The 55801-nt window shown below is 70.0% G+C and carries 55 protein-coding genes; 29 read left to right on the forward strand and 26 right to left on the reverse strand.

The window, feature by feature from the left end; translation table 11 throughout:
• Positions 1-123: 123 nt before the first annotated feature.
• Genes Aco03nite_RS12385 through Aco03nite_RS12425 form a run of 9 tightly spaced genes read left to right on the forward strand, consistent with a single transcriptional unit; the run spans position 124 to position 8463 of the window.
• Positions 124-843 carry an ABC transporter ATP-binding protein gene (locus tag Aco03nite_RS12385; protein ID WP_203795198.1) on the forward strand — a complete coding sequence of 240 codons (720 nt, stop codon included), beginning with the start codon at positions 124-126 and terminating at the stop codon, positions 841-843.
• A complete protein-coding gene (locus tag Aco03nite_RS12390) occupies positions 843-1721 on the forward strand; it encodes a branched-chain amino acid ABC transporter permease (protein WP_203795199.1) in 879 nt (292 codons plus the stop codon). Before Aco03nite_RS12385 ends, Aco03nite_RS12390 begins: the two co-directional genes overlap by 1 nt.
• A gap of 55 nt (positions 1722-1776) precedes the next feature.
• Complete coding sequence (locus Aco03nite_RS12395; RefSeq protein ID WP_203795200.1) at positions 1777-2796, forward strand: branched-chain amino acid ABC transporter permease; 1020 nt, start codon at positions 1777-1779, stop codon at positions 2794-2796.
• Positions 2793-4055, forward strand: a complete 1263-nt coding sequence (locus tag Aco03nite_RS12400; protein WP_203795201.1) for an ABC transporter substrate-binding protein — start codon at positions 2793-2795, stop codon at positions 4053-4055. Before Aco03nite_RS12395 ends, Aco03nite_RS12400 begins: the two co-directional genes overlap by 4 nt.
• Before the next feature lie 45 nt (positions 4056-4100).
• Complete coding sequence (locus Aco03nite_RS12405; protein ID WP_203795202.1) at positions 4101-4847, forward strand: SDR family oxidoreductase; 747 nt, start codon at positions 4101-4103, stop codon at positions 4845-4847.
• A gap of 17 nt (positions 4848-4864) precedes the next feature.
• On the forward strand, positions 4865-5647 hold the full coding sequence (locus Aco03nite_RS12410; protein WP_203795203.1) for an SDR family oxidoreductase: 783 nt from the start codon (positions 4865-4867) through the stop codon (positions 5645-5647).
• On the forward strand, positions 5644-6621 hold the full coding sequence (locus Aco03nite_RS12415; protein ID WP_203795204.1) for a phosphotransferase family protein: 978 nt from the start codon (positions 5644-5646) through the stop codon (positions 6619-6621). The genes Aco03nite_RS12410 and Aco03nite_RS12415 overlap by 4 nt, the downstream gene beginning before the upstream one ends.
• Positions 6621-7829, forward strand: coding sequence for an acyl-CoA dehydrogenase family protein (locus Aco03nite_RS12420; RefSeq protein ID WP_203795205.1), 1209 nt, complete (start codon positions 6621-6623; stop codon positions 7827-7829). The genes Aco03nite_RS12415 and Aco03nite_RS12420 overlap by 1 nt, the downstream gene beginning before the upstream one ends.
• A gap of 40 nt (positions 7830-7869) precedes the next feature.
• Positions 7870-8463, forward strand: coding sequence for a TetR/AcrR family transcriptional regulator (locus tag Aco03nite_RS12425; protein ID WP_203795259.1), 594 nt, complete (start codon positions 7870-7872; stop codon positions 8461-8463).
• A gap of 38 nt (positions 8464-8501) precedes the next feature.
• Here the strand turns inward: Aco03nite_RS12425 and Aco03nite_RS12430 are convergent, their stop codons facing one another.
• Genes Aco03nite_RS12430 through Aco03nite_RS12440 form a run of 3 tightly spaced genes read right to left on the reverse strand, consistent with a single transcriptional unit; the run spans position 8502 to position 11675 of the window.
• A complete protein-coding gene (locus Aco03nite_RS12430) occupies positions 8502-9590 on the reverse strand; it encodes an alcohol dehydrogenase catalytic domain-containing protein (RefSeq protein WP_203795206.1) in 1089 nt (362 codons plus the stop codon).
• A 49-nt stretch (positions 9591-9639) separates the two neighbouring features.
• Positions 9640-11049: an aldehyde dehydrogenase family protein gene (locus tag Aco03nite_RS12435; RefSeq protein ID WP_203795207.1), complete on the reverse strand. Its 1410-nt coding sequence runs from the start codon at positions 11047-11049 to the stop codon at positions 9640-9642.
• A complete protein-coding gene (locus Aco03nite_RS12440) occupies positions 11046-11675 on the reverse strand; it encodes a TetR/AcrR family transcriptional regulator (protein ID WP_203795208.1) in 630 nt (209 codons plus the stop codon). Before Aco03nite_RS12440 ends, Aco03nite_RS12435 begins: the two co-directional genes overlap by 4 nt.
• A gap of 103 nt (positions 11676-11778) precedes the next feature.
• Between Aco03nite_RS12440 and Aco03nite_RS12445 the strand changes: the two genes are divergently transcribed.
• A complete protein-coding gene (locus Aco03nite_RS12445; protein ID WP_203795209.1) occupies positions 11779-13314 on the forward strand; it encodes a long-chain-fatty-acid--CoA ligase in 1536 nt (511 codons plus the stop codon).
• Here the strand turns inward: Aco03nite_RS12445 and Aco03nite_RS12450 are convergent.
• Positions 13311-13730: a (deoxy)nucleoside triphosphate pyrophosphohydrolase gene (locus Aco03nite_RS12450; RefSeq protein ID WP_203795210.1), complete on the reverse strand. Its 420-nt coding sequence runs from the start codon at positions 13728-13730 to the stop codon at positions 13311-13313. The genes Aco03nite_RS12445 and Aco03nite_RS12450 overlap by 4 nt on opposite strands.
• A gap of 182 nt (positions 13731-13912) precedes the next feature.
• On the opposite strand from Aco03nite_RS12450, the gene Aco03nite_RS12455 reads away from it, so the two are divergent.
• Both Aco03nite_RS12455 and Aco03nite_RS12460 read left to right on the forward strand, forming a co-directional pair.
• Entirely contained in the window at positions 13913-14224 is a 312-nt protein-coding gene (locus Aco03nite_RS12455; RefSeq protein ID WP_239145093.1) for a 4a-hydroxytetrahydrobiopterin dehydratase, read from the forward strand.
• A gap of 24 nt (positions 14225-14248) precedes the next feature.
• Positions 14249-14611 carry a PH domain-containing protein gene (locus Aco03nite_RS12460; RefSeq protein WP_203795212.1) on the forward strand — a complete coding sequence of 121 codons (363 nt, stop codon included), beginning with the start codon at positions 14249-14251 and terminating at the stop codon, positions 14609-14611.
• A 4-nt stretch (positions 14612-14615) separates the two neighbouring features.
• Here Aco03nite_RS12460 and Aco03nite_RS12465 read toward each other — a convergent pair whose 3' ends face one another.
• The 4 genes from Aco03nite_RS12465 to Aco03nite_RS12480 all read right to left on the reverse strand — a co-directional run bounded on the left by Aco03nite_RS12465 (position 14616) and on the right by Aco03nite_RS12480 (position 18269).
• Positions 14616-15521 carry a hypothetical protein gene (locus Aco03nite_RS12465; protein WP_203795213.1) on the reverse strand — a complete coding sequence of 302 codons (906 nt, stop codon included), beginning with the start codon at positions 15519-15521 and terminating at the stop codon, positions 14616-14618.
• A 444-nt stretch (positions 15522-15965) separates the two neighbouring features.
• Entirely contained in the window at positions 15966-16700 is a 735-nt protein-coding gene (locus tag Aco03nite_RS12470; protein ID WP_373872598.1) for a Type 1 glutamine amidotransferase-like domain-containing protein, read from the reverse strand.
• Positions 16697-17521: a nucleotidyltransferase domain-containing protein gene (locus tag Aco03nite_RS12475; RefSeq protein WP_203795214.1), complete on the reverse strand. Its 825-nt coding sequence runs from the start codon at positions 17519-17521 to the stop codon at positions 16697-16699. Before Aco03nite_RS12475 ends, Aco03nite_RS12470 begins: the two co-directional genes overlap by 4 nt.
• Before the next feature lie 10 nt (positions 17522-17531).
• Complete coding sequence (locus Aco03nite_RS12480) at positions 17532-18269, reverse strand: G5 domain-containing protein (RefSeq protein WP_203795215.1); 738 nt, start codon at positions 18267-18269, stop codon at positions 17532-17534.
• A 234-nt stretch (positions 18270-18503) separates the two neighbouring features.
• Here Aco03nite_RS12480 and Aco03nite_RS12485 point away from each other — a divergent pair, with 234 nt between their 5' ends.
• Positions 18504-18983 carry a MarR family winged helix-turn-helix transcriptional regulator gene (locus Aco03nite_RS12485; protein ID WP_239145094.1) on the forward strand — a complete coding sequence of 160 codons (480 nt, stop codon included), beginning with the start codon at positions 18504-18506 and terminating at the stop codon, positions 18981-18983.
• 51 nt (positions 18984-19034) lie between these two features.
• A complete protein-coding gene (locus Aco03nite_RS12490; protein WP_203795216.1) occupies positions 19035-19655 on the forward strand; it encodes a phosphoesterase PA-phosphatase in 621 nt (206 codons plus the stop codon).
• 7 nt (positions 19656-19662) lie between these two features.
• On the opposite strand, the gene Aco03nite_RS12495 is transcribed toward Aco03nite_RS12490, so the two are convergent.
• From Aco03nite_RS12495 to ychF, 4 genes are all read right to left on the reverse strand, one after another.
• Positions 19663-19947 (reverse strand): DUF1905 domain-containing protein, encoded by a 285-nt coding sequence (locus Aco03nite_RS12495; protein ID WP_239145095.1) that lies wholly within the window; start codon positions 19945-19947, stop codon positions 19663-19665.
• Between the two features lie 16 nt (positions 19948-19963).
• Positions 19964-20377 (reverse strand): PIN domain-containing protein, encoded by a 414-nt coding sequence (locus tag Aco03nite_RS12500; protein ID WP_203795218.1) that lies wholly within the window; start codon positions 20375-20377, stop codon positions 19964-19966.
• Positions 20359-20643: a hypothetical protein gene (locus Aco03nite_RS12505; protein ID WP_203795219.1), complete on the reverse strand. Its 285-nt coding sequence runs from the start codon at positions 20641-20643 to the stop codon at positions 20359-20361. The genes Aco03nite_RS12500 and Aco03nite_RS12505 overlap by 19 nt, the downstream gene beginning before the upstream one ends.
• A gap of 131 nt (positions 20644-20774) precedes the next feature.
• On the reverse strand, positions 20775-21860 hold the full coding sequence (ychF, locus tag Aco03nite_RS12510; protein WP_203795220.1) for a redox-regulated ATPase YchF: 1086 nt from the start codon (positions 21858-21860) through the stop codon (positions 20775-20777).
• 290 nt (positions 21861-22150) lie between these two features.
• Here ychF and Aco03nite_RS12515 point away from each other — a divergent pair, with 290 nt between their 5' ends.
• The 5 genes from Aco03nite_RS12515 (at position 22151) to Aco03nite_RS12535 (ending at position 30481) form a co-directional block, all read left to right on the forward strand.
• Positions 22151-23716: a DNA-3-methyladenine glycosylase 2 family protein gene (locus Aco03nite_RS12515; RefSeq protein WP_203795221.1), complete on the forward strand. Its 1566-nt coding sequence runs from the start codon at positions 22151-22153 to the stop codon at positions 23714-23716.
• 161 nt (positions 23717-23877) lie between these two features.
• Positions 23878-24372: a methylated-DNA--[protein]-cysteine S-methyltransferase gene (locus Aco03nite_RS12520; protein WP_203795222.1), complete on the forward strand. Its 495-nt coding sequence runs from the start codon at positions 23878-23880 to the stop codon at positions 24370-24372.
• Between the two features lie 110 nt (positions 24373-24482).
• Entirely contained in the window at positions 24483-27170 is a 2688-nt protein-coding gene (locus Aco03nite_RS12525; protein ID WP_203795223.1) for a protein phosphatase 2C domain-containing protein, read from the forward strand.
• A 202-nt stretch (positions 27171-27372) separates the two neighbouring features.
• On the forward strand, positions 27373-29916 hold the full coding sequence (gene valS / locus Aco03nite_RS12530; protein WP_203795224.1) for a valine--tRNA ligase: 2544 nt from the start codon (positions 27373-27375) through the stop codon (positions 29914-29916).
• A gap of 22 nt (positions 29917-29938) precedes the next feature.
• Positions 29939-30481 carry a hypothetical protein gene (locus Aco03nite_RS12535; protein ID WP_203795225.1) on the forward strand — a complete coding sequence of 181 codons (543 nt, stop codon included), beginning with the start codon at positions 29939-29941 and terminating at the stop codon, positions 30479-30481.
• A gap of 10 nt (positions 30482-30491) precedes the next feature.
• Here the strand turns inward: Aco03nite_RS12535 and Aco03nite_RS12540 are convergent, their stop codons facing one another.
• Entirely contained in the window at positions 30492-31214 is a 723-nt protein-coding gene (locus tag Aco03nite_RS12540; RefSeq protein WP_203795226.1) for a hypothetical protein, read from the reverse strand.
• Between the two features lie 54 nt (positions 31215-31268).
• Between Aco03nite_RS12540 and Aco03nite_RS12545 the strand changes: the two genes are divergently transcribed.
• Positions 31269-32402: a DNA recombination protein RmuC gene (locus Aco03nite_RS12545; RefSeq protein ID WP_203795227.1), complete on the forward strand. Its 1134-nt coding sequence runs from the start codon at positions 31269-31271 to the stop codon at positions 32400-32402.
• On the opposite strand, the gene Aco03nite_RS12550 is transcribed toward Aco03nite_RS12545, so the two are convergent.
• The gene (locus tag Aco03nite_RS12550) at positions 32395-33420 is read right to left on the reverse strand and encodes a 4-hydroxy-3-methylbut-2-enyl diphosphate reductase (protein ID WP_239145098.1); all 1026 of its coding nucleotides are present in this window, start codon (positions 33418-33420) and stop codon (positions 32395-32397) included. The genes Aco03nite_RS12545 and Aco03nite_RS12550 overlap by 8 nt on opposite strands.
• 38 nt (positions 33421-33458) lie before the next feature.
• Here Aco03nite_RS12550 and Aco03nite_RS12555 point away from each other — a divergent pair, with 38 nt between their 5' ends.
• From Aco03nite_RS12555 to Aco03nite_RS12565, 3 genes are read left to right on the forward strand one after another with little or no spacing between them, the layout of a single operon-like run.
• Entirely contained in the window at positions 33459-33887 is a 429-nt protein-coding gene (locus tag Aco03nite_RS12555; RefSeq protein ID WP_203795229.1) for a hypothetical protein, read from the forward strand.
• Positions 33888-33896: 9 nt separating this feature from the next.
• A complete protein-coding gene (gene xseA, locus Aco03nite_RS12560; RefSeq protein ID WP_203795230.1) occupies positions 33897-35108 on the forward strand; it encodes an exodeoxyribonuclease VII large subunit in 1212 nt (403 codons plus the stop codon).
• A complete protein-coding gene (locus Aco03nite_RS12565) occupies positions 35108-35314 on the forward strand; it encodes an exodeoxyribonuclease VII small subunit (RefSeq protein WP_203795231.1) in 207 nt (68 codons plus the stop codon). The genes xseA and Aco03nite_RS12565 overlap by 1 nt, the downstream gene beginning before the upstream one ends.
• A gap of 105 nt (positions 35315-35419) precedes the next feature.
• Here the strand turns inward: Aco03nite_RS12565 and Aco03nite_RS12570 are convergent, their stop codons facing one another.
• The gene (locus Aco03nite_RS12570) at positions 35420-35947 is read right to left on the reverse strand and encodes a DUF4245 domain-containing protein (protein ID WP_239145096.1); all 528 of its coding nucleotides are present in this window, start codon (positions 35945-35947) and stop codon (positions 35420-35422) included.
• Positions 35948-36603: 656 nt separating this feature from the next.
• On the opposite strand from Aco03nite_RS12570, the gene glpX reads away from it, so the two are divergent.
• Positions 36604-37641: a class II fructose-bisphosphatase gene (glpX, locus tag Aco03nite_RS12575; RefSeq protein ID WP_203795232.1), complete on the forward strand. Its 1038-nt coding sequence runs from the start codon at positions 36604-36606 to the stop codon at positions 37639-37641.
• A gap of 294 nt (positions 37642-37935) precedes the next feature.
• Here the strand turns inward: glpX and Aco03nite_RS12580 are convergent, their stop codons facing one another.
• The 4 genes from Aco03nite_RS12580 to phoH2 form a co-directional block, all read right to left on the reverse strand.
• Positions 37936-38559 (reverse strand): rhomboid family intramembrane serine protease, encoded by a 624-nt coding sequence (locus Aco03nite_RS12580; protein ID WP_203795233.1) that lies wholly within the window; start codon positions 38557-38559, stop codon positions 37936-37938.
• Positions 38560-38595: 36 nt separating this feature from the next.
• Positions 38596-39381: a S1 family serine peptidase gene (locus tag Aco03nite_RS12585; protein ID WP_239145097.1), complete on the reverse strand. Its 786-nt coding sequence runs from the start codon at positions 39379-39381 to the stop codon at positions 38596-38598.
• A gap of 111 nt (positions 39382-39492) precedes the next feature.
• On the reverse strand, positions 39493-40215 hold the full coding sequence (locus Aco03nite_RS12590) for an aggregation-promoting factor C-terminal-like domain-containing protein (RefSeq protein WP_203795235.1): 723 nt from the start codon (positions 40213-40215) through the stop codon (positions 39493-39495).
• Between the two features lie 220 nt (positions 40216-40435).
• Positions 40436-41848 carry an RNA 5'-3' helicase PhoH2 gene (phoH2, locus tag Aco03nite_RS12595; protein ID WP_203795236.1) on the reverse strand — a complete coding sequence of 471 codons (1413 nt, stop codon included), beginning with the start codon at positions 41846-41848 and terminating at the stop codon, positions 40436-40438.
• 276 nt (positions 41849-42124) lie between these two features.
• Here phoH2 and otsB point away from each other — a divergent pair, with 276 nt between their 5' ends.
• The gene (otsB, locus tag Aco03nite_RS12600; RefSeq protein ID WP_203795237.1) at positions 42125-42931 is read left to right on the forward strand and encodes a trehalose-phosphatase; all 807 of its coding nucleotides are present in this window, start codon (positions 42125-42127) and stop codon (positions 42929-42931) included.
• Positions 42932-43180: 249 nt separating this feature from the next.
• On the opposite strand, the gene Aco03nite_RS12605 is transcribed toward otsB, so the two are convergent.
• Together Aco03nite_RS12605 and Aco03nite_RS12610 are read right to left on the reverse strand one after the other, a co-directional pair.
• Positions 43181-43951: an isoprenyl transferase gene (locus Aco03nite_RS12605; protein ID WP_203795238.1), complete on the reverse strand. Its 771-nt coding sequence runs from the start codon at positions 43949-43951 to the stop codon at positions 43181-43183.
• A gap of 89 nt (positions 43952-44040) precedes the next feature.
• A complete protein-coding gene (locus tag Aco03nite_RS12610; protein WP_203795239.1) occupies positions 44041-45846 on the reverse strand; it encodes a phosphoenolpyruvate carboxykinase (GTP) in 1806 nt (601 codons plus the stop codon).
• Between the two features lie 311 nt (positions 45847-46157).
• Between Aco03nite_RS12610 and Aco03nite_RS12615 the strand changes: the two genes are divergently transcribed.
• The 3 genes from Aco03nite_RS12615 to Aco03nite_RS12625 are packed head-to-tail and all read left to right on the forward strand — an operon-like array spanning position 46158 to position 47992.
• Positions 46158-46922, forward strand: a complete 765-nt coding sequence (locus tag Aco03nite_RS12615; RefSeq protein ID WP_203795240.1) for a sigma-70 family RNA polymerase sigma factor — start codon at positions 46158-46160, stop codon at positions 46920-46922.
• Complete coding sequence (locus Aco03nite_RS12620; RefSeq protein ID WP_203795241.1) at positions 46903-47397, forward strand: GtrA family protein; 495 nt, start codon at positions 46903-46905, stop codon at positions 47395-47397. Before Aco03nite_RS12615 ends, Aco03nite_RS12620 begins: the two co-directional genes overlap by 20 nt.
• 37 nt (positions 47398-47434) lie before the next feature.
• The gene (locus tag Aco03nite_RS12625; RefSeq protein WP_203795242.1) at positions 47435-47992 is read left to right on the forward strand and encodes a GtrA family protein; all 558 of its coding nucleotides are present in this window, start codon (positions 47435-47437) and stop codon (positions 47990-47992) included.
• Here Aco03nite_RS12625 and Aco03nite_RS12630 read toward each other — a convergent pair.
• The 3 genes from Aco03nite_RS12630 to Aco03nite_RS12640 are packed head-to-tail and all read right to left on the reverse strand — an operon-like array spanning position 47955 to position 50262.
• The gene (locus Aco03nite_RS12630) at positions 47955-48491 is read right to left on the reverse strand and encodes a PH domain-containing protein (protein WP_203795243.1); all 537 of its coding nucleotides are present in this window, start codon (positions 48489-48491) and stop codon (positions 47955-47957) included. The genes Aco03nite_RS12625 and Aco03nite_RS12630 overlap by 38 nt on opposite strands.
• Before the next feature lie 4 nt (positions 48492-48495).
• The gene (locus Aco03nite_RS12635) at positions 48496-49317 is read right to left on the reverse strand and encodes a biotin--[acetyl-CoA-carboxylase] ligase (RefSeq protein ID WP_203795244.1); all 822 of its coding nucleotides are present in this window, start codon (positions 49315-49317) and stop codon (positions 48496-48498) included.
• A 60-nt stretch (positions 49318-49377) separates the two neighbouring features.
• The gene (locus Aco03nite_RS12640) at positions 49378-50262 is read right to left on the reverse strand and encodes a hypothetical protein (RefSeq protein WP_203795245.1); all 885 of its coding nucleotides are present in this window, start codon (positions 50260-50262) and stop codon (positions 49378-49380) included.
• Positions 50263-50382: 120 nt separating this feature from the next.
• Here Aco03nite_RS12640 and Aco03nite_RS12645 point away from each other — a divergent pair, with 120 nt between their 5' ends.
• Positions 50383-51945: an acyl-CoA carboxylase subunit beta gene (locus Aco03nite_RS12645; RefSeq protein WP_203795246.1), complete on the forward strand. Its 1563-nt coding sequence runs from the start codon at positions 50383-50385 to the stop codon at positions 51943-51945.
• Positions 51946-51951: 6 nt separating this feature from the next.
• Here Aco03nite_RS12645 and Aco03nite_RS12650 read toward each other — a convergent pair whose 3' ends face one another.
• The gene (locus Aco03nite_RS12650; protein WP_203795247.1) at positions 51952-52695 is read right to left on the reverse strand and encodes a M50 family metallopeptidase; all 744 of its coding nucleotides are present in this window, start codon (positions 52693-52695) and stop codon (positions 51952-51954) included.
• A 22-nt stretch (positions 52696-52717) separates the two neighbouring features.
• Positions 52718-52933: a hypothetical protein gene (locus Aco03nite_RS12655; RefSeq protein WP_203795248.1), complete on the reverse strand. Its 216-nt coding sequence runs from the start codon at positions 52931-52933 to the stop codon at positions 52718-52720.
• Positions 52934-55801: the final 2868 nt, after the last annotated feature.

Consider the following 55801-nt stretch of genomic DNA (forward strand, 5'->3'; position numbering starts at 1 on the left):
GACGCGGTCCTGGAGCGCCGGCGGCCGCGAGACGCGGTCCTGGAGCGCCGGCGGCCGCGAGACGCGGTCCTGGAGCGCCGGCGGCCGCGAGATGTGGGCGTGGGGCGCGGCTGAGGGGGCGCCGTGAGTGCCGCGTTGTTGGAGGTCGAAGGGCTGACCGCTGGGTACGGGGCGGCACCCGTACTGCACGATGTGGATCTCACTGTCCGGCCGGGAGAGATCGTTGCCGTTCTCGGGGCCAACGGCGCCGGCAAGACCACACTGCTGCGGGCCCTGTCGGGGCTGATCAGATCGTCCCGGGGGCGGGTCGCTCTGGACGGTGCCGACCTGTCCGGCACCAGAGTGGAGCATCTGGTCCGGCGGGGCATCGCCCATGTTCCCGAGGGCCGGGGTGTGGTCACCGAGCTGACCGTGGACGAGAATCTGCGGCTCGGCGGGCTGTGGCGGCGGGACCGAAGCGATGCCCGAGCGGCGCTCGACGAGGTCTACGAGCTGTTCCCGCCGTTGGCGCAGCGCCGGTCCTTCGCCGGTCATCAGCTCTCCGGCGGTGAGCGGCAGATGCTCGCGCTGGGCCGGGCCCTGGTCGGGCGACCGAGGCTGCTGCTGCTCGACGAGCCGTCGCTGGGGCTGGCGCCGAAAGTGACCGGGCAGATCATGGCCCTGCTGCGGGACCAGCGTGATCGCACCGGGCTGGCGGTGCTGCTGGTGGAACAGAACGTGCGCAGTGCGCTCTCCATCGCGGACCAGGGCGTGGTGCTGTCGCTGGGCCGGGTGGTCACCCGCGACACGGCTGAGGTGCTCCGCGACGACGCCGATCTCCGACACGCCTACCTGGGGTTCTGATGGGTCAATTCGTCTATCTGACCTTCGACGGCCTCAGCCGGGGGCTGGTCTATGCCGCGTTCGCGCTGGCACTGGTGCTGATCTGGCGGGCGGCCCGGATCGTCAACTTCGCACAGGGCGCGATGGCCGTCGCCGCCGTCTACGTGGCCTGGTCGGTGACGAACGCGACCGGGTCGTACTGGCTGGGGTTCGTGGTGGCGCTGTTGGCCGGACTGGTGCTGGGTGTCACGGTCGAGCGGGTGGTGATGCGGTTCGTGGACCACTCGTCGCCGCTCAACGGGGTGGTGGTGGCGCTCGGCCTGGTCCTGATCCTGCAGGGGGCGCTGGGCATCGTCTACGGCAACGAGTACCAGCCGGTGCAGACGCCGTTCAGCCGGGACGCGTTCGAGGTCGGCGGGGTCGCGCTGCTGTCCCGCTACGACCTGTTCGTCTTCGGCGCGGTGGGTGCCGTGGTGGTGGCGCTCACGCTGCTGTTCACCCGGACGGCCGTGGGCCTGCGGATGCGGGCGGCGGCCTTCGCCCCGGACGTGTCCCGGCTGCTCGGCGTCTCGGTCGGCGGCATGCTGACGCTGGGCTGGGCGCTCGCCGCCGCGGTGGGCTCGCTGGCCGGGATGCTCGTCGTCCCCACCGAGCTGGGGGTGCACCCGACAGCCATGGACGTGGTGTTCGTGTCGGCGTTCACGGCGGCCGTCGTGGGTGGACTGGACAGTCCGATCGGCGCGGTGGTCGGTGGACTGGTGGTGGGGCTGCTGCTGTCGTACGTCAGCGGCTACGTCGATGTCACGGTCGCCCCGATGGCCGTCCTCGCCCTGCTCGTGGTGGTGCTGCTGGGCCGGCCCGGCGGGCTCTTCTCGAGCTCGAAGGCGAGGGTGGCATGACCCGGCGGTTCGAAGACGAAGGCGGCATGACCGACGGTTCGGAGGCGATGGTGGCATGACCGACGTGCGGACGAAAGACGCCGTGACCGCTGCCGACGCGCCTGTGACGGCTCGCCGGCGGCGGGTGCATCCGGTGATCGTGATCGCGGTGGGGGCGGTGCTGGTGATCGCGCTGACCTACGTGCTGCCGCCGTTCCGGAACTATCAGCTGGCCACGGTCGGCGCCTACCTCTGCGTGACGGCCGGTCTGACCGTCCTGACCGGACTCAACGGTCAGCTCTCGCTCGGGCACGGCGCCCTGATGGCGACCGGCGCGTACACACTGGCGCTGACCCAGAACAAGTTCCTGAACCTGCCGCTCAGCTTCGCTGTCGCGGTGCTGGGCACGACCGTGGTGGGCGCGGTGATCGGCCTGGCCGCGGCCCGGTTGCGCGGCCCCTACCTGGCCGGGCTGACGCTCGCGGTGGCGACCGTGGTGCCGTCGGTGACCAGCACGTTCGACGAGACGTTCAACAGCGACCAGGGGCTGTCGGTGGCGCTGGACCCGCCACCGGAGACGGTTCCGATGGAGCAGTGGCAGGCCTGGCTGTGCTGGGGCGCGGCCCTGGTCGTGGTGCTGCTGCTGGCGTTGCTGGTGCGCGGCCGGTTCGGGCGTGACCTGCGCGCGGTACGGGACGACGAGACCGCGGCGAAACTGGCCGGCGTCGACGTGGCGCGTACCCAGGTGCTGGCCTTCGTGGTGAGCGCCGCCTGCGCCGGCGTCGCCGGAGCGCTGTTCGCCGTGCTCGCGCAGAGCGTGTCACCGGGCGCGTTCCCGCTGACGCTCTCCCTCTTCCTGCTCATGGCCATCGTGATCGGCGGTCTGGGCAGCCTGTTCGGGGCGTTGTGGGGCGCGGTCCTGCTGGTGCTCCTGCCCACTCTGTCCCAGTCGGTCGGCGAGTCGACCGGATCGCAGCGGCTCGAGGGCAACCTCGCCCTGGTGGTCTTCGGTGTGGTGCTCGTCGTCGTCATGCTCGCCGCCCCGGGCGGCCTCGCGTCAATCCGGATGAAGACAAGATTCAGGAGGAACCGATGAAACGCATAGCGACGGCGGCCCTGGCTGTCACGCTGCTCGCCACCGCGGGCTGCACCGGGAGCGGGGGCGGCGGGACGAGCGGTGCCGCGGTTCCGGGGGTGACCGACACCGAGATCGTGGTCGGCACCCACATGCCGCTGACCGGGCCGGCCGCGGCCGGGTACTCGAAGATCGCGCCGGCCACCAAGGCGTACTTCGACTTCGTCAACGCGAACGGCGGCGTGCACGGGCGGAAGATCAGCTACAAGGTCAAGGACGACGGCTACAACCCGGCGAACACCCAGACCGTGGTGCGTGAGCTGGTGCTCCAGGACAAGGTCTTCGCGATCCTCAACGGCCTCGGTACACCGACGCACACCGGCGTGCTCGACTTCCTGAAGACCAACCGGGTGCCCGACCTCTTCGTGGCGAGCGGCAGCCGGAGCTGGAACCAGCCGGACAAGTACCCGGGGACGTTCGGGTTCAACCCGGACTACACGGTCGAGGGCAAGATCCTCGGGACGTACGTGAAGGAGAACCTGTCCGGGAAGAAGGCCTGCTTCCTCGGGCAGGACGACGACTTCGGCCGGGACAGCCTGGCCGGCATCGAGAAGATCCTCGGCCCGGTGGCGGCCAAGGAGAGCTACGTGACCAGCAATCCGAACGTCGGCCCGCAGATGGGCGCGCTGAAGGCGGCCGGCTGTGAGGTGGTGCTGCTGGCGACTGTGCCCGGTTTCACTGCCCTGTCGATCGGCACCGCTGCGAAGATTGCCTTCAAACCGCAGTTCGTGGTCAGTAACGTCGGCGCCGACCCGACGACCGTCGGTAAGACGCTGGGTGCCGCCGCGCCCCTGATGGAGGGCCTGGTGGCGGCCAACTACCTGCCGCTGAACACCGACGAGGCCAACCCGTGGATCCAGCTGTTCAAGAAGGTCAACGCGGAGCACAACGGCAATGCCGAGTTCGACAACAACGTCGTCTACGGCATGTCGGTGGGCTATCTGTTCGTGCAGGCGCTGCAGGCCGCGGGCAAGGACGTGACCCGCGACAAGATCATCGAAACGGTGCAGAAGAACGGTTTCCAGGGCCCGGGTCTGGTGCCGTTGCGATTCTCCGCGCAGGATCACTCGGGGTACGCCGGACAGCAGCTCACCAAGGTCGAGAGCGGCAAGGCTGTCTACTTCGGGACTCCGTACACCACCGACGACAACGACGGCCCGGTCGCTGCGTACCAGGGTCAGGCCGCGACGCCGCCGCAGAACGGCGTACCGGCCGCGTAATATCTGCACTCAGACTGCAAAAACACGACCACAGGAGGTTGGGCGATGGCGGACCAGGTAGCAATCGTGACCGGAGCAAGCCGGGGGATCGGGTTCGCCATCGCGCAGCGCTTCGTCGCCCGGGGCACCAAGGTCGCCATCACCGGCCGTGACGCCGATGCCCTCGCGGCCGCGGTCAAGGAGCTCGGCGGCCCCGAGGTGGCGCTCGGTGTGGCCGGCAAGGGTGACGACGCCGCCCACCGCACCGCCGTGATCGACACGGTGCGGGAGACGTTCGGGCCGGTCACCACGTTGGTCAACAACATCGGGATCAATCCGGCGTACGGGCCGCTGGCCACCGTCGATCTCAACGCCGCCCGCAAGATGGCCGAGGTCAACCTGATCGGCACGCTCGGCTGGGTCCAGGAGGCACTGCGCGGCGGCCTGGCCGAGACCGGTGGCTCGATCGTCAACATCTCGTCGGTCTCCGGGGTCCGCCCGGCGCCGGGGATCGCGTTCTACGGCACCACCAAGGCCGCGCTGATCCACCTCACCGAGGAGCTCGCGGTCGAGCTGGCCCCGAAGATCCGGGTCAACGCGGTCGCGCCCGCGGTGGTGAAGACCCGGTTCGCCACCGCGCTCTACGAGGGACGCGAGGCCGAGGTGGCGGCCACCTATCCGTTGCAGCGGCTGGGCGACACCGACGACGTGGCAGGTGCGGTGGCGTTCCTCTGCTCCCCCGACGCCGCCTGGATCACCGGGCAGACCATCGTGATCGACGGCGGCCTGACCCTGACCGGCGCGGTCCAGTGAGCCCCAGCGAGTTCGGCGTGACGGCCCCGCCCAAGAGGGTCGTCGTCACCGGCGCCGGCGGCGGGATCGGGGCGGCGCTGGCCCGCCGGTTCGCCGCGGACGGCGCCCGGGTCGTGGTCAACGACCTGAACGCGGAGGCGGCCCACGCGGTGGCCGGCGAGATCGGCGGGATCGCGGTGCCCGGCGACGCCGCCCGTGAGGAGGACGTCCAGCGGCTGATCGACACCGCGTGGACCGAGCTGGGCGGGATCGACCTGTTCTGCTCCAACGCCGGCGTGCTGTCGGCCGGGGACGAGACGACACCTGACGAGCAGTGGCAGCGCGATTTCGGGGTCAACGTGATGTCACACGTCTACGTGACCCGGGCGCTGCTGCCCCGCTGGCTGGACACCGGCGAACCGAAACGGTTGCTGTTGACGGTCAGCGCGGCCGGGCTGCTCACGCTGCTGGGCAGTGCGACCTACTCGGTGACGAAACACGCGGCGCTGGCCTATGCCGAGTGGCTTCGAGCGACGTACGCCCATCGGGGGTTGATCGTCCAGGCGCTCTGCCCGCAGGGTGTCCGCACCGACATGCTGACCCGTGGTGACGAGGGCGGCAGCGGGGCGGCCTCGCTGCTGGCCGAGGGCGCGCTCGACCCCTCGGCGGTGGCCGACGTGGTCGCCGGGGCGCTGGCGGGTACCGGTTTTCTGATCCTCCCCCATCCGGAAGTCGAGGGCTACTACCGCTTGCGCGCGGACGATCCGGACCGTTGGCTGGGAGGCATGAACAAACTCCAGCGCGGATTCGAGACGAAGTGAAGGGCCTTGACCTGGAGAAACTCCAGGCCTATCTGGACAGTCCGCCTCTGAGCGGGACGATGTTCGCGGGCGGGAGGTCGAATCTCACCTATGCGGTGACCGACGGCGCCCGTCGCTGGGTGCTGCGCCGGCCGCCGCTGGGGCACGTGCTGCCCACCGCCCACGACATGGCCCGCGAGCACAAGGTTCTCGACGCCCTGTCCAAGGCCGGGTTCCCGGTGCCGAAACCGGTGCTGCTGTGCACCGACACCGACGTGATCGGGGCCCCGTTCTACCTGATGGAGCACGTCGACGGCACGATCCACCGGGACGCCGCCGGGCTCGGGCCGCAGCAGTTCCGGGAGCTCAACCTCACCCTGGTGGACACGCTCGCCGATCTGCACGCGCTGGATCCGGAGGCGATCGGGCTAGGTGACTTCGGCCGCCCGGCCGGGTTCAACGCCCGTCAGGTGCGCCGTTGGAAGCAGCAGCTCGACGCGTCGCGCAGTCGTGAGCTGTCCGGGATCGAGGAGTTGCACGCCCGGCTCGCCATCGACATCCCGGACGGGGCGGGCGCGGTCGTGCACGGCGACTTCCGGCTGGACAACGTGCTGGTCAGCGACGATCTGGCGGTCAACGCGGTGCTCGACTGGGAGATGTCCACACTGGGTGATCCACTCAGCGATCTCGCGCTGATGCAGGTGTACGCGGGCCGGCCGCTGCTGGAGCGGGACGGCGAGGCGATCGCCCCGATCGACATCCCGGGGCACCCGAGCCTGGACGAGATCGCCGTGCGGTACGCCGAGCGCAGCAAACGGGACGTGAGCGATCTGCACTGGTATGTGGCGTTCGCCGCGTTCAAACTCGCCGTCATCCTCGAGGGCGTGCACTTCCGCTACACCAAGGGTCAGACGGTCGGCCCCGGCTTCGACACCGTGGGCGCGATGGTTCCCGCCCTGGTCGAGCAGGGCCATCGAGCGCTGGAGGGACACTGATGGACTTCGAGTACGACGCGAAGACCGAGGACTACCGCAAACGGCTGCTCGCCTTCATGGACGAGCACGTCTATCCCGCGGAACCGGACTTCCACACGCCCGGCGGCGGCGGCTGGGAACCGCCCGCCGCACTGGCCCCGCTGAAAGCCGCGGCGAAGGAGGCCGGTCTGTGGAACCTCTTCCTGCCCGGTGAGCACGGGGCCGGACTGACGAACCTGCAGTACGCCCCGCTGGCCGAGATCACCGGCCGCAGCCCGGCGGTGGCCCCGCCCGCACTGAACTGTGCCGCGCCGGACACCGGCAACATGGAGGTGCTGGCCGAGTTCGGCACCGCCGAGCAGCAGGAGAAGTGGCTCAGGCCGCTGCTCGCGGGCGAGATCCGGTCGGCGTTCGCGATGACCGAGCCGCAGGTCGCCTCCTCGGACGCCACCAACATCGGCACCCGGATCGAGCGGGACGGTGACGACTACGTCATCAACGGGCACAAGTTCTACATCACCGGCGCGATGAACTCGAACTGCCGGATCTTCATCGTGATGGGCAAGACCGACCCGGACGCCGCCCGGCACGTGCAGCAGAGCCAGATCCTGGTGCCCCGGGACACCCCCGGCCTCACGGTCAAGCGCGGCATGACGGTGATGGGCTACACCGACGGCGACCACGGCGGCCACGCCGAGCTGATCTTCGAGAACGTCCGGGTGCCGGCGTCGAACCTGATCGGCGAGGAGGGCGGCGGGTTCGCGATCTCCCAGGCGCGTCTCGGGCCGGGCCGGATCCACCACTGCATGCGGCTGATCGGGATGGCCGAGCGGGCGCTGGAGATGATGTGCACGCGGGCGCTGGCCCGGACCACGTTCGGCAAGACCCTGGCCGAGCAGGGTGTGATCCAGGACTGGATCGCCGAGTCGCGGGTCCGGATCGAGCAGTCCCGGCTGCTGGTGCTGAAGGCGGCCTGGCTGATGGACACGGTCGGCAACAAGGGCGCGCACACCGAGATCCAGGCCATCAAGATCGCGGTGCCGTCCACGGTGGAGTGGATCCTGGACAAGGCGATCCAGACGCACGGCGCGGCCGGGCTCAGCCAGGACACCCCGCTCGCCGGGATCTGGGCCAGCGCCCGGATGCTGCGGCTCGCCGACGGGCCGGACGAGGTGCACAAGCGGTCGCTGGCACACCGCGAACTCAAGCGATACCGGAGTGGCTCATGAACCGGCCACCAACCCGCGCCGAGCGATACCGGAGTGGTTCGTGACCAACCCACCACCAACCCGCGTCGATGGTCGCACCGCACGGTCCGAGCGGACCCGCAACGCGATCATCGACGCGCACCTCCGGCTGATCGGCGACGGCGACATGCGCCCCACCGCCGACCGGGTGGCCAAGCTGGCCGGGGTGTCGTTGCGCGCCCTGTGGAGCCACTTCGCCGACATGGAGGCGTTGATGGCGGCCAGCGGCCAGCGGGTCCTGGAGCGGCGCGACGCGTCGTACCGGCCGATCCCGGCGGATCTGCCGCTCACCGACCGGATCGAGGCGTTCTGTCACCAGCGGGCGCGCCTGCTGGAGGAGATCGGCCCGGCGGCCCGGGCCTCGTCGTTGAAGGAACCGTTCTCGGCCGGGCTGCAGCGGTACCGGAAACTGCACGTGTCGCGGGTGCGGGACGAGCTGACCGCCACCTTCGGCGCCGAGATCGGCGAGGACGAGGAGTTGCTGAACGCGCTGACCGCGGCCAGCCTCTGGCCGACCTGGTCGACGTGGCGCGACGCCATGGACCTGCCCGTCGATTCGGCGCGTGCCGCCCTGACCAGGCTGGTCCGAGCCATGTTGAACGAGCGCGCGCATTAGGGTGTGCCGGCCTCAACGAGGCCGGCACACGGTGGATGTCAGAGGATGGCGACCGAGCGGGCCCCCTCGCCCCGGGACATGCGGTCGAACGCGGCCGGGACGTCGGCCAGGGTGATCCGGTCGGTGATCAGGTGGTCGAGGTTCAGGGTGCCGTCCAGGACCGCCCGGGCCAGCGCCGGGACCTCCAGGTCGGTGTCGGCCTGGCCGTAGACCGACGCCTTCAGGGTCCGGGCCGAGCTGAAGATGTCCAGCGCGCCCAGCTGGACCATGTCGTCGGCGGCGCCCATGCCGACCACGGTGACCTGGCCGCCCCGGCGGGTGGCCCGCCACGCGGCCCGGATGGTCGACGCGCGGCCGACACATTCGATGGCGTGGTCGGCGCCCAACTTCGAGTTCAGGCCGCGGACCTCTTTGGACAGGCCGTCCGAGGAGACCAGGAAGTCGGTGGCGCCGGCCGCTTCGGCCAGGCCCTTCTTGGCCTCGCTGACGTCGACCGCGATCACCTTTCCGGCGCCGGCGGCACGGGCGGCGGCGACCGCGGACAGTCCGACCCCGCCGAGTCCCAGGACCAGCACGGTTTCGCCGGGCTGGACGCGGGCGGTGTTGCGGACCGCGCCGCTGCCGGTCAGGACCGAACACCCGAGCAGAGCCGCCAGATCAAAATCCAATTGCGGCGGTACGGGGATGACCGCGTTCTCCGGGGCCACCACCTGCTCGGCGAACGCCCCCAGACCCAGGGTCACGTGCACCGGGGCGCCGTCGAGGGTCATGCCGTTCTCCAGGGCGGCGACACCGGACGAGGTGCTGCACAGCCACGGCTGGTCGTGGTCGCAGAACCAGCAGCTGCGGCAGGCCGGCTGCCAGTTCAGCACCACGTGGTCGCCGACCCGGACCCGGCTGACCCGGTCGCCGGTCTCGACCACCACGCCGGCCGCCTCATGGCCGAGGACCAGCGGGTGCGGTGGCCGCAACGTACCGTTGATCATGGAAAGGTCGGAGTGGCAGACCCCGGCCGCCCGGACCTCGACCCGCACCTGCCCGGGCCCGATCTCCGGCAGCCCGAGTTCGACGACCTCGGCCGGAACGCCGGGATCCCGGATCACCAGCCCGTTCGTGTAGCGGCTCATCGGGTCGCCTCCGATTCCGTCCGGCGGCGCGCCGCACTGACTGGTCCGTTCATCGCTGGATCGCCTTGACCTGCTGGAACTCGGCGAGCCCGTAGGCGCCCAGCTCACGTCCGATGCCGGATTGCTTGTACCCGCCGAACGGCGCGAACGGGTTGAACGAGCCCCCGTTGACGTCGACGGCCCCGGTCCGCAGCCGCCGGGCCACCGACAGCGCCCGTTCGTCGGAGCCCCAGACCGCGCCGGCCAGCCCGTACTTCGAGTTGTTGGCGATCGTCACCGCCTCGTCGTCCGAGTCGAAGCCGATGATCGACAGGACCGGGCCGAAGACCTCCTCCTGGGCAAGTTCGCTGTCCGGGTCGACGTCGGCGAAGACGGTCGGCGCGACGAAGTGCCCGGTCGCGGGCACCGGCGCGTCCAGTCCCCCGGCGACCAGCCGGGCCCCGGCCCGCTCGATGAATCCGCGCACCCGCGCCTTCTGATCGGCCGAGACGAGCGGCCCGAGACGGGTGGCCGGGTCGAACGGGTCACCGACGGTGTATCCGGCGGCGGTCTTGGCGGCGAGTTCGACGGCCTCGTCGTAGTGCGACCGGTGCACCAGCATCCGGGTCCACGCGGTGCACGTCTGCCCGGAGTTGAGGAACGCGTTGCCGACACCGACCTTGACCGCCTTGACCAGGTCGGCGTCCTCCAGGATCACGTTGGCGGACTTGCCACCCAGCTCCAGCGACACCCGGGCGATCCGGTCGGCGGCGGCGTGGCTGATCGCCCGACCGGTCCGGGTCGAGCCGGTGAACGAGACCATCGCGACGTCCGGGTGCCCGGCGATGGCCGAGCCGACGACCGGGCCGAGGCCGGTGACCAGATTGAACACCCCGGCGGGCAGGTCGGCCTCGGCGAACGCGTCGGCCAGCAGGTACGCGGTCAGCGGGGTCAGCTCGCTGGGTTTGAGCACGACCGTGTTCCCGGCCGCGAGGGCCGCGCCGACCTTGGCGACGACCTGGTGCAGCGGGTAGTTCCACGGGGTGATCGCGCCGACCACGCCGACCGGCTCGTGCACCACCAGCGAGTTGCCGATCACCTCGTCGACGGGCGGGTGGGCGGCGAGTTCGGCATAGCCGGCGAGCACCGTGAGGGGCAGGCCGGCCTGGACCGCCTTGGCGATCTTGAGTGGGGTGCCGAGTTCCAGGCCGACGATCCGGGCGATCTCGTCGGTCCGGGCGACGAGTGCCCGGTGCAGCCGGTCCAGGGCCGCGCCGCGCTCGGCCGGTGAGGTGGCCGCCCAGCCGTCGAAGGCCTTGGTGGCGGCGGAGACGGCGAGGTTCACGTCCTCGGTGGTACCGGCCGGCACGTGCCCGAACACCTCCTCGGTGTACGGGTTCTCCACCTCGATGCGGTCGCTCGTGTCGGGCGGCACGAAGGCGCCCCCGATCCAGTGCTGGTCACGGAAGACCGACGTCATCGGCGTACCCCCTGGTCGTAGCGGTGGGACAGGCTGTCGATCAGCAGATCCAGCCCGAGTTCGAAGGCGCCCTCGTCGACGGCGGCGCGATGCGCGGCGAGTTCGTGGGCGCGGTGCAGGTGCGGGAACCGGTCGTAGAGACCCGGGTCGTTCTCGAAGCCGAGCGCGAACGAACCCAGCGCGGATCCGGTGATCAGGTAACGCATCAGCGCGCCGATGTGGGTGGCCCGGGCCCGCGACCACCCGGCGTCGATCAGCGCGCCGTAGACCGCCTCGGCCATCGCCAGCCCGGCCGGACGGCGGCCCGGGCCGGTGGCCAGGACCGGCACGATGTTCGGGTGCGCGGAGAGGACCGCGTGGTACGACTTCGCCCACAGCCGCAGCCCGTCGCGCCAGTCGGTGCCGTGAAAACCGGAGATGTCCACCTGCGCGACCACCGCCTCGGCGACCGCGTCGACGATCTCCGCCTTGGTGGCGAAGTGGTTGTAGAGCGACGGCCCCTGCACCCCGAGCTCGGTGGCGAGGCGCCGCATCGAGCACGCCTCGATGCCTTCGGCGTCGATCAATGCGGCGGCGGCTTCGACGATGCGCTCCCTGGTGAGCAGCGCCTGCCGGGGCCGGGCCATGGGAACTCCCTGAGAAAACCGGAATCAACACTGGACGTGTAAAAACTTACGCCGCTAGTTTAAGCACAGCTGCGACGTGCATCACACGAATGAGGAGCCCAGGATGACGACGCTATCCCTCGCCACTGTTCTCGCCGAGGCGGCGCGTAGATACCCCGAAAAGGTAGCGATCGTCGACGAAGCGGGCGGCCGGATCACCTATCGAGACCTCTGGGCGCAGACCCGGGCGTACGCCGGCGGATTGAAGGATCTGGGGGTTGGTCCTGGCGACACCGTGGCGGTGATGATCCCGAACGTCGCCGACTTCCCGCGTGTCTACTTCGCGGCGCTGGCCGTCGGCGCCCGGATCGTGCCGGTGTCGCTGCTGCTCAACGCGGAGGAGGTCGGTTACGTCCTGACCGACAGCGGCGCGGATCTGCTGGTCACGCACTCGGCGATGCTGCAGGTCGGCGCGGCCGCGGCGGCTGCCACCCAGACCCGGCTGGTGAATGTCGGCCCGCTCCCGGCGGATCTGCCGCAGCACCCACCGCGGCTGGAGGAGATCTCCAAGGACAAGGAGCCCCTGCGGACGTACGTCACTCGCGAGGCCGAGGACGTCGCGGTGATCCTCTACACCAGTGGCACCACCGGCAAGCCGAAGGGCGCGCTGCTCACCCACCTGAACCTGGTGATGAACGCGGCGGTCAACGTCTTCGACGTGCACCCGCTGACCGGCGACGACGTGGTGATGGGCTGCCTGCCGCTGTTCCACACGTTCGGTCAGACGGTTGGGATGAACGCGACGTTCCGGCTCGGCGGAACCCTGGTGCTGCTGCCCCGGTTCACCGGCGAGGCGGCGATCGAGCTGATGATCCGGGAGAACGTGACGATCTTCCACGGCGTGCCGACGATGTACATCGGTCTGCTGGAGGCGGCGGCCAAGGCGGAACAGCTGCCGCAGCTCAAGCTCTGTGTCTCCGGCGGGGCGTCGCTGCCGGTGGCGGTGCTGGAGAAGTTTGCCGCGACGTTCGGCTCGACCATCTGGGAGGGGTACGGGCTGAGCGAGACGTCCCCGACCGCCACCACCAATCAGCCGTCGTTCGGCGCCAAGCCCGGCACCGTCGGCCACCCGATCTGGGGTGTCGAGGTGGAGATCGCCCGCCCCGAGGTGCCGGAGAGCATCGAGTTCCTGCCCGACGGCGAGCTGGGCGAGATCGTGATCCGCGGGCACAACGTCTTCGCCGGCTACCTGAACCGTCCGGAGGCCACCGCCGAGGCACTCGTCGACGGCTGGTTCCGGACCGGTGACCTGGGCGTCCGCGACGAGCAGGGCTTCATCAGCATCGTCGACCGGACCAAGGATCTGATCATCCGCGGAGGTTTCAACGTCTACCCGCGTGAGGTGGAGGAGGTGCTGGCCCGGCATCCCTCGATCCAGCAGGTCGCGGTGATCGGGGTGGCCGACGCGACGCTCGGTGAGGAGATCTGCGCGGTCGTGGTCCCTTCCGACATCACCTTGACCGAGCCTGACCTGATCGAGTGGGCGAAGGAGCACCTGGGCAAGCACAAGTACCCGCGTCAGATCCGCTTCACCGAGTCGCTGCCGCTCGGGCCGAGCATGAAGGTGCTGAAGCGGGAGCTGCGCAAGCAGTACTCCTAGAGCAACCTCGGCAGCTCCGCCACGATCGGCACGTCGGCGGGCAGCCACGGGACGCTGTCCAGCTGGTCCACGGTCAGCCAGCGCATGGAGCGGTGCTCCAGCGCCTCCGGGACGTCGCCGTCGAGAAGTTCGACGGCGTACACCCGGAGCACGGCCCGGCCGTGGGCCAGCGGCACGTCCGGGCCGACCCGATCGCCGACGGCCACCCGCACACCCAGCTCCTCGGCGCACTCGCGGGCCAGGGCCGCCTGCTCGGTCTCGCCCGGCTCGACCTTGCCGCCCGGGAACTCCCAGCGTCCGGCGGCCTCCGGCGGTGCGCTGCGCTCACAGGCCAGCACCCGGCCGGCGGTGATGATCACAGCCGCGACGATCACCCTGGGTGATGTCGAGGGCTTGACGTATTGTTCGGGCCGCATACGGTCAAAGATCTCACGAAAGTTCACCGTGCAGGTTGCCCGTTGCCGCCCTGATCGTCACCCAAACACGGATATGTGGGCGTGGACAGCGGTGGCCGGACGTACGAAACTGTGGGGCACCGACCATGACGACTCGGCGACAGTTCGGCCACAAGCCGGCAACGACGCTAAGGGGGGTGGCAGTGCGGGCACGAAAACGCCGGAACTCCGACTCGGATTATCTCAGCGACGCCCTGACTCTGCTGAGCGGCTGGACCCGTGACGGAGTCCAGCTGCGCCGCGAACTGGCGTGCGACGACAGTCAGCACGCCGCACTGACGGAACGCATCAAAGTAGCCGCGGACACGCTGCACATCCGTCCGACCATTCGGCGCTCCGACGGTCACACACAGATCTGTCTCGGTCAGCAGGACGGCACCGACATCACCGACGGTGAGGTCACCCTGGCCGCCCGGATCGAGGATTTCTACCGCACCGTGGTCGAGACGACGTAGATCACGACCACTACGCTGCGGCACATGACTGACGTGGTTTACGACAACAAGGGTCAGCTCGAGCAGATCCAGGACGGTCTGCTGGAGGGCGAGCAGATCATCGCCGTCTACGACGCGATCGGCGCCGGCACCGGCTTCATCGGCCTGACCAACCGGCGGATCATCATTCAGGACCAGTCCTACGTGGGCAAGCGGTTCGCGATCACGAGCATCCCCTACTCCAAGGTGAGCAGCGTCAGCGTGGTCAGCAACAAGAGCTGGGCCGGCCAGTTCTTCTCCTCCGGCACGATCGCGATCGCGGTCGGCACCCACACGTACGAGGTGGAGTTCCGTGGTTCGGAGAAGACCCACCACGTGCACAACGTGATCCTCAGCTTCGCCTCCTGAAGCCCTAGGACCGCTGCCCGCCGGGCGCCTGCGTGAGATCCCAGACGTAGCGACGACCGGCGGGTTTCTCGTCCCGCCAGACCACTTCCCACCTGCCGCGTACGTCGCGCTCCGGCTCGCCCATCCGGCCGTACCCGGCTCGCTCCTTGACGCTCGGCGGCTGATCACTCTCCGGGAAGCTGAAGGTGACCTGGAACCGGGTGAATGCCGATGGGGTGCCGCTGACGGTCGGCAGCCGGTCGTCCCAGACGACCTGGTCCCAGCCCCGCTCCCGCAGCGGCCGCCAGAGCCCGACCGGCCGGTAGTCGACCTGCCATTCGGTCCGTGTGGTCAGTGCCGGATCGAATATCAGCCATACCCGTAGCCGCCTGGTCTGTTCCAGGGGAAGTGCGGTGATGGTGCCGCCGACCGGGCGGATCGTCTTGAACGAGATCTCGTCGAGCCGGGCCAGCCGGTCGGTGTCGGTGGGCACGATCGGTCGCATGGTCCGGTGAGTGACCAGCGGGTCCGGCGTGGTGACCCGCTTCTCCACGATGCGGTCACTCTCGTCGTTCTCACCGACCGTGACCAGGACTTCGAGGGTCTCCGAGAAGAGCGGCCGCTCCCGCTCGCTGATCCGTTGAATGGCGTCGAGATAGTGCTGGTGACCGGCCTGTTGCAGGGCCAGCAGCCTGGCCGCGTCCTGCAGGTCACCGGTCAGGTCCCGGATCCGGACCACGAACGCGAGCTGCCACAGGCGGACCACGAAGTAGAGCAGGCAGGCCAGGAAGATGGCGGTGAGCGCCCACTGGGCGACCTCGATGGGGATCTCGGTGAGCTGCGCGATGCCCGATGCCAGCCCGATGAGCACGACCGAGACGTTCAGGGTGCCCCTGAAGAGAGTCTGATAGATCGACGGAGTCTCCGGCATCGTCACAATGATGTCGAACGGAGCGTGCGCGATAAATCCTCATATGGAGTGACAAGGCACGGCTGGGGACGGTCGATCGTCCGATATCCGCTGACCGATCAGGTGAAAACCGTTGCCCACCGTTTCCCGGGCGACGCATGCTACCCGGGAGCAATCAGATCCGTCGATCTTAATTCCCCCGGAGGCGATCCCCGGTGCTGAGCCACTTGAACCAGCCCCTGACCCGGCGTTACCGAGTGGGCGGCGGTGAAGGGGGCCAGCCGCGGCGGCAGGGCGTCCTGCTCTTCGTCATGGCGATGCTGTGTTCGGCGGTGTTTGTAGGGCTCGCCACGGTCGCGTTGCACTGAGACCGCGGCGAGGCCCTCAGCTTCCGCCTTCGCCGCCTCTGCCGTACATGACTCTCCCTCTTACACGGATGTACTCCGCACTGCCAACGCTTTCAGCCTAGGTCAGGACGCGGGTCGGCAAGGCCGTCTCGGTCACTGTCCCGTCGGCGGCGCGCTTCAACTCGTACGCCAAGGGGCCCTCGCGGTCGGCGACCGCCTCGGACAGTGACGTGCCGCGGTAGATCAGCCCCGCGCCGTCGTCGGTGGCGTAGCCGTCGCCCAGCGTGCCGTCGCCGACCAGCCGGTGCATCGTCGGACGGCGCCGTTCCTCGCTGTCGTAGTGCACCCCGTTGCTGCACGGCAGGAAGCCCAGCCCGTCGGTGAAACCCTTCAGCTCGTGCCCGAAGCTGTCGGTGCTGCCGCCCTGGTGCCAGCAGATCGAGCCGGCCGAGACCCCGCTCAGCACGATCCCCTTCTGCCACGCCTCGTGCAGGATCTCGTCCAGGCCGTGCACCCGCCAGACCGCGCACAGGTTCGCGACGCTGCCGCCGTCCACCCAGATGACGTCCTGGGCCAGCAGGTGCGCACGGATGTCGTCGACGTTCGGCATCGGGAACAGCTGCAGGTGCGACATGGTGAACTCGGTCCCGGCGAACGCGGCGTAGTGGTAGCCGATCCGCGCCTCGGGGTCGCCGGTGGCCTGGGTCAGCACACAGATCTTCGGGGATTTCGGGTTGCCGGCCAGCTCAGCGGCCAGGTGGTGGATCGCGCCGGGCCGCATGGCCAGCGGGCTGACCTGACTGCGGCGGAAGAAGGCGCTGGTGGCGAGAATGGTGGGTACGTCTGCGGTCACCGCAGCATCATCGCGCACGCGTCGGCGGTCTCCAGCACGATGTCCTCGGCGAGATCGATCGCCTCGGCCAGGCGCAACGGATCGGGCCCGATCGACGCGAAGACCCGGTCCACCTTCACGGCGAAACCGGCCGGCGCACCGGGCAGCAGAGCGGTCGCCGCCACCGCGCCCTTCTCGTTGATCAGCCAGCGTCCGGCCGCGCCGTGCAGCGCGTGCGTGAGCACCCCGACCGCCCGGAACAGACATCCCGCGACGTACGCGCTGTCGCCCCGCGTCACCGCCTTGCGCGCGATCCCGATCAGGAAGTCCGCCTCCCACAGCCCCTCGACCAGGGCCTCGGCGAGCGGGCGGGGAAAGACCCGGACGCGACGTTGCAGGTCGGCCAGGTCGCCGGTCGGATCGGCGAGGATCCGGGCCAGAGCCAATTCGCCCGGGTACGAGTGATCAGGCACTCCGAGCGGGTGGCCGGCCTGGACGTGGAACCGGTACCTGCCCTGTTCCGCCTCCGCCCAGCACCGCCGGACCCGGTCCAGATCACGGTAGATCCAGTCCACGGCGTGCCCGTCGATCCGCAGCCAGCCGCCGCCGTCCACCCACGGGCCCCACTCGCCGACCGCGGTGACCCGGGCGCCCGGACCGGCCACCGCCACCGCCAGCTCACCGAGCCGCACCGTGTCGAGCGGCGCCCGGTAGTAGAGGCCCAGGTCGTGGTCGGACTCCTCGGTGTGGGTGCCGCGGGCCCGGCTGCCCCCGAGGACCACGCCGATGACACCGGGGATCTCGACCAGCCGGTGGGCGAGTTCGTCTTCGCTCAGTGCCATGTTCTGATCTTCAGTCAGCGTCTCGGCTGAACGGTAGGCAGATCCCCAGAACGTTGTCGCAGAACGGGTCCACGACGCTCTGCTTGCGGGAGCCCACCGCCACCACCCGGTTCAGCGGGCGGGTGGTGATCGAGCTGCCGAGCAGGCGGCGCGCGGTCGGCCGGCCGTCGGTCAGGGTCACCAGGTAGCGCAGCGTCTCCTCGCCGGGTTCGCCGTCGGCCTCGACCCGGCGGGTGCCGCGCAGCATCGTCGCGTCCTTCACCACCTCGGTGCCGTACGGGACGATCCGGGTCTCCAGGTCGGTGCGGGTGGTCACCACCGGGGCCTCGGCGGCCGGCGCCTTGCGGGCCTGGGTGCCACCGGTCCGGCCGGTGCCTGCCACCCGGGCCTGGCGCGGGCCGGTCCGGTCGGCGCGGTCGTCGGTCACCCGTTGCCGGCTCAGCCGATCACTCGCGGTGTACACCCGCTTGCGGGCGGCCGGCGCCTGCTGTTTGACGGTCTCCTTCCCGGCCGCTTTCGGCTTGACCGGTGTCTTCTGTGCCGGCGGCGGCATGTCCCCGGGCCGCCGGGGCAGCGGTTGTGCGGCGGCCGCCGCACGGCTCACCACCTCGGGATCCTCTTCCAGGTACGGGGCACCGAGATCGGGCTCGGCGACGGTCACGCTCTCCGGCTCAGGTGCGAGGATCGTGGCGACACCGGCCGCCGAACCGCCGACGACCACGAACATCGCGGCCGCACCGGCGGCCATCCGGGCGCCGAACGGGAGGCGGGCCCACCAAGACTTTCGTGGCGTTTCGAGCAGATCCTGCCAAGAGTCACTAGTTGTCTGGTTTTGCACCAAAGCATTGTTACTTTCCCTGACGCGTCGGCAAATCGCCCGCCGGTCACCCGAAGGACTGACTGCCACGCCCCGAACCCGATCCCGTCCGTTGCCCCGACTAGGTGGAAAGTAGACAGGCGCTCCGGGCCTACCATCGCAGCCATGGCCGAACCACCCGCCCCACTGACCGCCGACGAAGAGGCGGTGATGCGCGCCCTCGGCCGATTCCTGCTGGTCATGCCGCGGGCTCTCGACGCCGACCTGGAACGCGAACAACGCATGTCCGCCAGCGAGTACGCGGTCCTGCGCCACCTGTCGGAGACTCCCGGGCGGCTCATGCGGATGAGCGAACTCGCCACGGCGTGTGATATGTCACTGAGCGGCATGACGCGGCTGGCGGCCAAGCTCGAATCCCTCGGATTCCTGCGCCGCGACCGCTGCCCCACCGACGCCCGCGGGGCCAACGCCGTGCTCACCGACGCGGGCCTGGCCCGGCTCCAGCAGGCCTGGCCGACCCACCTGGCCAGCGTCCGCCGGCACATCTTCGACCACCTCGGCGAGCTGGACCTGAACCGCCTGGCCGCCGCGTTCACCGCGATGACGTCCTTCCCCGCTCCGCTGTCGCCCGCCCCCAAGAGTTGATCTTGCCGGGTTGCCCGCCCGCTCCGGCCGCCCGGCCGGTTGGATGATGGGATGGTGCTGACAGCTGCCCCACGCTCCGCGACGGCCTCGAAATTCCTGGACCGGACCGCGACGGTGGTCTCCGAAGTGCTGGCCCCCGCCGTCCTCGTCGCCGCCCTGCTGCTGATCGTCGGCTGGCACGCCGGCGACACCCCGGGCGTCTCCCGCTGGTGGGGCCTGCCCGGCGCCCTGTTCGCCGCGGCGATCCCGCTCGGTTACGTGCTGCACGGCGTCCGCAACGGCCGGCTCACCAACCATCACATCCCGGAACGGGCCGACCGCCGCATCCCCCTGATGTTCGGCACCGCGTCCCTGATCGCCGGCCTGCTCCTGATGCTGGCCCTGGGCGCCCCGCGGGAGATCCTCGCCCTACTCGCCGCCGGTGGCGTCGGCCTGGCCGTGTTCGCCCTGGTCACACACTGGTGGAAGATGTCCATCCACGCCGGCGTGGCAGCCGGCACGGTCGCCGCCCTGACCGCCGTCTACGGCTGGCCGGCCCTGCTGGGCACCCCGCTGGTCCTGCTCGGCTGCTGGGCGCGGGTCCGCCTGACCGCCCACACCCGGGCCCAGGTGGTGGTCGGAGCCCTGGTCGGCGCCTTGATCGCCGGCACCGTCTTCCCCCTGCTCCGCTGACCCTTTGTCAGGACTTCTTGGGGGCGGGCCTGAGTTCCACGGTCACGACGTCGCCCACACTGATGCCCTCCGCCTTACGGACGGCATCCTTGAGCGGAACCAGGTACCGCCCGTCCCGTGGAAACAACGCCGTACCGAACTCGGTGCCCCCGATGACGACCCGCACCGGAATCTGCCCCCAGTAGATCAGCGCCCGGGCCGCCTCCTTGAGATCAGCACTGTCCCCCTCCGGCATGGCCACGAAGTAGAACGGCGCAGGCCCCCGCCACTCGACAACTTCCCCCACAAACACCCATTCCACGGTCGTCTCACACCGCTATGAGCCGGACGCGGTCACCGCAGAGCTTGGCTATGTCGTCGATGTCGGAGGTCAGGACGGCCACCGGGCGGTGCTGGCGCAGCGCGGCCTCGGCGACAACAGCGTCGATCGCATACTTGTGCCCGTGCAAACCGGCGTTCATCAACAGCTTCGATGCCGATCGCGCTTCCTCGTCACCCACCACGATCACGCGCAGTCCGGAAAGCACCCAGTTCAGGCGGGACATGCTGGTGCGAGAGTGCACGGCCTCGATGATGGTGAGGGCGCTGATCACGACCTCCATGCCGCGCGAGCGGGCCTCGGCCACCAGCGCGACCACCTGCTCGTCGTCGGCGAGCAGCTTGGAGAGGCCCTCGCTGTCGAGGACCAGCGTCCCCTCATGACTCAGCCTGCGGCGAGCCATTCGCCCTCCTCCGCGAAGACCTCGTCGAAGACCTGCCGGGCCCGCTTGCGCGCGTGCTCGGAGACCGGCCCGTTCCGGACCTCGTAGTCCGCCAGGTACTCGTCGAGAACCCGGCCGCGCAGCTCCCGCTCCACGGCCTCGGCGATGAACGCGGAGAACTCGCGCTTGCCCACCCGGGCTCGTATCGCCTCGGCCGTCCCCTCCGGCAGCGACAGGCTCACCCGCGTCGCGGGCCCTTCGCCGATGCTGTAAGTCGCCTCACTCATGGCACGAGTGTGTCAAACGAGTAGGAAAAGCGTCCACCCAAAACACGAAAGGGGGAAGGGGCCCTCGTCGAGCCGGACCCCTCCCCCTTTCGCTACGCGCTCTCGCCAAGCGTTTCGCTTTTGCGTTTTTGCTACACGTTGAAGCGGAACTCGACTACGTCGCCGTCCTTCATGATGTAGTCCTTGCCCTCCATGCGGACCTTGCCGGCGGACTTCGCCGCGGACATCGAACCCGCCGCCACCAGGTCGTCGAAGCTGACGATCTCGGCCTTGATGAAGCCGCGCTGGAAGTCGGAGTGGATGACACCGGCCGCCTCGGGAGCCGTCGCGCCGACCGGAACGGTCCAGGCACGGGCCTCCTTCGGGCCGGCGGTCAGGTAGGTCTGCAGACCGAGCGTCTCGAAGCCGACCCGGATCAGCCGGTTCAGGCCGGGCTCGCTCTGGCCGGTCGACTGCAGCAGCTCCAGCGCCTCCTCGTCGTCCAGCTCGATCAGCTCGGACTCGATCTTGGCGTCCATGAAGACGGCCTCGGCCGGAGCGACGAGCGTGCGCAGCTCGTCGAGGAACGTCTCGTTGCCCAGCTCGGCCTCGTCGACGTTGAACACGTACAGGAACGGCTTCGTGGTGAGCAGGTGCAGCTCGGCGAGCAGCTCCAGCTCGACACCGGCGGCCTTGGCACCCTGGTAGAGGGTGACACCGTCGTTGAGCAGCTTGAACGCGGCCTCGGCGGCGGCCACGACGGGAGCCTTCTCCTTCTTGAGCTTGGCCTCCTTCTGCAGCCGGGGCAGGGCCTTCTCGACGGTCTGCAGGTCGGCCAGGATCAGCTCGGTGTTGATCGTCTCGATGTCGTCGGACGGGGACACCTTGCCGTCGACGTGCAGCACGTTCGGGTCGGAGAAGGCGCGCACCACCTGGCAGATTGCCGACGCGTCGCGGATGTTCGCGAGGAACGCGTTACCCCGCCCCTGGCCCTTGGAGGCGCCACGGACCAGGCCGGCGATGTCGACGAAACTCACCGGCGCGGGGAGGATCTTCTCGCTGCCGAACAGCTCAGCGAGCTTCCCCAGCCGCTCGTCCGGCAGCCCGACCACGCCGACGTTGGGCTCGATCGTCGCGAACGGGTAGTTCGCGGCAAGCACGTCGTTCTTGGTCAGGGCATTGAACAGGGTGCTCTTGCCGACGTTGGGCAGGCCGACGATTCCGATGCTGAGGCTCACGGAACGCCAGTCTACGGGTTCGCCCACGCCCGCTCTCAGCGGAAGAACCTCACCGCCTCCCCAACGCCACAACCACCCCCTCCCCGCCGGGTTTCACCCGCCGTTCCCCAGCGCCGCCGACCATCCCTTCGGTGGCCACGATCCATCCCTTCCCATCAACGCCGAGCGGTCCTGCCTCCTCCTTCCGCCTTTCCGCCGCGGTCCACCTCCGTCCCCGTCTGCCGGGCGGCGGCATGGTCGTGTCCGAAACCCGCCAGCCATCGGGCGCCCGCCGGAGCAGACTCGAAGTCATGGAGCTGGACTTCGAACACTGCTACCGGGCCGTCGACAGCCGCGACCCGCGGTTCGACGGGTGCTTCTACACCGCTGTCCGGACCACCGGGATCTACTGCCGTCCGTCCTGCCCGGCGGTCACTCCGAAACGGGCGAACGTCACGTTCTACGTCAGCGCCGCGGCCGCCCAACGGGGTGGTTTCCGGGCCTGCCGCCGCTGCCGACCGGACGCGGCGCCCGGCTCACCGGAGTGGGACACCCGCGCGGACACGGTCGGCCGGGCCATGCGCCTGATCGGTGACGGCGTCGTCGACCGGGAGGGCGTGCCCGGCCTCGCCTCCCGTCTCGGATACACCGAACGCCACCTCAACCGGATGCTCACCACCGAACTCGGGGCCGGCCCGCTCGCACTCGCCCGGGCACAGCGGGCCCAGACCGCGCGGATCCTCGTCGAGACGACCGATCTCGGGCTGTCGGAGATCGCCTTCGCGGCCGGTTTCGGCAGCGTGCGGCAGTTCAACGACACGATGCTCGAGGTGTACGCCCGATCGCCGAGCCAGATGCGCGAGAAACGCCCGGCCGGCCCGATTGAGGCGGGCGTGGTCAACCTGCGGCTCGCGTTCCGGCCGCCGCTGCACGCGAGCTCGCTGCTCGGATTCTTCGCGGCCCGGACGCTGCCCGGCGTGGACACGGTCGTGGACGGCGCGTACCGCCGCGGGTTGAACCTGCCGCACGGCACCGCGGACGTCTCGCTCAGCCCCGGCGACCGCTGGATCCATGCGACGTTGCGCCTCAGTGACGTGCGGGACCTGGCCCCCGCGGTCGCCCGGTGCCGCCGGCTGTTCGATCTGGACGCCGACCCGGTCGCGGTCGACGCCCTGCTCGGAGCGGATCCGGCACTGACCGCCGCGGTCGCTGCCGAACCTGGCGTCCGGGTACCCCGCGCCGTGGACGGCTTCGAGATGGCGATCCGGGCCATCGTCGGCCAGCAGGTCAGCGTGGCCGGCGCCCGCACCACCCTGGGCCGGATCCTGAAAGCCGCCGCCGGCAACACTCTCGCCCCGGAACAGGGCACCGCCGGACATCTCATCGGTTCCCCCTCCCTCGACACCACCAACGGCAGGCCGGGGACCGTCCCCGGCGCCGCACCCACCGCCCTGCCCACTGACCTGCCCTCCAGTCCTCGCACGGGCGCCGGCACCGATCTCGCCGGCTTCCCGTCCGCCGACGTCGTCGCCGGGCTGCCCGACTCGGCGTTCGGCATGCCCGCCGCACGCCGTGCCACGATCCGTGCCCTCGCCGAAGCGGTGGCGGACGGCAAACTCGACCTCGACCCCGGCGCCGATCGTGCCGAGACCGTCGCCCGGCTCGTCGAACTGCCCGGAGTCGGACCGTGGACCGCCGGTTACGTCGCCATGCGCGCGATCGGTGACCCCGACACCTTCCTGGCCACCGATCTGGCCGCCCGCCGTGGTGCCGAGGCTCTGGGCCTGCCCGGCACCGCGAAGGCACTGGCCACTCATGCCGAACAGTGGCGACCGTGGCGCTCCTACGCCCTGATCCGTCTCTGGCGGGCCGCCTGACCCGGCGTTCCGCTGCACCGAAACTACCCGTCGCGCGGCGGCGGACCGGGGTTATCCACATTGGCGCCACGGCCGTCGGAGTTATCCACAGCCGGGCCGGATTTCTGCACGCCGGCCGGAAGAATCCGTCACGCTGACGGCCCCCGAACGAGGAGACAACGATGCTCATCCACTCGACTCTGGACACCCCCGCCGGCCCCTTCACCGTCGTGGTCAGCAAGACCGGCGCGGTGCGTGCGGCCGGCTTCACCACCGATGTGCCGGTGCTGATGACCCTGGTCCATCCGGCACTGCGCGAGCCGGTTCAACCGGGCGATCCGGGCGAGGCCGGCGAGGCGGTCCGGGCCTATCTGGGCGGCGACCTGACCGCCATCGACGCGATCCCGGTCGAGCAGCACACGGCCGGTGAGTTCATGCAGCACGCGTGGCAGGTGATGCGCGGGATCAAACCGGGCACGCCGGTGACGTACACCGGGTTCGCCGAGCTCTCCGGCCGGCCGTTGGCGGTCCGGGCCGCCGCTGCCGCCTGCGCCCGCAACCCGGTCGCGCTGTTCACCCCCTGTCACCGGGTGCTGCGCACCGACGGCTCGTTCGGTGGCTACCGGTGGGGTGTGCCAGTCAAGGAGTGGCTGCTGAAATTCGAGTCCGGCGACTGATCGGTTTCGGTGGTCCCGCTCTCGTCCCCGCCTTCCGCTGAAACTCCTGTCGTGGGCCCGCTGCCGAGGCGGGGACGAAAGTGCGGTGGTCAGGGTCGCATCGTCCGACGATGATGGGCTGGACGAACATGAACCGACCGGGGTGGGGTGTCGATATGGTGGGCGGCTGGCTACGCCGTGAGCCGAAGAAGGCACGGAACCCGGAAACGGGACAATCGGGTCTCCCGGAGAGCGCTCCGGCCGAGGCCGAATCGGACACGACCACCTGGAACGGGTGGGATCCCAGCAGTCAGCCCGACCCCGCGGACGAGCCGTCCGGGCAGATGCTGTTCGGCGGCCCGCCCGTCACCGAACCGGTGCAGGCGACCCCGGGCTCCCCTCAGGTGTACCGGTCCCGGCGTCACGAGGCCGGCCGGTACGACGAGGACGACGAGCCCACGACCATCTTCCGCCTGGACCAGGCCTCCGAGAACACGACGGTCCTGAACCTGCGCGACCTCGGCCGACCCGCGGAGAAGACCGAGCCCCACCCGAGCCCGGCCGACCACTCCGAAGACACAACCGTGCTCCACATGCCGCCGGCCGACGCGTCCGAAGAGCCAACCATGCTTCACGTACGGCAGGCCGGCGCGTCTGAGGAACCGACCATGCTTCACGTGCCGCAGGCCGGCGCGTCCGAGGAACCGACAATGCTCCACGTGCCGCAGGCGGGCCTGTCTGAGGAACCGACGATGCTCCACGTGCGGCAGACCGGTCCGGTTGAGGAAACGACCGTCCCTCACGTGCGGGAGGCCGGTCTACAAGAAGACCTGACCGTGCGGTACGTGCGGGAGGTCGGTGTGCAGGACGAACTGACCGTCCGGCATATGCCTGAGGTCGGCCGGCACGAGGAGCACACGGTTGCACTCAAGCTGGGGGCGGAGCCGCAAGAGGATCAGACCGTTCAGCATCCGTGCGAAGACGACCCTGCGGAAGACCGCACCGTCGTGCACTCGTTGACGTCTGAGCCGCCCCTGGATCCGGATCAGACCTTACCGAATGAGCCGGTGAACGAGCGGTCCGAGGAGCAGACGCTGCAGTTCGGGCGGGTGGCCGTTCGGAGTGACGGTGGCCAGCGATCCGAGTCGGCGCCGGAGGGCCGCGGAGTCGATTCGGAGGCCACCGACCGGGCCGGCGAGGAACCGGAGACGACCGTCCTCGGCCAGGACAACCCGGGGAGCGACACGTCTGGCGCGGAGAACGCCACGTCCGGCGCCGGAAACATTGCACCCGGCACGGGAAACGGCACGTCTGACGCGGGGGACGGTACATCCGGTAGCCCGATCATTACATCCGGTGGCCCGATCATTTCGGAAGTCACCGCGGGCCAAGAAGTCGTCGCTGTCCACGAGGTTCATCCGGAGGTCGCGGGCGAACCCGAGATCCCGGTTGAACCCGAGGTAGCGGTCGAATCTGGGATCCCGGCTGGGCCCAAGGTCACAGCTGAACCCGAGGTCACGGCATACCCGGATGTCGCGGCTCGCATGGAGGTCACGGCTTACCAGGGTGTCGCGGAAGGCTCTGTGGACACGGTTCGGCCGGAGTTCTCGGCGGATCCCTCCAACACGGTTCGAGCGGGAGGCACAGAGGAGCAGGACACGGACGGTCCCAGCGAGGGCGCACCGGACCTGGCCGCGGGGGCGGAGGAAACGGCCGCCGAGTCGCACGAAACCGCTACGGACCCGGAGGGAACGGCTACTGGCCCGGAGGAAACGGCTGCCGGGCTGGAAGGAGCGGCTGCGGGGTCGGTTGAGTGGGCATGGCACTCGGACGAGCGGTGGGTTGTCGGAGGGCTTGGGGAGCGGGCTTCGGTTCGGGTTCGGGTTCCTGAGCGGTTTCGGAATCCTCCGGCGGATACCACCATCGACGGGGCCGAGGTCGGTGGCCTTGTCTATCGGGCCGCGTCGGTGCGGGGTGTCGGGCATCAGGAGCGGGGGGAACCTCGGCAGGACGCTTACGCCGTGCGGTTCACCAAGGATCAGCAGTGGCTGGTCGGCTGCATCTCGGACGGGGTCTCCTCGGCGGCCCGCTCCCATGAGGCCGCCGCCGCGATCTGTGATCGGGTCAGCCGGGCGCTCGTCGACCATCTGCTTGCTTCGCCTCCGTCGGACGATCCGGCGCGGTGGGCGGACGAGATCGGCGGCGTTCCGTGGGATCGGGTGGTGCGGTCCGCCAACGACGTGATCTGTGAGCTGGCCCGGCCGTATCTGAGCAGGGCCGCGCAGCGGCGGGGTACCCGGCTAGATCCCGCCGACCCGGTGCCGCATGCGCAGGCTAGGGCGATCATGTCGGGTACGGCTCTGGCGTTCGTCGTCGCGACCACGGCGTCGCCATCCGGTGTCCATCGGGCGATGCTCGCCGACATCGCCGGGAACTCGGCGGCTTTCACCGTCCAGGGTGAGCAGTGGGTTCCGCTGACCCGGAACGAGAGCGAGGCCGCGGCCAACAAGGCGCGGCCGGGCTACTCGGGGTCGGTGAGATCACTGCCGGGGGCGGCCGAAGTGGACGCGCGGGCGTTCCATCTGCGGGCCGGCGCTCCGTTGATCATGATGACGGACGGGCTGGCTGATCCGCTGGGAGCGACTACGGGACCGGTCGGCCGGTTCCTGACCGACCGGTGGCGGACTCCGCCCGATCTGCTGGCGTTCGCGCAGCACCTGGCGTTCTACCGCGAGACGTTCACCGACGATCGGACAGCGATCGCGGTGTGGCCCACCCCGCCCGCTGACGAAGACACGAACGAAGAACACCGGCGCTGAAAGAAATCGATCATCCGAAGGAGGGCGGGAGGGGGCGCTGAAGCCGGCCCGGGCGATGGAACGCGAGGGCGGGCCAGGGCAGGCCGGCCTGGAGCGGCCCGGGCGGTGGGACGCTGGGCGGGGCGGGCGGTAGGCGCCGGGGCGGGCGGAGTGGGTGGTAAACGCGTGGCCGTGTGGGCTAGGCGGTCCTACGCTTGCGCGCATGACTGATACGGGAGCCGGGCGTCACGGGATCCCCGAGAAGCCGTCTCTGGACGGGCTCGAGGGCAAGTGGGCGCCGCGCTGGCAGGAGGAGGCTACGTACGCGTTCGACCGTTCCAAGGAGCGGGCCGACGTGTACTCGATCGACACCCCTCCGCCGACCGTATCCGGGTCGCTGCATGTCGGGCACGTCTTCTCCTACACGCACACCGATACGGTCGCGCGGTTCCAGCGGATGCGCGGCAAGTCCGTCTTCTATCCGATGGGGTTCGACGACAACGGGCTGCCGACCGAGCGCCGGGTGCAGAACCTGTTCGGGGTCCGCTGTGACCCTTCGCTGCCGTACGACCCGGAGTGGCAGCCTCCGGCCAAGGCGCCGAAACAGCATCAGGCGATCTCCCGGCGCAACTTCGTCGAACTGTGCAACCGGCTGACGGTCGAGGACGAGAAGGGGTTCGAGGCGCTGTGGCGGCGGCTGGGCCTGTCCGTCGACTGGGACCTGACGTACACGACGATCGGCGCCAAGTCCCGGGCGATCTCGCAGCGGGCGTTCCTGGCGAACCTGGCCGCCGGTCAGGCGTACACGTCGGAGGCCCCGACGCTGTGGGACATCGGCTTCCGCACGGCTGTCGCGCAGGCCGAGTTGGAGGACCGCGAGCGTCCCGGGGCGTACCACAAATTGCGTTTCCACCGCCCGGACGGCGGCTCCGTGGAGATCGACACGACCCGCCCGGAGTTGCTGCCCGCCTGTGTCGCGCTGGTGCATCACCCCGGCGATCCGAGGTTCGAGGGGCTGACGTCGGTCCGGACGCCGTTCTTCGACGTCGAGGTCCCGGTCCGGGCGCATCAGGCGGCCGCGGTCGACAAGGGCACCGGCATCGCGATGGTCTGCACGTTCGGTGACCTGACCGATGTCGTCTGGTGGCGTGACCTGGGCCTGGAGACCCGGGTGGTCCTGGGCCGGGACGGCCGGTTCCTGCCGGACGCCCCGGACGGTGTCCCGGTCGCCGCCTATCAGGGGCTGGCCGGGTTGACGGTCAACGGCGCGCGTACCGAGATGGTCCGGATCCTGCGGGAGACCGGTGACCTGATCGGCGAGCCGCGGCCGGTGACCCATCCGGTGAAGTTCTACGAGCGCGGCGACCGCCCGCTGGAGATCGTCACGAGCCGTCAGTGGTTCATCCGCAACGGCGGCCGTGACCCGGAGCTGCGGGAGTCGATGCTGGCCCGGGGCCGGGAGCTGCGGTGGGCGCCGGAGAACATGCGGCACCGGTACGACCACTGGGTCAACGGCCTGACCGGTGACTGGCTGATCAGCAGGCAGCGGTTCTTCGGTGTCCCGATCCCGGTCTGGTACGGCCTGGACGCCACCGGCGAGCCCGACTACGAGCGACTGCTGCTGCCCGATGACGGTGCGCTGCCCGTCGATCCGTCGTCGGAGTGCCCGCCGGGCTTCACCGAGGATCAGCGGGACGTCCCGGGTGGTTTCACCGCCGACCCGGACGTGATGGACACGTGGGCGACGTCGTCGCTGACCCCGCAGATCGTCACCGGCTGGAGCACCGACCCGGACCTGCACGCCCGCACCTATCCGATGGATCTGCGCCCGCAGGGCCAGGAGATCATCCGGACCTGGCTGTTCACGTCGGTGCTGCGGGCCGATCAGCTGCCGTGGAAGCAGGCGGTGATCTCCGGCTGGATCCTCGACCCGGACCACAAGAAGGTCTCGAAGTCGCTGGGCAACGAGGTGGAGACGCCGACCGAGATGCTCGACCAGTTCGGGTCGGACGCGGTCCGTTACTGGGCGGCCGGTGGCCGTCCGGGCTCGGATCTGGCGTTCGAGCCGGCCCAGCTGAAGGTCGGCCGGCGGCTGGCGACGAAGCTGCTGAACGCGTCGAAGTTCGCCCTGGGCCTGGGCGAGGTCGGGGCGGCGCCGGTCACCGAGCCGCTGGACCTGGCGATGCTGGCCCGGCTGGGCGAGGTGGTCACGGCGGCCACCACGGCGTTCGAGGAGTACCAGCACACCGACGCGTTGCAGGCGACCGAGTCGTTCTTCTGGACGTTCTGCGACGACTACATCGAGCTGGTCAAGGACCGGGCGTACGGGGACGGCCCGGGCGCCGACTCGGCCCGGGCCGCGCTGGCCACCGGCCTGTCGGTGCTGTTGCGGCTGTTCGCGCCGTTCCTGCCGTTCGTCACCGAGGAGGTCTGGTCGTGGTGGCGCCCCGGCTCGGTGCACACGGCGACCTGGCCGACCCGGGAGGAGCTGCCGGCGGCCGGCCGGACGGGCCGGGACGAGCCGGCGGAGGCCGACCCGGCGCTGCTGGACCTGGCGGGGGACGCGTTGCGGCAGGTCCGCCGGGCCAAGTCGGACCGGAAACTGTCGATGCGCACCGAGATCCCGCTCGCCGAGGCACGCGGTTCCGCCGAGCTGGTGCGGCGGCTGGCGCTGATCGACGGTGATCTCCGGGCGGCGGGCCGGATCGGCAAGCTCGACCTGCTTCCCGACGGCGGCCCGGAACTGGTGATCGCCTGCGCATTCTGAGCGCGGCACCCACGATGGGGGTATGCCGATCGCTCCCGAGGAGGTCCGGGCTCCCGCCCGGGACGCGGTGCTGTTCCGGGCGTCGCCGGGCCGGACCTTCCTGATGATGTTCGTCGTTCTGATGGTCGCCTACCTGGCGGTGTCACCGGTGATCGGCCTGATCGCCGGTGACACCGGTGACCCGTGGTGGGCGATCGCCATCCAGGCGATGGTGGTCGGGGGCGGAGTGGCCGGGGGCTACGCGGTCTCGGCCCGCGCCGCCCTGCAGACCTGGATCCGGGTCTCCTCCGGCGGGCTGGAGATCGCCAGCCAGGAGTCCGACCCGATCCTGCTGGACTGGGCGGACGTCGCGGACGCGGCGATCCACCGGCAGGGCCTGCGGACCGTGCTCAAGGTGACCCCGGTCGACCTGGACAGCGTCCACCCGGTCCAGGCGGGTGCGGCGGGCGGGCCGGCGCTGACCGACACGTCACGCGGACCGGCCTTCGTCGCCGACCTCACCCAGATCTGGCCGGGACCGCGAGCCCTGCGCCGCGAACTGGACCGGCACCTCAAGCGCGGTTAGAGAGCCACGGTCAGAAGTCGAAGTCCCCGCCGAAGTCGCCGCCCCCGAGATCGCCACCGCCGAAGTCCCCACCGGCCATGTCGCCACCGGCCATGTCACCACCACCGAAGTCACCGCCGCCGAAGTCGCCGAAGCCCGGTGAGAACAGGGCGTCGAAGATCAGCATGCCGCCGAGGACACCGGCGCCGGCGCCGAGCGCCGTCTTCCACACCGGCGTCGAATACCACCCGGCGGGCACCGGGCGACCCTGGACACGGCCACCCGGGTAGTAATACGGAGTGTCCGAACCGGGCTGGGGCGCCGCCTTGTAGGAGTGGCCCTGCACGCTCACCTCACGGGCCTGGGTGATCTGACCCGCGCCCTGGGCGGAACTCAGCGGCGGCAGGTCGGGCCCGGGATCGAGCCCCATCGCCAGGCGAGCGGCCCGGACGTACTGCAGGCCCTCGAGAGCGGACTCCCGGGCCAGTTCGAACTGTCGTACCGAATTGGCGCTCTGCAGTTGACCGCCGGCGGCGTTGTAGCGCTCGCCCGCGTCCGCCAGCGCCTGCCGCGCGGCGGGCTCCTCGGAGCTCAGGTTCATCACCTGACCGCCGAGACGCTCATACCACCTCTGCGCCTCCGCTTTCGCGTCGTCGAGACTCGTCTGCTGGCGGGCCTGCCCGCCTCGTTGAGTCGCGGCGATGACCAAGGCGATCACCGCGACGATGGCCAGGATCAGCAACACGCCCTTCATGTTCTCCACCGTACCCGCGCCGCCTGTGCGTTTTCTGTCTGGCAATCTTCGGGGGTGACGTTCTCAACACTCGCCGTGGTCCTCCTCTGCCTGGCCGCCGGTGGGGCGGTGGGCTGGCTCGCGGCCCGGGCCCGCGCGGCGACCGACATCGCCCGGCTGGAGGCGACCGTCGAGGCCGCCCGGGACGGTGAGCAGCGCCTGGAGCAGTCGCTGCGGTCACTGTCCTATGAGGCGACCGTGCAGTCCCAGGAGGCGGTGGCCCGCGCGGTCGCGCCGTTGCACGACACCCTGCGGCGGTACGAGGAACGCGTCGCGCAGCTCGAGCACGACCGTGTCGACGCCTACGCCGAGCTGCGTGAACAGGTCCGGTCGATGGGCGCGGTCTCCGGTGAGCTGCGCACCGAGACCCGGCAGCTGGTGGCGGCGTTGCGTGCCCCGCAGGTGCGCGGGCGCTGGGGCGAGCACCAGCTGAAACGGATCGTCGAGGCGGCCGGGCTGCTGGAGCACTGTGATTTCGCCGAGCAGGTCACGGCCACGACAGACGATCATGGCGTACGCCCGGACCTGGTCGTCCGCCTGCACGGGGGCCGGACCGTGGTGGTCGACGCGAAGGCGCCCCTGGAGGGGTACCTGTCCGCGATGGAGGCCCGGGACGAGCACACCCGCGACGGGCACCTGGACCAGCACGCCCGGCACCTGCGCGGGCACATCGACGCGCTGGCCGGGAAACGGTACTGGTCGGCGTTCGAGTCGTCGCCGGACTTCGTGGTGCTCTTCGTGCCGGCCGACCCGTTCCTGGACGCGGCCCTGCAGCGGGATCCGGCGCTGATGGAGCACGCGTTCCGGCGGGGCATCGTGCTGGCCACCCCGGCGACCCTGATCGCGATGCTGCGGACGGTCGCCTACTCCTGGCGGCAGGAGGCGCTGACCCGCAACGCGGCCGCCGTGCACGGGGTGGCCCGGGAGCTGTACGCCCGGCTGTCGACGCTCGGCGACCATGTGGACAAGCTGGGGACATCGCTGTCCGGGGCGGTCACCGCGTACAACCGGGCGGTCGGTTCACTGGAGTCGCGGGTGCTGGTCAGCGCCCGCAAGATGGCCGAGATGGGCGTCTCGGACGAGGAGTTGCTCCCACCCGTGCAGGTGGAGGTCGCTCCCCGTCAGCCCCAGGCCCCCGAGTTCAGCTAGCGGCGGCAGCCGCCGCGGCGGCCTTCTTCATGTCCCGCCGGAGCTCCTGCGGGAGGGAGAAGGTCAGCCGCTCCTCGGCGGTGGTGAACTCGGTGACCTCACCGAAACCACGCGTCGCCAGGTGGCCGAGGACCTCGGTGACCAGCTCGTCGGGGACGCTGGCGCCGGACGAGACGCCGACCGTGGTGGCGCCCTCCAGCCACTCGTCCTGGATCTCCGAGGCGTAGTCGATCAGGTGACCGGCCCGCGCGCCGGCACCGAGGGCCACCTCGACCAGGCGCACCGAGTTGGACGAGTTGGTCGAACCGACCACGATCACCACGTCGCACTCCGGCGCGATCTCCTTGATCACGTGCTGGCGGTTGGACGTGGCGTAGCAGATGTCGTCGCTCGGCGGCGACTGGAGCAGCGGCAGCTTCGTCTTGAGCCGGGCCACCGTCTCCATCGTCTCGTCGACCGACAGGGTGGTCTGGGAAAGCCAGACGACCTTGGACGGGTCGCGCACCACCACGTTCTCCACGTCGTCGGGGCCGTCGACGAGCTGGATGTGCCGGGGCGCCTCACCGGCGGTGCCGATGACCTCCTCGTGGCCCTCGTGACCGATGAGCAGGATGTCGTAGTCCTCGGCGGCGAACCGTTTCGCCTCGTGGTGCACCTTCGTCACCAGCGGGCAGGTCGCGTCGATCGCCTTGAGGTTGCGCTCGCGCGCCTGCTCGTGCACCTCGGGCGCCACCCCGTGCGCGGAGAAGACCACGGTCGAGCCCTCGGGCACCTCGTAGTTCTCCTCCACGAAGATCGCGCCGCGGGCTTCCAGGGTGTTGACCACGTGTTTGTTGTGCACGATCTGCTTGCGCACGTAGACCGGGGCGCCGTAGAGCTTCAGCGCCTCCTCGACGGTCTGCACGGCGCGGTCGACGCCGGCGCAGTAGCCACGCGGCTTGGCGAGCAGGACCCGCTTACGAGCTTCAGTCACCCGGCCATGGTACGTGCACCTTCCCCCGCCTCGCCTCTCTGCGATCTCCGCCACAGGCGAGCAGACAGGCACATAATCGACTTATGTGGGCATCGATCCCGGCGGTGCTCCGCGTGATGGCCGGCTGGTTCCTGCTCGGCATCGGCCTTCTCGACGTCGCGGTCGAACTGGACGGTGGACTCACCGTCACCTACCTGGTCTTTCATCTCGGGCTCTGTGTCGGCGGCGTCCTGCTGCTGATCCGGAGCCGCCCGGTGCCGAGCCTCGCCGCACTGTTCCTGGTGCCGCTCCCCGGGCTGGCCGGGCTGGTCCTCGGTTACCCGTTCCCACTCGCCGACTGGTTCCACACCGCCGCCGACCTGATCTTCTGGGGCTGCGCCGGGCTGCTGCTGGCCATCGTCCTGGCCATGGTCGAACGGCTGCTGCCGGAGCGGCGCACCCCGGTCGACCTGAGCCGGTACCGCGGCCACGCCGAACCCCGGGCGAGCGAAAATGTCGGTGGGCTTCCGTAATCTGGCCCGGTGAACAACCCCAGCACCGCCGACGAGCCCTGGCCGGTCCGCGTCGTCAGCCAGAAGATCACGGCCTGGATCGGCAAGCTGGGCTGGGTCTGGGTCGACGGGCAGGTCGCGCAGATCAGCCGCCGTCCCGGTTCCGCGGTGGTCTTCCTGACCCTCCGCGACCCGGCGACCGACCTCAGTCTGACCGTCACCACCAGCAACGACGTCATCCACACCGGCGCGCCCCAGCTGGCCGAGGGCGCCCGGGTGGTGCTGCACGCCAAACCCGAGTTCTATCCGGCCCGCGGCACCCTCAGCCTGCGGGCCGACGAGATCCGCCAGGTCGGGCTCGGTGAGCTGCTGGCCCGGCTGGAGATGCTGAAGAAACACCTCGCCGCCGAGGGCCTGTTCGCCCGCGAGCGCAAACGCCGGCTGCCGTTCCTGCCCCGCCGGGTCGGCCTGGTCACCGGCCGGGCCAGCGCCGCCGAGCGCGACGTGCTGGTCAACGCGAAACGCCGCTGGCCGTCGGTCGACTTCCGGGTGATGAACGTGCCGGTCCAGGGCCCGACCGCGGTCCCGCAGATCATCGACGCGCTCAAGGTCCTGGACGGCGACGACACCATCGACGTGATCGTGATCGCCCGGGGCGGCGGCAGCGTCGAGGACCTGCTGCCGTTCTCCGACGAGGCGCTGTGCCGGGCGGTGTTCGCCGCCCGCACGCCGGTGGTCAGCGCCATCGGCCACGAGACCGACAGCCCGCTGCTCGACCACGTCGCCGACGTGCGCGCCTCCACCCCGACCAACGCGGCCGAGCGGATCGTGCCCGACCTGGCCGAGGAGCAGCGGCTGATCTCGCACGCCAAAGCGCGGCTGGACCGGGCGATCACCCACCTGATCGACCGGGAGCGGCAGCGGATCGAGTCCTGGCTGTCCCGGCCGGTGCTGGCCCGGCCGGAGGCGCTGCTCGACCAGCGCGCCGCCGAGGCGACCGCCCTGCGGGACCGGGCCGTCCGCAGCCTGGAGCACCGGCTCGGCCGCGCGGACGACGCCCTGGAGCACACCGTCGCCCGGCTGCGGGCGCTGTCCCCGGCGAAAACGCTGGAGCGGGGCTACGCGATCGTGCAACGTTCCGACGGTCACGTGGTCCGCGCCGCGGGCGAGGTGGCCGACGGCGACATCCTCCGGATCCGGCTCGCCGAGGGCGAGTTTCACGCAGTGGCACAGGAGAGCTGATGAGCGACGACGACACGATGACCTACGAGCAGGCCCGCAGCGAGCTGGCCGACGTGGTCGAGAAACTGGAGCGAGGCGGCGGCAGCCTGGAGGAGTCGCTGTCCCTGTGGGAGCGCGGCGAAAAACTGGCCGACGTCTGCCGCCGACGGCTCGACGGCGCCCGCGAGCGCATCGACGCCGCCCGAGCGGCCCGAGCCGAGGAGTAAACCGGACAGGCGAATCCTCGCGGGACGCTGTAACGCGTGGCCTGCGTGACCCGCCAACCGTGAGATGCGGAGCACGCGCCGCGCGTCGTGCGGTGCGGGAGAGGGCTACGGGATCGCGGTGGCCAGCTTCTCCAGGTTCGCGGTGTCGGCGCTGTCACCGAGGATCACGATGGTCCGGGTCTCCTCGGTGGCGATCAGGGCGGTCTCGTTGGTCCGGCCGGAGTACTGCAGCCAGGTCCGCTGTCCGGTGCGGAAGGTGCCGGTCCGCTGGCCCTGCGCGCCGACCTCGGCCGGGACCAGGACGCTCGCGTCGACGTTGCTCTGGATCATCAGGATGGCCTTGTCGCTCGGCGGGATGTAGCCGATGCGCAGGGTGGCCCCGTTGTCCTCGCGGCGGAAGTTCGCCGAGGTGATGTGCCAGTCCTGGTCCTCGGTCAGGCCCGCGGGCACGGCGACCGGGAACGCCCGGGACGCCAGGTCGATCGACGAGGCCGGGTCGATCGAGACCGGCCGGTCCCCGTCCAGCACCACCCGGTAGAAGCCCATCATCAGCGCGATCGGGACCAGCAGCACCAGCAGCGAGATGATCATGTCCCGAGGCCGGCGGCCCTCCTTGGGCGCAAGGCGCGGCACCGGATCCTGCTCCTCGACGTCGACGGCCGAAGAAACCCCGGCAGCCGAAGAGGCCTCGGCAACCGTGGAAACTCCACCACCTGAAGAGACCTCGGCAACCGAGGAGGCCCCACCGCCCGAAGAGGCCTCGGCAGACGGGGAAACCCCGCCAACCGAAGGAGCCCGAGAAGCCGAAGGAGCCCCGGCACCCGACAAAACTCCGGAGGCCGAAGGAGCCGGAGGAGCCCCGGCGCCCGGAGAAGCTTCGGCGGCCGAAGGAGACTCGCCGGCCGAAGGCGAGGGCGAAGCCGGAGCTGGGGAAGAGGCTGGTTCCACCAACCCATTGTTAACCATGTCGCTGAACCGAGACTTGGCACGTCCTCGGATGCCAGGATCGGAGGACGAATCCAGGCGCCGCCCCGACAAAGGTCCGTCAAAGCCCGTCAAGGTCCGTCAAGGTCCGTCAAGGTCCGTCAAGTCCGACAAAGGTCCGTGAAGGCCCATCAAAGGTCCGCCGAAGCCCGACAAAGGTCCGGTGAGGGCCGGCGAGGGCAGATGAGGGCCAGCGAGGGCCGATGAGGGCCGACAAGGGCTGACGAGGCCGACAAGGGCCGTGAAGGTCAGACGTGATCGGCGGGACGGCTGCCTGGCCCCGCAACGTCGCGAGGAGGCCGCCCGTGCCAGCCCGAGTCCCTCAGGACCTCGACCGCAACATCGCCCTCGACCTCGTCCGCGTGACCGAAGCCGCGGCCATGGCCGCCGGCCGCTGGGTCGGCCGAGGTGACAAGAACGGCGGTGACGGCGCCGCCGTCGACGCCATGCGCAAACTCATCAACTCGATCCAGATGCGGGGCGTCGTCGTCATCGGCGAAGGCGAGAAGGACGAAGCGCCGATGCTCTTCAACGGCGAGAAGGTCGGTGACGGCACCGGACCGGAGGTGGACGTCGCGGTCGACCCGATCGACGGCACCACGCTGATGAGCAAGGGCATGCCCGGCTCGATCGCGGTGCTGGCGGTCGCCGAGCGGGGTGCGATGTTCGACCCGAGCGCGGTCTTCTACATGGACAAGATCGCCGTCGGCCCGGACTGCGCGGACGTGGTCGACATCAATGCCGGGGTGAAGGAGAACCTGCGTCGGATCGCGAAGGCCAAACGGTCGTCGGTGTCCGACGTCACGGTGTGCATCCTGGACCGGCCCCGGCACGCGAAGCTGGTGGAGGAGGTCCGGCACGCGGGCGCCAACATCAAGTTCATCTCGGACGGTGACATCGCCGGCGCGATCTCGGCGGCCCGCCTGGAATCGGACGTCGATGTGCTGATGGGTGTCGGCGGCACGCCGGAGGGCATCACCGCGGCGTGTGCCCTGAAGTGTCTGGGCGGCACGATCCAGGCGAAACTGTGGCCGCTCGACGACGCCGAGCGGGAGAAGGCGATCGCCGGCGGGCACGACCTGGACCGGGTGCTGAGCACCGACGACCTGGTCACCGGGGACAACTGCTTCTTCGTGGCGACCGGCGTGACCAGCGGCGACCTGCTGAAGGGCGTCCGTTACCGGTCCGGCGGCGCACACACCCAGTCGATCGTGATGCGGTCCAAGAGCGGCACGATCCGGACCATCGACTCGTACCACCGCCTGGAGAAACTGGCCCTCTACTCGGCGGTCGACTTCGACGGCCACCTCCCCACGGTCCCCCTGGGCGATCCGATCATCTGACGCGTCCGTCCTGGTCCGGGCCGTGAAAAGCCCGGACCACCCCTTTTCCGGTACGCCGCTCGGCCCCACAACCGCAAGAGACCCGCGCTGCCCCGTCACGCGAGGCAGGCGTCACTCCAGACCGCCCGGCGACCGCCGGGCCGGACGCGGTGGTCCCGGTGAACCCACCCGGTCGAGCCCCGGAAAGAAGAGAGCCGCGCCCCGGAAAGGGGAGAGCCGCGGCCCTGGCACGAGGAAGGTCGCGCCCCGGAAAGAAGAAACCCGAAAGAAGAAAACCGCGCCCCGGCGTAGGGGTCAGGCCTTTCGGCGGAAGATGATCGCCGCGAGCACGCCGCCGACCAGGCCCAGCAGGTGGCCCTGCCAGGAGATCCGCTGGTCGGTGGGCAGCACGTTGAACAGCTGGTACCAGTAGAGCAGCCCGATGAACCCGGCCACCGCGAAGTGCCACCAGCTCCGCTCGACCAGGCCGCGGGCGAAGATCAGCCCCAGCCAGCCGAAGATCACGCCGCTGGCGCCGACCACCACGGTCCGTGGGTCGCCGATGAACCAGACGCCGACGCCGGAGACGCCGATGATCAGGACGGTCGACCAGATGAACCGGCGGACCCCACCGGCCAGGGCGAACGTGCCCAGCAGGATCAGCGGGATCGCGTTGCCGTAGAGATGCTCCCATCCGTCGTGCAGGAACGGGCTGAAGAGGATGCCGTCGATGCCCTCGGCGGACCGCGGGATGATGCCGCCGGCCAGGTCGAGGGTGCCGGGCCCGAGGGCCACGTCGATCGCCTCGACCAGGAACAGGAACGGGACGATCGCGCACATCGTCACGAACGCCCGGCCCAGCGACGCGTAGAAGGCGTCGGTCCCGAACCTTGTCGACTCGTCTGCTCGTGCGTCTGGTGCCCACCCGCCGTACCCCATGGATCGATGGTCCCAGGCGTTCCTGAAAGCGGCCACTCAGGAAAACCGGCTAGTGGCCTCCTCGATCTCGGCACGGAACTTGGCTATCTGGGTGTAGACACCGAAATATCCGTCCCGGGCGCAGCCCAGTCCCCAGCTCACGATGCCGATCTGGGTCCATCGCCCGCTCCGGTCCCGGCCGACCATCGGACCGCCGGAGTCACCCTGGCACGTGTCGACGCCGTGCCGCCCGGCACAGATCGACTCGTCCTCGACCAGCTTCACCCCGAATTTGCGGTACGCCGCCGCACACTGCTTGTCCGGGATGGCCGGCACGGTGGCGTAGTGCAGACGCCGCTCCTGTCGCAGCGCGGTCTCCCGGGTCTGTCCCCAGCCCATCACGGTGAACTCGCCGGTGTCGACGTTCTCCCGGGTGATCGGCAGGGTCGGCACGGCGAGTTCGCGGTCCAGCCGGATCACCGCCCAGTCGTCGCCGGAGGTCTCGGTGACGAAGTCCGGCGACCGGAACACCGCGACCGACCTGACGGTGATCGCGCTCCGGGCCTTGAGGTCGGTGGCGCCGGCGGTGACGGTGATCCGGGTATTGGGTCCGCTGGGGCCGGCGCAGTGCCCGGCGGTGAGGACGACCCGGGGCGCGGTCAGAGCGCCGCCGCAGCCCATCGAGAGCCGGACCGCCCAGGGGAACCGGCCGGCGCCGGCGACGTCGCCACCGATGACATCCCGGGCCCGGAAACTGCCGATGACATCACGGGCCCGGAAACTGCCGATGTCGTCACGGGCCTGGAAACTGCCGGTGCCGGCCCGGGCGGGCGTCGCCGTCACCAGGAGAACGATGACAACCAGAGCCGCTTTTCGGACCATATGGACATTTGATCACAGCAAAAACGGGGCCACGCGATACGCCGCGCAACCCCGTTCCGCCAAGCTTGTTACTCAGTACCAGCCGACGCTCTGCGAGTGGCTCCACGCGCCACAGGGAGTGTCGTAGCGGCCCTCGATGTAGCCGAGGCCCCACTTGATCTGGGTGGCCGGGTTGGTCTTCCAGTCGCTGCCGGCCGACGCCATCTTGCTGCCCGGCAGGGACTGCGGAATCCCGTACGCCCCGGAGCTGGGGTTGGTGGCCTTGTAGTTCCAGCCACTCTCCTTCTTCCACAGCTTGTTGAGGCAGGAGAACTGCTCGATCTTGAAGCCGGCCTCGATCATCAGGGCACAGCCGGTGGCCCGGCTACCGCTGAACTCGTCGCAGGACGCCGGGATGTCGCCGGTGAACTCGACCTCGCCGCCGGTCTCCTCGGCCTTCTTCTTCGCCTCTTCGGCCTTCTTGTCCGCGATGGCCTTGGTCTCCGCCTTCCACGCCTTGGACGCGGCCGACTTCACCTCGCTGGCGGCCTTGGCGGCGGCGACCTGCTCGGCGGCGGCCCGGTGCGCCCGGTCCGCGGCGTGCGTGGCCTCGCGCACCTTCAGCAACCGAAGCTGCTCCTCCTGCTCCGCCTGCTGTTGCGCCTGGTCGACGACCTGCGTGGACGCAACCTGCTGCTGAGCTTGCGGGGCGTCGTCGTCACGGTCCTGGCCCAGGTACACGCCGCCGGCGAGACCGGACACGAGAAGACCAACGGACGCCACACGCACTCCGAGCCGGCTCCAGAGCCGCTTCACGAAGTTTCCCTTCGTCGGGGGCAATGAGCGGCGATCCCGACCCTGGGCCGGACCATCGCCGCGGGCACCGCGACCGATCAAGTCGCCGGAAGGTGCCCGCGGAACACGATGGCCCAACGTGAAGGGGATGTGAAACGCCAGCGTGGAGATGTGACTTTAGTCACGCACCGTTTTGGTAAATTCCGGCACATAGTCGCCACGCCAGCGTCCCACCGAAGCCTTACAGCGGAATCTCCTCCAGGAGGTCGGTCACCACCTCGGCGATCGGCGACCGCTCCGACCTGGTCAGCGTCACGTGGGCGAAGATCGGGTGCCCCTTCAGCGCCTCGATCACCGCGGTGACGCCGTCGTGCCTGCCGACCCGGAGGTTGTCACGCTGGGCGACGTCGTGGGTGAGCACCACCCGCGAGTTCTGCCCGATCCGGGACAGCACGGTGAGCAGCACGTTGCGCTCCAGCGACTGCGCCTCGTCGACGATCACGAACGCGTCGTGCAGGCTCCGGCCCCGGATGTGGGTCAGCGGCAGCACCTCGAGCATGCCGCGCGCCATGACCTCCTCCACCACGTTGGCGTGCGCCACCGAGCCGAGGGTGTCGAACACCGCCTGGGCCCAGGGCGACATCTTCTCCGACTCGCTGCCGGGCAGATAGCCCAGCTCCTGGCCGCCGACCGCGTAGAGGGGACGGAACACCACCACCTTCTTGTGGCGGTTGCGCTCCATCGTCGCCTCCAGGCCGGCGCAGAGGGCCAGCGCGGACTTGCCGGTGCCCGCCCGGCCGCCCAGCGAGACGATGCCGATCTGCTCGTCGAGCAGGATGTCCAGTGCCACCCGCTGCTCGGCCGACCGGCCACGGAGCCCGAACGCGTCCCGGTCGCCGCGGACCAGCTTGATCGACTTGTCCGGGTTGACCCGGGCCAGCGCCGAACCACGCGGCGAGTGGATCACCAGGCCGGTGTGGCAGGGCAGGTTCTCGGCCTGCTCCACCTCCAGCTCGTCACCGGAGTAGAGCGAGACCACCTGCTCCTCGGAGAGCTCCAGGTCCGACATGCCGGTCCAGGTGGGGTCGCTGGCCTGGCCGTGGCGGTACTCGTCGGCGGTGATGCCGACCGACGCCGCCTTGACCCGCAGCGGCATGTCCTTGCTGACCAGCGTCACCTCGCGGCCCTCGGCGGCCAGGCCGAGCGCCACCGAGAGGATGCGGGTGTCGTTCGAGTCGTTGCGGAAACCCTGCGGGAGCACGCTCTGATCGGCGTGGTTCAGCTCCACCCGCAGCGTGCCGCCCTCGTCGTTGCAGAGGACCGGCTGGTCCAGGCGCCCGAACTTGATGCGCAGCTCGTCCAGCGTCCGCAGCGACTGCCGGGCGAACCAGCCCAACTCGGGGTGGTGACGTTTGCCCTCCAACTCGGAGATGACCACGAGAGGCACGACCACCTCGTGGTCGGCGAACCGGCGGAAGGCCGCCGGGTCGGACAGCAGGACCGAAGTGTCCAGGACGAAGACCCTGCCGGCGTTGGCGGGTTCCGCGTCGGCGTGCCGGTCACGGGCCCTACGGCGGCCCGGCGCGGCAGTGCTGCTGGAGACTTTTTCGGCCGGGTTGTGGTCGACCCCGGCATCGGTACGGCGAGATGTCACAGGCCTGCTCCAGCGGGCGTGCAACCCGGTCCGCCCGCGGTCCGCCACCTCCGGTCGCCGGCCCTAAACACGGAGTCGGATCGCACTCCCCGTGGCGCACGTCGTCGCAGGTCCGGGCCGACCGGCTGGCCCGGGATGACCCCGTGCCATGACTCAAACGCTAGCGGTCAACTACGTCCCGCGGTAGTGCGCAAAATCGGGCACTACCGGGTGACCGCCGGCGACCGCGAAATCGGCAGGCTTAAAACATGGTGATCCGCGGGTAGTCTGGCTTCCGTGGCAGAGAGCGAACGTCCCATCCACCCGCTGACCACCGAAGAAGCCTGGACGTTCACCGCTTCACGCGCGTCGTCCACCACCTTCTTCTTCGATTTCGACGGTGTTCTCTCACCGGTAACCGACGATCCGGACGTCTCACAGCCGGTGCCGTCCGTTCCCGGGGTGCTGGCCCGTCTGGCCGAGTCCGTCGCCCGTGTGGCGATCGTCTCAGCCCGGCCGGTCAGTTTTCTCCGGTCCCGGTTCGAGACCCTCGACAACGTCGACCTGCACGGCCTCTATGGGCTGGAGGTCTGGCACGACGGCGAGATCGTCACCAACCCGGCCGCCCTCGAGTTCGTGCCCGCGATGGCCGACCTGTCCGAGGCCGCCCGCGCCGAGCTGCCCGCCGACATCCTGGTGGAGTACAAGAGGCTCTCGGTGGCCCTGCACTACCGCACCGCGCCCGAGCACGCGGCGACGGTCGAGCGCTGGGCCCACGAGCAGGCCGAGCGTCTGGGCCTGCGCACCCAGCGCGGCCGGATGGTCGTCGAGCTGAAACCGCCCGTCGACCAGGACAAGGGCATGGTGATCACGGAGAGCGTCCGGAACGCCGGCTGCGCCTGGTACTTCGGTGACGACATGTCCGACATCAAGGCCTTCGACGCTCTGCGCGCCCGCGAGGCGGTCGACCCGGCGTTCTTCGGCATGGCCGTCGCGGTCGCCAACCCGGAGACGGGTGACGAGGTCTCCGCCGCCGCGGACCTGACCCTGGACTCGCCGGACGCGGTCGCCGCCTTCCTCACCGAGGGCCTGCGGCGCTTCTAGAACCCTTTGCCGGTACGCCATGGGACGCTCCGCACATCGGGGACGTCCCGTGGCGACAACGCGAGGTCCGCGCCACCCCGGACCGCCCGGCGACCGCCGGGCGAGATGCGGTGGTCGCGGCTTCTCCATCCCGGACCACCGCATCCGGCCCGGCGGCCGCTGGGCGGTCGTGAGGATCGCCCGCGTCGCGTCGTGGCCACGTGAGGTGTGGGTCTACGGGAGGAGTAACCCCGTACCAGAAGAAAGGTTTCAGGCTCCGTAGCGACGCTGACGGGTGGCGTAGGAGCGCAGGGCCCGCAGGAAGTCGATGCGACGGAAGTCCGGCCAGTTGGCGTCGTGGAAGTAGAACTCCGAGTGGGCCGACTGCCACAGCAGGAAGCCGGACAGGCGCTGCTCGCCGCTGGTGCGGATGACCAGGTCGGGGTCGGGCTGACCGCGGGTGTAGAGGTGCTCGGCGATGTGCTCGACGTCGAGGATCTCGGCCAGCTCCTCGATGGTGCCGCCGGTGGCCGCGTGCTCGTAGAGCAGGGAGCGGACCGCGTCGGTGATCTCGCGGCGGCCGCCGTAACCGACTGCCATGTTGACCTCGACACCGTCACAGCGGTCCCGGGTCTTCTCCTGGACCGCTTTCAGCGTGGCGGCGGTGGCGGACGGCAGCACGTCCAGCGCGCCGACCATCCGCAGGCGCCACGGGTTGCCTTCTTCGGCCAGCTCGGTCGCCAGGTCCTCGATGATCTTCACGAGCGGGTCCAGCTCGCTGGCGGCCCGCTGCAGGTTGTCGGTGGCGAGCAGGTAGAGCGTGACGTGCTCGATACCGGACTGGTCGCACCAGGTCAGCAGGTCCTTGACCCGGATCGCGCCGACGCGGTGCCCGTCGTTCGGGTCGACGAACCCCATCTCCCGGGCCCACCGGCGGTTTCCGTCGCACATCACACCGATGTGTTTGGGCACGGGTTTGCCGGCCAGCTTCTTCGCCAGCCGCCGTTCGTAGAACCTGTAGACCAGAGAACGCAGACTCATCACCCTGAAGCGTAGCCACCCCCGCCCAGGGACGCCGACCGGCCGGTCCCATCGGCGGCGCCGTTGCCGCGATGGGACCGGCCGGGGGTCTAGGCGTCGGCCAACCGGGCCTTGAGCGCGTCCAGTTCGGCCCAGAGGACCGCCGGAAGCTTGTCGCCGAACCGGACGAACCACTCGGTGACCTGCGGAATCTCCTCCTGCCACTCGGCCGGGTCGACCCGTAGCACCGCCGCCAGGTCGGCCGGCTCGAGATCGAGGCCGGTCAGGTCGAGGGCCTCCGGGGTCGGCACGTGGCCGATCGGGGTCTCGACGGCGTCGGCCTTGCCGTCGAGGCGTTCGGCGACCCACTTGAGGACGCGGCTGTTCTCGCCGAATCCGGGCCACAGGAACCGGCCGTCGTCGCCGCGCCGGAACCAGTTGACGTAGAAGATCTTCGGCAGCTTGGCGGCGTCACCGGACGCGCCCTTGGCCATGTCGATCCAGTGCTGGAAGTAGTCGCCGGCGTGGTAGCCGATGAACGGCAGCATCGCCATCGGGTCGCGGCGGACCACGCCGACCTGGCCGACCGCGGCCGCGGTGGTCTCGGACGACAGCGTGGCGCCGAGGTAGACCCCGTGCACCCAGTCGCGGGCCTCGCTGACCAGCGGGACGGTGGTCTTGCGCCGGCCGCCGAAGAGGATCGCGTCGATCGGGACACCACGCGGGTCGTGGTACTCGTCGGCGAGGATCGGGCACTGCTCGATCGGCGTGCAGAACCGGCTGTTCGGGTGGCTGGAGACGTCCTCCGAGGCGGGTGTCCAGTCCCGGCCCTTCCAGTCGGTCAGGTGCGCGGGCGGCTCGCCCATGCCCTCCCACCAGATGTCGCCGTCGTCGGTGAGGGCCACGTTGGTGAAGACCGAGTTGCCCTTGGCCAGGGTGCGCATGGCGTTCGGGTTGGTGTGGAAGTCGGTGCCGGGCGCGACGCCGAACAGCCCGAACTCGGGATTGGTGGCCCAGAGCCGGCCGTCCTCACCGAACCGCATCCAGGCGATGTCGTCACCGACGGTCTCGACCTTCCACCCGTCGAGAGTCGGGTCCAGCATCGCCAGGTTGGTCTTGCCGCACGCCGACGGGAACGCCCCGGCGATGTACTTGACGACGCCCTCCGGCGAGGTCAGCTTCATGATCAGCATGTGCTCGGCGAGCCAGCCCTCGTCCCGGGCGGCGACGCTGGCGATCCGCAGCGCGAAGCACTTCTTGCCCAGCAGCGAGTTGCCCCCGTAACCCGAGCCGAACGACCAGATCTCCCGGGTCTCCGGGAAGTGCGAGATGTACTTGATCTCGTTGCACGGCCAGGCCTTGTCGGCTTCGCCGTTGCGGAGTGGCGCGCCCACCGAGTGCAGGGCCGGGACGAAGTCCGCGTCCGCACCCATTTTCGCCAGGACTTCGGTGCCCATCCGGGTCATGATCCGCATGCTGGCCACCACGTACGGGCTGTCGGTCAGCTCCACCCCGAACATCGGCTGGCCGGCGTCGAGCGGGCCCATGCAGAACGGGACGACGTACATCGTCCGGCCGGTCATGCAGCCCCGGTACAGCTCGGTCATCAGCTGCTTCATCTCGGCCGGGGGCATCCAGTTGTTGGTCGGCCCGGCGTCGGCGTCGTCCACCGAGCAGATGTAGGTGCGCTCCTCGACCCGCGCCACATCGGACGGATCGGTGCGTGCCCAGAACGAGTTCGGTTTCTTCTTCTCATCGAGGCGCACCAGAGCGCCGGAGTCGACCAGTTCGTCGGTGAGCCGGGTCCACTCGGCCTCGGAACCGTCGCACCAGACGATCCGGTCGGGCGTGGTCAGGGCGGCGACCTCGTCGATCCACGCGAGTAGACGGGAGTGGGAGGTTGGGGGCTGAGACAAGATGAAGCTCCTTCGGTCGGCACTGACCTATGACTGATCAACCGGCACAAACCGGCTTTTGTCATGGGAGTCACGTCAGCGTAAGCCCGGCAACGCGTTGAGTTCATCGGCCGAACCTGTGGACAACCGCACAATCTTTGGCCTACCTGCGCGTAAACGATCGATTCTTCGCCGCAAAGTGCAGCAGTGCGCAAGCGCGCCCGATCCGGCCGAGCCACACCGGCACTCCTGACAACTTTCACAAAAAGGACTTAACCCTCTATACTCCGCGTAATCGGGCTTTCCTCGCAGTTCCTGCCACAGGAGGCGGAATGACGATCCCGGGCACCGACGCGGACTCGGACACCGGCTTACTCGCCGCGGTCCGGGCCGGCGACACCGCCGCGTACGGGACGCTCTACGAGCGGCACCACACGGCAGCCCGCAAGTTCGCCTTCGGTCTGGTCAACCGTCCCGCCGACGTCGACGACCTGGTGGCCGAGACGTTCGTCAAGGTGTTCGCCGCCCTGCGCACCGGCCGCGGCCCGCTGATCGCGTTCCGCGCCTACCTGCACACCACCATGCGGCACCTCTGGTACCAGCGGGCCCGGATGGACCGGCGGCTGGAGTTCACCGACGACCTGACCCGGTACGACCCCGGCGAACCGTTCACCGACCCGGCCCTGGACCGGCTGGAACGCACCTTCGCCGCGGCCGCGTTCCGGCAACTGCCCGAACGCTGGCGGGACGTGCTGTGGCAGACCGAGATCGAGGGCAGCACCCCGGCCGAGCTCGCGCCCCGGATGGGCCTGACCCCGAACGCGGTGGCCGTCCTGGCCCACCGCGCCCGCGAGGGCCTGCGCAGCAACTACCTCCAGCAGCACGTCGCGACCGCCGACCACCCGGAGTGCCGGTGGGCCGCCGAGCGCCTCGGCGGACAGGTGCGCGGCCGGCTGGCGCCTCGCGACGCGCACCGGATGGGCAACCACCTGACCTGGTGTTCGGACTGTCGCGACCGGCTCGCCGAGATCCGCGAGGTGGACAGTTTCCGCAACGCCCCGTATCGGCAACGTCACCATGCCGAGACGTCCGGGTAGCACGAGCGCCGGTAGGCTCGGACCTGTGCCGCGGATCGGGGAGCTGTTCAGGTTCGGGGCGGTCGGCGGCACCGCCTTCCTGGTCGACCTGGCCCTCTACAACCTGCTGCTGGGGCAGGACCTGGAGACGCTGAGCGCCAAAGCGGTGTCCACCACGATCGCCACCACCATCGCGTTCCTGGGCAACCGGTTCTGGACCTGGCGCGACGCGGGCGACCACGCCGGCATGGCCCGGCAGTACACCACCTTCTTCGTTCTCAACCTGATCGGACTGGGTATCAGCCTGGCGTGCCTGGCCATCAGCCATTACGGACTGGGGTCGGTCTGGGCGCCCGCGCAGAGCCGCCTGGCCGACAACATCGCGGGCCTCGGGGTGGGGACAGCACTGGGTACCCTGTTCCGGTTCTGGTCCTACCGTCGTTACGTCTTCCGGGTCGACGCCGCCCCGGCCGAGCAGTCACCGGCCTCACAGTGACCCGGTGTCAACACCCCCGCTCCCGTAAGGTTGCCCAATGCCCTCAGTCAGCACGCTGACGGAACGAGTCCGTCACCTTGCCCCCGAAGCACTCGCCTTCGGCGTCATCGGGGCCGGCAACACGCTGCTGTACCTGGCTATCTACTACGTGGCGATGCCGATCGGGCCGGTGAAGTCGAGCGTCCTGGCGACGGTCATCACCACCACCCTGGCGTACCTGGCGAACCGGTACTGGACGTACCGGCACCACACCCGGACCGCCCTGCGCCGGGAGTACACGCTGTTCTTCGGCTTCAACCTGATCGGCATGCTGATCCAGTCCGGCATGACGGCGCTCGGCAAGTACGGGTTCGGTCTCTCCGAACACGACGACAAGCTGCGGCTGCTCGCCGTGACCACGGCCGGCATCGTGATCGCCACGATCTTCCGGTTCTGGTCGTACCGCACGTTCGTCTTCCTGAAGCCGCCGGTCGACGGGCACGAGGGCGCGATCGCCGACATGGACGCGACAGCCGGTCTCGCCGAGCTCAGCGCGATCGACGAGCCGGGCAGCGCGGCTAACCTCGATCTGCGGCCGGAGCTGGATCCTCGCTGACCGGCTCCGCCTCGGCCGGGGCCAGCTCGATCAGCTCGTACAGGGTGCTCTGCACCAGCTGGGCGGCGGGCACCCCGGCCAGGACGGCACGCTGGTCCCCGATCGAGTCGACGACGAGCGTGCCGCTGCCGAAGATCCGGTCCAGCGGGTTCTGCGTCAGCGCGTGGTCGTTGACCCGGTTCAGCGGCAGGTCACGCCGCTCCCGCACCAGCACACCCCGCTGGATCAACAGGCGCTCGCCGGTCAGCACGTACTCCGTGGTCCACCAGGACAGCAGCGGGCGCAGACCGTAGCGGGATCCGTAGTAGAACAGCAGGGCGGCCACCATCAGCAGGCCGATCCGGCCGCCCTCGCTCGGCGGCAGCAGCACCCACGCCGTCACGAGACCGGTCACGGCCAGCATCAGCAGGACGGCCGGGACGACCGCCGCCTTCCAGTGCCCGCGCAGGTGGAGGACGATCTCCTCCTCGTCGGCGAGCAGCTCCTCCGGGAACGACACGCGGTCAGCGTACGTGCAGGACATCCCCGGCCGAGACCCGAAAATCCACAGCTTCGCCCGTACGGACAACCAACTGCCCGTCCCGGTCGACCGCGACCGCCTCGCCGGTCCGTTCACCGCCGGCCGGCAGCAGCACCCGCACGTCCCGGCCGATCGTCGTGCAGTGCCGCTGGTACGCGGCGAGCAGCCCGCACATCTCGGCGTCGCCGGACGCCTCGCGCCAGCCCCCGTACCACCTGTCGATCCCGCGCAGCAGGGCCTTCAGCAGCGGGTCACGGTCGATCTTCTCGGCGCCCGCCACCCGCAGCGAGGTGGCCGGCACCCCGGTCGTCTCGGGCAACTCCCCGGCGCGGGTGCTCACGTTCAGGCCGATCCCGACCACCACCGCGTCACCGGACACCTCGGCCAGGATCCCGGCGCACTTGCGCTCGCCGACCAGCAGGTCGTTCGGCCACTTCAGCGCCGCCTCCACAGCGGACACCCGGGTCACCGCCTCGACCAGGGCCACCCCGGCGAGCAGGGGCAGCCAGCCGTACGCCGACGCCGGCACCGCCGGGCCGGGCCGCAGCAGCACGCTCACGGTGATCCCGGCCCGCGGCGGTGACGTCCACTGCCGGTCCCGGCGGCCCCGCCCGGCGATCTGGCTCTCGGCCACCACCACCAGGCCCTCCGGCTCGCCCTGCGCGGCCGCGGCCGCCACGTCGGCGTTCGTCGAGCCGGTCTCCTCGCGCACCTCGATCCGCGACCAGAGGCCGCCCGGGGTGACCAGGGACCGGGCCAGCGCCCGCTCGGACAGTGGCGGCCGGTCGAGATCGGTATAAGCCATCAGCGCAGCTTAGGCCCTGTGTGGTGGATCTCGCGAGAGCGAGGATCCGTCACCCGGCGCCTAGTGGCCCTCGATCGAGTGGCGGCTGATGTAGGGGCGGTCGGCGTCGTCGCGGCCGGCCCACGAGCGGGGCAGGTGGATCCGGCGTTTGCGCGGCGGCCACTCCGGCATCGGGCCGGTCGCCGGGATCGGTGGTAGATCAAAACCGGTCGCCGGCTCGTAGTCGGGGACCGGCGGCAGCGGGTCCATGGCCGACGACGTGTAGAGGTCGTCCGGCACCGGGGTCCAGTAGTCGCCGGTCGGTAGGCGCTCGTCGACGTCGGAGTACCGGGGCCAGTCCCAGTCCGGGATCGGCCGGTCCGGGTAGCGGCCGGCGTACCCGCGCGGGCTCTCCGCGTCACGCGCCGCCCAGGCCCGGCCGCCCGGCTCCGGGTCACGACGACGGCGGCGCGGCGGCCACAGCTCGTCCTCCAGGTAGCCGTCCTCCCAGCCGGTGCGTTCCTCCTCGCGTTCCGGTCGCGGTTCCGGGGACTCCTCCTCGCCCGGATCCTGGTCGTCCAGGCCGAGCCGCCGGTGCGCGTCCTCGTCCTCGTCGTCGGCCAGGCCGATGTCGGCCAGGCCGGTGGGCACCGGTTTCACCACGGCGCGGCCGGCCGGTCTCTTGATCTCGACCTGTCGCTTGACCTCGGCTTTCACCGGCGCCTTCGCCGGGGCCTTCATCGGTGCCTTCACCGGCGCTTTCAACGGTGCCTTCACCGAGGCCGCCGCCTTGGCGGGTGAAACGGGCGCCGGGCGTGGTGCGGGCGTGCGCCGGCGGCGAGCGGATGAGCCGTCCCGGTCCCGCCGACGAGCCCGGCCGCCGAACAACACGGCGCGGAAGCTGATCAGCGTGGCCAGACCGCCCGCGATGAAGGCGAGCCCGGCCACGGTCATCCAGTTCGTCACGACGGATGTAACGAATGGGGCATTGGGTATGAAACGCGCACGTAGCGACGCCCCCGCTGTGCGATATCAAATTCGCTAACCTGAACGAGCCCTTGGCCGCTCGATAGCGTGGAGACCATCGTGACAACGCCGCCCGACATCCACACCACCGCCGGCAAGCTCGCTGACCACGCCCGCCGCACCGACGAGGCGGTGCACGCCGGCTCCGCGCGAGCCATCGAGAAACAGCACGCCCGCGGCAAGAAGACCGCCCGCGAGCGGATCGAACTACTGCTCGACAAGGACTCGTTCGTCGAGCTGGACGAGCTGGCCCGGCACCGGTCCACCGCCTTCGGCCTGGAGAAGAACCGGCCGTACGGGGACGGCGTGGTCACCGGCTACGGCACCGTCGACGGCCGGCAGGTCTGCGTCTTCTCCCAGGACTTCACGGTCTTCGGCGGCTCCCTCGGCGAGGTCTTCGGCGAGAAGATCGTCAAGGTGCTCGACCTGGCCATGAAGATCGGCTGCCCGATCATCGGCATCAACGACTCCGGCGGCGCCCGCATCCAGGAGGGTGTGGTCGCGCTCGGCCTCTACGCCGACATCTTCTTCCGCAACGTCCGGGCCAGCGGCGTCATCCCGCAGATCTCGCTGATCATGGGCCCGTGTGCGGGCGGCGCGGTCTACTCCCCGGCGATCACCGACTTCACCGTGATGGTCGACCAGACGTCGCACATGTTCATCACCGGACCGGACGTGATCAAGACGGTCACCGGTGAAGAGGTCGGGATGGAGGAGCTGGGCGGGGCGCGCACCCACAACACCCGCAGCGGCAACGCGCACTACCTGGCCAGCGATGAAGAGGACGCGGTCGAGTACGTCCGGGCGCTGCTCTCCTACCTGCCCAGCAACAACCTGGACGAGTCGCCCTTCCTCGATGAACAGGCTTCCGCGGAGGCCGATCTCGAACTCGACACCCTGATCCCGGACTCCCCCAACCAGCCGTACGACATCAAGAAGGTCGTGGAGACGGTCGTCGACGAGTTCCTGGAAGTGCAGGAGCTGTACGCGCAGAACATCGTGGTCGGCTTCGGCCGGGTCGAGGGCCGCCCGGTCGGGGTCGTCGCCAACCAGCCGATGAACCTCGCCGGCACCCTCGACATCGCGGCCTCGGAGAAAGCGGCCCGGTTCGTGCGCACCTGCGACGCCTTCAACATCCCGGTGCTGACCTTCGTGGACGTGCCCGGCTTCCTGCCCGGGACCGGACAGGAGTGGGACGGCATCATCCGGCGAGGAGCCAAACTCATCTATGCGTACGCCGAGGCCACGGTTCCGAAGGTGACAGTCATCACGCGGAAGGCCTACGGCGGGGCGTACGACGTGATGGGGTCCAAGCACATCGGCGCCGACGTCAACTTCGCCTGGCCCACCGCGCAGATCGCCGTCATGGGCGCACAGGGCGCCGTCAACATCCTGCACCGGGCCGAACTCGCCGGTGCCGACGACCCGGTACAGCGCCGGGCCGAACTCATCCGCGAATACGAGGACACGCTGGCCAACCCGTACATCGCGGCCGAACGGGGTTATGTGGACGCGGTCATCCAGCCGTCACAGACGCGGATCCAGGTGACCAAGGCGCTGCGGATGCTCCGGACCAAACGGGAGACGCTGCCGCCGAAGAAGCACGGCAACATCCCGCTCTGACACGCTTTACAGCCCTGTTCCGATGTCGGCCGGCAGCCACTGGCCGGCCAGCAGGAACGCGCCGGTCGCCACCGCGATCAGGTTGACGACGAGGAAGACGCCGACCCAGAACAGCGCCGGCAGATGCGTCTGCCGGGCCAACTGGTCGGCGTCCGAATCGCGCATCCGGCCACGGCTGCGCAGGCTCTGCAGCTCGAAGACCGGGCGGACACCACCGAAGAGCAGGAACCAGACTCCCGCGTACGCGAAAGCCGCCTGTGTCTCGGGTTCGGCGAACCAGGAGACGGCGAACACGATCGCACCGGTGACCAGCAGCGACACCACACCGAACAGGTTCCTGATGTTGATCAGCATGAGCAGCAGCAGGACCACCGCCAGCCAGAGCAGCAGCGTGATCCGGTTGCCGCCGAGCAGCCACGCCCCCAGCACACCCACCAGCGACGGCGCGATGTAACCGAAGAGCAGCACCAGGATCATGCCGAGCCCGGTCGGACGGCCGGACGAGAGCGTCAGGCCGGACGTGTCGAACTCGAGGCGAATGCCCTTCAGCTTGCGCCCGGTCAACAGGGCGAGCAGGGCATGGCCGCCCTCGTGCGCGATCGTGACCGCATTCCGGGTCACCCGCCACACCGGGCGGATCGCCACCGCCAGGAAACCGGCCACCGCCGTGAGCAGAACCAGCATCCCCGGAGGATCGGGTTGCGCCCCGAACAGCTGGTCCCAGAGGTCAGTCACACCGTCGATCGACACTCGGGGACTGTAGCCGATCCGGCTATGCGCGTCGCCTCATGACAGCCTCGACAGGTTTCGGCTGCGGGCGCCCGATCGACCGGGCCGCGACCACGCCGACCCCGGTGACCAGGGCGAGAGCGGAGAGAACCAGCAGAACCGCGAGGAATTCGGTGGACGCCAGGATCGCGATGTCCGCCACCGCCACCAGCATCCACAGAGCGAGCGCGGGCTTGGTGCCGTGCCGTCGGGAGCTCATGATCGCACCTCCATCCGTGATGGTGGATAACTACCCAGTCATCCGGATCTCACGCATGGAGGTGATCAGCGGCTACTTGTACTTGAGGTTCGCGTAGATCGCTTCCAGGTCCGACTTCGCCTTGTCCCAGTCGCCGGCCTCGGTGTACCAGGTCAGCACGATGGTCCGGCCGCCGTCGGTGGTGACCCGCCGCACCACGTGCTGCGTGATGCTGGTGTTGCGGTTGTACTCCACATCGGCGGCCTTCTTGCCGTTGAAGTCGACCGCGGACGGGCCGGACAGGATCGAGCCGATGCTGCCGTCCTTCTCCAGGTACTCGACCGGGTCGTTCTTGCCCGACACGATGTCGATGCGGAACTGCCGGCCCTTGCCCCAGCTGTAGGTGGTGCTGCTGCCGCCGCCGGAGCTCCTGGCGTTGTCCGGGACCGGGAAACTCAGGCCGGAGAAGCTCGCGGTCCGCCAGCCGTCCGGAATCGTCGCGGCCGGCGCCGAACTGGGCGGCGCCGACGACGGCGTGGGCGACGTGCCCGTCGAGGCGGCGCCGTCACTCGGCTGGGCCGGAGCCACCGAGCCGACACCACCCTGCGAGACCGGCGGGGTCTCGGTGTCGTCACTGCCGAACGCCTGCGCCACGATGATGCCGATCAACAGCACGAACGTGAGAACGATGGCCAGGGCGATCACCGCCTGCCGGCGGGTCAGCGTGGTGCCGAAGATGGTCACCCCACCGCGGCGGGACGCCGGGCGCAACTCCATCGGCGTCCACGCCGGACGGGACGGCCGGTTGAAACCGCCGGGCACCCCACCGCCGTGCTGCGGCTCCGGGTTGCTGGTCACGATGCGGCGACGCGGGGGCATGTTGACCACCGACGTACGGTCGTCGTCCACCGGCGGCCGGGACTGGTCCGCCGGGGGCCTCGCCAACAGCGACGTCTTCTCGTCCGCCGGGGGCCTCGCCAGGAGAGAGGTCTTCTCCTCCGCGGGGGGTGACAGCAGCGTCGTGCGGTCCTCGGGCGGCGAGGACAGGAAGGTCGTCTTCTCCTCCGCCTTCGGCATCGGCGCCAGCAGCGTGGTCCGGTCCTCGGCCTGCGGTGCCGGCGTGACCTGCGGGATTTCGGGTCGCGGGTCGGGGTTCGGGGCCTCCGCCTTCGGGGCCTCTGGTTCCGGGGCGGCGGGCTTCGGCTGCTCGGCCTGCGGGGCTTCGGCGGGCCGCTCGGCCGTTTTCGCCTGCCCGGCGGCCTGGTCGGCCTTCGCGAGGCCGTTGTCAGCCTTTGCCGGACCGTTGTCAGCCTTTGCCTGCGCGTTGGCAGGCTGCGCGGTGCCGCTTTCGGCCGCACTGCTCGCTGTCGCGCCGGACTCCGTGGTGCCAGCTTCCGTCGCGCTGTTCTCCGCCGCGCTGATCCCCGGCATGCTGATCCCCGGCACGCTGGTCCCCGCGGCCGCGGTGCCTGCCGTGACAGATCCCGCAGCGCTGACCTCAGCCGCGTCGGTCGCCGCAGCGCTCGCGTCGGTCGAGCTGCTCGTCGCAGTCGCGCCGCTCGTCCCAGTCGCCGTCGTCGTCCCGCTCGTCCCAGTCGCCGTCGTCGTCCCGCTCGTCCCGGTCGCCGTCGTCGTCCCGGTGGTCCCGGTCGTTCTGGTGCTGGCTTCCGCAGGATCGATTCCCGTCGCGCTGCTCTTCGTCGCGCCGGTCGCCGCTTCACCAAGCCCTGCCGCGCCGGATCCAGCCGTCCCGGAACCCACCGTGCCGGATCCCGCCGCGGTGGTTTCCGCCGTTCCAGATCCCGTCGTGCTGGTTCCCGTCGTGCCGGTTCCCGTCGTGCCGGATTCCGCCGCCGTGGTTCCGGCGGTCCCGGATCCGGCCGTGCCAGATCCCGCCGTGCCGGCTTCCGCCGCGTTGGCTCCAGGCGCGTTGGCTCCAGGCGCGTTGGCTCCAGGCGCGTTGGCTCCAGGCGCGTTGGCTCCAGGCGCGTTGACTCCAGGCGCGTTGACTCCAGGCGCGTTGACTCCGGCCGCGGTGGTTCCCGCTGTCGTGCCGGTCACCGTGGCCGCCGCGATGCCCGCCGGGGATGCCGACTCGGCCGCCGTCTCGGGCTCGGCCGATTTCGACGCTTCTGTCGCTTCTTCAGCCAAGGTCTCGACCGACGTCGATCCGTCGGCGGGCGCCGACGTCACCCCCGCTTCCACCTGCGGTTCCGCCTTGGCGGCGGGCTCAGAAATCTCTGGTGTGTTCTTCGTCTCTACCGGCGCGGCGCTGTCCTCAACGGACTGTTCAGCATCCGAATTACTACGCGGCGTGACGATCGGGAAACCCGACGTAGCCTGCGCGAGCGAGCGCTCGTGCTCCGGCGCGGCCTGCTTCCGCCGGTTCGCGGCGACGTCGGCGGCGGTGAAACCGGTCCGCAGCGCGTTGGTCGGTGCGGCGGCCAGACTCTGCGGAACCTCGACCGGTTTGCCGGAGGGCGGCATCGGCACCGACGGACGACCGGCGGACGGCCGGTCACCCGGTCGGCCCGCGGACGGCTGACCCGACAACCCGGCGGGCGGCCGGCCCATCGGAGTGCCGGTGGACGGGCGATCGCCGGGCCGGCCCGCGGACGGCTGGCCCTGCCCGCTGTACTGCTGACCGCCGTACTGCTGACCGCCGTACTCCTGACCCATCTGACCTGCATGCGGCTGGCCTACCGGCCCAGCGGGCGGCTGACCCATCGGCCCGCCGGGCGGGCGGCTGACCGTGGAACGGCCGGTGGCCCGGCGGTCCGACGGAGGCGGCACCTGGCCCGGGGCGGTCCGGGGCGGCTGACCCGGGTGGATGCCGTGGGCATTACCCGTACCAGGGGAAACGGGTTTGATCTCGTCTCTGACCGGGGG

This window comes from Actinoplanes couchii, from assembly GCF_016862075.1.
GTDB lineage: Bacteria > Actinomycetota > Actinomycetes > Mycobacteriales > Micromonosporaceae > Actinoplanes > Actinoplanes couchii.

What these genes read in the sequence shown, in the direction of transcription:
- Aco03nite_RS12465 (WP_203795213.1), bottom strand. Translation starts at nt 15,521, where the DNA reads ATGCCGGAGACTCCGTCGATCTATCAGACTCTCTTCAGGGGCACCCTG.
- Aco03nite_RS12535 (WP_203795225.1), top strand. Translation starts at nt 29,939, where the DNA reads ATGCCGATCGCTCCCGAGGAGGTCCGGGCTCCCGCCCGGGACGCGGTG.
- Aco03nite_RS12515 (WP_203795221.1), top strand. Translation starts at nt 22,151, where the DNA reads ATGGAGCTGGACTTCGAACACTGCTACCGGGCCGTCGACAGCCGCGAC.
- Aco03nite_RS12475 (WP_203795214.1), bottom strand. Translation starts at nt 17,521, where the DNA reads ATGGCACTGAGCGAAGACGAACTCGCCCACCGGCTGGTCGAGATCCCC.
- Aco03nite_RS12520 (WP_203795222.1), top strand. Translation starts at nt 23,878, where the DNA reads ATGCTCATCCACTCGACTCTGGACACCCCCGCCGGCCCCTTCACCGTC.
- Aco03nite_RS12405 (WP_203795202.1), top strand. Translation starts at nt 4,101, where the DNA reads ATGGCGGACCAGGTAGCAATCGTGACCGGAGCAAGCCGGGGGATCGGG.
- Aco03nite_RS12450 (WP_203795210.1), bottom strand. Translation starts at nt 13,730, where the DNA reads ATGCGGCCCGAACAATACGTCAAGCCCTCGACATCACCCAGGGTGATC.
- Aco03nite_RS12400 (WP_203795201.1), top strand. Translation starts at nt 2,793, where the DNA reads ATGAAACGCATAGCGACGGCGGCCCTGGCTGTCACGCTGCTCGCCACC.
- Aco03nite_RS12435 (WP_203795207.1), bottom strand. Translation starts at nt 11,049, where the DNA reads ATGACGTCGGTCTTCCGTGACCAGCACTGGATCGGGGGCGCCTTCGTG.
- Aco03nite_RS12625 (WP_203795242.1), top strand. Translation starts at nt 47,435, where the DNA reads ATGCCCTCAGTCAGCACGCTGACGGAACGAGTCCGTCACCTTGCCCCC.
- Aco03nite_RS12395 (WP_203795200.1), top strand. Translation starts at nt 1,777, where the DNA reads ATGACCGACGTGCGGACGAAAGACGCCGTGACCGCTGCCGACGCGCCT.
- Aco03nite_RS12390 (WP_203795199.1), top strand. Translation starts at nt 843, where the DNA reads ATGGGTCAATTCGTCTATCTGACCTTCGACGGCCTCAGCCGGGGGCTG.
- Aco03nite_RS12620 (WP_203795241.1), top strand. Translation starts at nt 46,903, where the DNA reads ATGCCGAGACGTCCGGGTAGCACGAGCGCCGGTAGGCTCGGACCTGTG.
- Aco03nite_RS12580 (WP_203795233.1), bottom strand. Translation starts at nt 38,559, where the DNA reads ATGGGGTACGGCGGGTGGGCACCAGACGCACGAGCAGACGAGTCGACA.
- Aco03nite_RS12500 (WP_203795218.1), bottom strand. Translation starts at nt 20,377, where the DNA reads ATGGCTCGCCGCAGGCTGAGTCATGAGGGGACGCTGGTCCTCGACAGC.
- Aco03nite_RS12445 (WP_203795209.1), top strand. Translation starts at nt 11,779, where the DNA reads ATGACGACGCTATCCCTCGCCACTGTTCTCGCCGAGGCGGCGCGTAGA.
- Aco03nite_RS12420 (WP_203795205.1), top strand. Translation starts at nt 6,621, where the DNA reads ATGGACTTCGAGTACGACGCGAAGACCGAGGACTACCGCAAACGGCTG.
- Aco03nite_RS12655 (WP_203795248.1), bottom strand. Translation starts at nt 52,933, where the DNA reads ATGAGCTCCCGACGGCACGGCACCAAGCCCGCGCTCGCTCTGTGGATG.
- Aco03nite_RS12635 (WP_203795244.1), bottom strand. Translation starts at nt 49,317, where the DNA reads ATGGCTTATACCGATCTCGACCGGCCGCCACTGTCCGAGCGGGCGCTG.
- valS (WP_203795224.1), top strand. Translation starts at nt 27,373, where the DNA reads ATGACTGATACGGGAGCCGGGCGTCACGGGATCCCCGAGAAGCCGTCT.
- Aco03nite_RS12440 (WP_203795208.1), bottom strand. Translation starts at nt 11,675, where the DNA reads ATGGCCCGGCCCCGGCAGGCGCTGCTCACCAGGGAGCGCATCGTCGAA.
- Aco03nite_RS12605 (WP_203795238.1), bottom strand. Translation starts at nt 43,951, where the DNA reads ATGAGTCTGCGTTCTCTGGTCTACAGGTTCTACGAACGGCGGCTGGCG.
- Aco03nite_RS12485 (WP_239145094.1), top strand. Translation starts at nt 18,504, where the DNA reads ATGGCCGAACCACCCGCCCCACTGACCGCCGACGAAGAGGCGGTGATG.
- Aco03nite_RS12460 (WP_203795212.1), top strand. Translation starts at nt 14,249, where the DNA reads ATGACTGACGTGGTTTACGACAACAAGGGTCAGCTCGAGCAGATCCAG.
- Aco03nite_RS12615 (WP_203795240.1), top strand. Translation starts at nt 46,158, where the DNA reads ATGACGATCCCGGGCACCGACGCGGACTCGGACACCGGCTTACTCGCC.
- Aco03nite_RS12540 (WP_203795226.1), bottom strand. Translation starts at nt 31,214, where the DNA reads ATGAAGGGCGTGTTGCTGATCCTGGCCATCGTCGCGGTGATCGCCTTG.
- Aco03nite_RS12555 (WP_203795229.1), top strand. Translation starts at nt 33,459, where the DNA reads ATGTGGGCATCGATCCCGGCGGTGCTCCGCGTGATGGCCGGCTGGTTC.
- Aco03nite_RS12565 (WP_203795231.1), top strand. Translation starts at nt 35,108, where the DNA reads ATGAGCGACGACGACACGATGACCTACGAGCAGGCCCGCAGCGAGCTG.
- Aco03nite_RS12430 (WP_203795206.1), bottom strand. Translation starts at nt 9,590, where the DNA reads ATGAGCCGCTACACGAACGGGCTGGTGATCCGGGATCCCGGCGTTCCG.
- Aco03nite_RS12525 (WP_203795223.1), top strand. Translation starts at nt 24,483, where the DNA reads ATGATGGGCTGGACGAACATGAACCGACCGGGGTGGGGTGTCGATATG.
- Aco03nite_RS12480 (WP_203795215.1), bottom strand. Translation starts at nt 18,269, where the DNA reads ATGGCCGCCGGTGCGGCCGCGATGTTCGTGGTCGTCGGCGGTTCGGCG.
- Aco03nite_RS12490 (WP_203795216.1), top strand. Translation starts at nt 19,035, where the DNA reads ATGGTGCTGACAGCTGCCCCACGCTCCGCGACGGCCTCGAAATTCCTG.
- Aco03nite_RS12505 (WP_203795219.1), bottom strand. Translation starts at nt 20,643, where the DNA reads ATGAGTGAGGCGACTTACAGCATCGGCGAAGGGCCCGCGACGCGGGTG.